This is a genomic window from Microbacterium sp. NPDC055599 (assembly GCF_053618975.1).
On record NZ_JBSHIM010000012.1, the window covers coordinates 1 to 55,634 of the forward strand.

The 55,634-nt window shown below is 70.3% G+C and carries 54 protein-coding genes (1 of these 54 running past the window's edge); 34 read left to right on the plus strand and 20 right to left on the minus strand.

Features of this window, described 5'->3' with window-relative positions; translation table 11 throughout:
- The first annotated feature begins 256 nt into the window (after positions 1-256).
- The gene (locus tag ACWGQ1_RS12620; RefSeq protein ID WP_452313068.1) at positions 257-397 is read left to right on the plus strand and encodes a hypothetical protein; all 141 of its coding nucleotides are present in this window, start codon (positions 257-259) and stop codon (positions 395-397) included.
- Positions 398-1,686: 1,289 nt separating this feature from the next.
- Here ACWGQ1_RS12620 and ACWGQ1_RS12625 read toward each other — a convergent pair.
- Positions 1,687-2,148 carry a hypothetical protein gene (locus tag ACWGQ1_RS12625; RefSeq protein WP_452313069.1) on the minus strand — a complete coding sequence of 154 codons (462 nt, stop codon included), beginning with the start codon at positions 2,146-2,148 and terminating at the stop codon, positions 1,687-1,689.
- A gap of 64 nt (positions 2,149-2,212) precedes the next feature.
- Positions 2,213-2,596 (minus strand): hypothetical protein, encoded by a 384-nt coding sequence (locus tag ACWGQ1_RS12630; RefSeq protein WP_452313070.1) that lies wholly within the window; start codon positions 2,594-2,596, stop codon positions 2,213-2,215.
- Between the two features lie 337 nt (positions 2,597-2,933).
- On the opposite strand from ACWGQ1_RS12630, the gene ACWGQ1_RS12635 reads away from it, so the two are divergent.
- Complete coding sequence (locus ACWGQ1_RS12635) at positions 2,934-3,545, plus strand: GNAT family N-acetyltransferase (RefSeq protein WP_452313071.1); 612 nt, start codon at positions 2,934-2,936, stop codon at positions 3,543-3,545.
- 4 nt (positions 3,546-3,549) lie between these two features.
- On the opposite strand, the gene ACWGQ1_RS12640 is transcribed toward ACWGQ1_RS12635, so the two are convergent.
- Together ACWGQ1_RS12640 and ACWGQ1_RS12645 are read right to left on the minus strand one after the other, a co-directional pair.
- Positions 3,550-4,203, minus strand: a complete 654-nt coding sequence (locus ACWGQ1_RS12640; protein ID WP_247981882.1) for a response regulator transcription factor — start codon at positions 4,201-4,203, stop codon at positions 3,550-3,552.
- Positions 4,200-5,393, minus strand: coding sequence for a sensor histidine kinase (locus ACWGQ1_RS12645; RefSeq protein WP_452313072.1), 1,194 nt, complete (start codon positions 5,391-5,393; stop codon positions 4,200-4,202). Before ACWGQ1_RS12645 ends, ACWGQ1_RS12640 begins: the two co-directional genes overlap by 4 nt.
- A 300-nt stretch (positions 5,394-5,693) precedes the next feature.
- Here ACWGQ1_RS12645 and ACWGQ1_RS12650 point away from each other — a divergent pair, with 300 nt between their 5' ends.
- The 4 genes from ACWGQ1_RS12650 (at position 5,694) to ACWGQ1_RS12665 (ending at position 9,942) form a co-directional block, all read left to right on the plus strand.
- Complete coding sequence (locus tag ACWGQ1_RS12650; RefSeq protein ID WP_452313116.1) at positions 5,694-7,139, plus strand: multicopper oxidase domain-containing protein; 1,446 nt, start codon at positions 5,694-5,696, stop codon at positions 7,137-7,139.
- Between the two features lie 98 nt (positions 7,140-7,237).
- A complete protein-coding gene (locus ACWGQ1_RS12655) occupies positions 7,238-8,530 on the plus strand; it encodes a Dyp-type peroxidase (RefSeq protein ID WP_452313073.1) in 1,293 nt (430 codons plus the stop codon).
- A gap of 40 nt (positions 8,531-8,570) precedes the next feature.
- Positions 8,571-9,452, plus strand: a complete 882-nt coding sequence (locus ACWGQ1_RS12660) for a phosphotransferase (protein ID WP_452313074.1) — start codon at positions 8,571-8,573, stop codon at positions 9,450-9,452.
- A gap of 64 nt (positions 9,453-9,516) precedes the next feature.
- Positions 9,517-9,942, plus strand: coding sequence for a DUF2000 domain-containing protein (locus ACWGQ1_RS12665; RefSeq protein ID WP_136031244.1), 426 nt, complete (start codon positions 9,517-9,519; stop codon positions 9,940-9,942).
- Between the two features lie 61 nt (positions 9,943-10,003).
- Here the strand turns inward: ACWGQ1_RS12665 and ACWGQ1_RS12670 are convergent, their stop codons facing one another.
- From ACWGQ1_RS12670 to ACWGQ1_RS12680, 3 genes are all read right to left on the minus strand, one after another.
- Positions 10,004-10,570, minus strand: a complete 567-nt coding sequence (locus tag ACWGQ1_RS12670) for a flavin reductase family protein (RefSeq protein WP_136031245.1) — start codon at positions 10,568-10,570, stop codon at positions 10,004-10,006.
- A 189-nt stretch (positions 10,571-10,759) separates the two neighbouring features.
- The gene (locus tag ACWGQ1_RS12675) at positions 10,760-11,266 is read right to left on the minus strand and encodes an NAD(P)H-dependent oxidoreductase (RefSeq protein ID WP_452313075.1); all 507 of its coding nucleotides are present in this window, start codon (positions 11,264-11,266) and stop codon (positions 10,760-10,762) included.
- Between the two features lie 93 nt (positions 11,267-11,359).
- Positions 11,360-11,830: a VOC family protein gene (locus ACWGQ1_RS12680; RefSeq protein WP_136031248.1), complete on the minus strand. Its 471-nt coding sequence runs from the start codon at positions 11,828-11,830 to the stop codon at positions 11,360-11,362.
- Positions 11,831-11,971: 141 nt separating this feature from the next.
- Between ACWGQ1_RS12680 and ACWGQ1_RS12685 the strand changes: the two genes are divergently transcribed.
- Positions 11,972-12,289, plus strand: coding sequence for a sugar ABC transporter ATPase (locus tag ACWGQ1_RS12685; protein WP_136031249.1), 318 nt, complete (start codon positions 11,972-11,974; stop codon positions 12,287-12,289).
- Entirely contained in the window at positions 12,289-12,495 is a 207-nt protein-coding gene (locus ACWGQ1_RS12690) for a DUF2188 domain-containing protein (protein WP_136031250.1), read from the plus strand. The genes ACWGQ1_RS12685 and ACWGQ1_RS12690 overlap by 1 nt, the downstream gene beginning before the upstream one ends.
- A 4-nt stretch (positions 12,496-12,499) precedes the next feature.
- Here ACWGQ1_RS12690 and ACWGQ1_RS12695 read toward each other — a convergent pair whose 3' ends face one another.
- Together ACWGQ1_RS12695 and helR are read right to left on the minus strand one after the other, a co-directional pair.
- Positions 12,500-12,658, minus strand: a complete 159-nt coding sequence (locus tag ACWGQ1_RS12695) for a hypothetical protein (protein WP_452313076.1) — start codon at positions 12,656-12,658, stop codon at positions 12,500-12,502.
- A gap of 52 nt (positions 12,659-12,710) precedes the next feature.
- A complete protein-coding gene (gene helR / locus ACWGQ1_RS12700) occupies positions 12,711-14,843 on the minus strand; it encodes an RNA polymerase recycling motor ATPase HelR (RefSeq protein ID WP_452313077.1) in 2,133 nt (710 codons plus the stop codon).
- Between the two features lie 128 nt (positions 14,844-14,971).
- Between helR and ACWGQ1_RS12705 the strand changes: the two genes are divergently transcribed.
- The gene (locus tag ACWGQ1_RS12705; RefSeq protein WP_136031252.1) at positions 14,972-15,553 is read left to right on the plus strand and encodes an NADPH-dependent FMN reductase; all 582 of its coding nucleotides are present in this window, start codon (positions 14,972-14,974) and stop codon (positions 15,551-15,553) included.
- A gap of 10 nt (positions 15,554-15,563) precedes the next feature.
- Here the strand turns inward: ACWGQ1_RS12705 and ACWGQ1_RS12710 are convergent, their stop codons facing one another.
- A complete protein-coding gene (locus tag ACWGQ1_RS12710; RefSeq protein ID WP_452313078.1) occupies positions 15,564-16,427 on the minus strand; it encodes a DUF72 domain-containing protein in 864 nt (287 codons plus the stop codon).
- A gap of 99 nt (positions 16,428-16,526) precedes the next feature.
- On the opposite strand from ACWGQ1_RS12710, the gene ACWGQ1_RS12715 reads away from it, so the two are divergent.
- Positions 16,527-16,754: a hypothetical protein gene (locus ACWGQ1_RS12715; protein ID WP_136031254.1), complete on the plus strand. Its 228-nt coding sequence runs from the start codon at positions 16,527-16,529 to the stop codon at positions 16,752-16,754.
- A gap of 532 nt (positions 16,755-17,286) precedes the next feature.
- The gene (locus tag ACWGQ1_RS12720; protein ID WP_136031255.1) at positions 17,287-17,670 is read left to right on the plus strand and encodes a hypothetical protein; all 384 of its coding nucleotides are present in this window, start codon (positions 17,287-17,289) and stop codon (positions 17,668-17,670) included.
- A 91-nt stretch (positions 17,671-17,761) separates the two neighbouring features.
- Here ACWGQ1_RS12720 and ACWGQ1_RS12725 read toward each other — a convergent pair whose 3' ends face one another.
- The 3 genes from ACWGQ1_RS12725 to ACWGQ1_RS12735 are packed head-to-tail and all read right to left on the minus strand — an operon-like array spanning position 17,762 to position 23,534.
- On the minus strand, positions 17,762-21,214 hold the full coding sequence (locus tag ACWGQ1_RS12725; RefSeq protein WP_206253270.1) for an error-prone DNA polymerase: 3,453 nt from the start codon (positions 21,212-21,214) through the stop codon (positions 17,762-17,764).
- Positions 21,214-22,752 (minus strand): Y-family DNA polymerase, encoded by a 1,539-nt coding sequence (locus tag ACWGQ1_RS12730; protein WP_452313079.1) that lies wholly within the window; start codon positions 22,750-22,752, stop codon positions 21,214-21,216. Before ACWGQ1_RS12730 ends, ACWGQ1_RS12725 begins: the two co-directional genes overlap by 1 nt.
- Complete coding sequence (locus ACWGQ1_RS12735; protein ID WP_136035397.1) at positions 22,749-23,534, minus strand: hypothetical protein; 786 nt, start codon at positions 23,532-23,534, stop codon at positions 22,749-22,751. Before ACWGQ1_RS12735 ends, ACWGQ1_RS12730 begins: the two co-directional genes overlap by 4 nt.
- A 130-nt stretch (positions 23,535-23,664) precedes the next feature.
- On the opposite strand from ACWGQ1_RS12735, the gene ACWGQ1_RS12740 reads away from it, so the two are divergent.
- The 6 genes from ACWGQ1_RS12740 to ACWGQ1_RS12765 all read left to right on the plus strand — a co-directional run bounded on the left by ACWGQ1_RS12740 (position 23,665) and on the right by ACWGQ1_RS12765 (position 28,056).
- Complete coding sequence (locus ACWGQ1_RS12740) at positions 23,665-24,135, plus strand: prepilin peptidase (protein ID WP_136031262.1); 471 nt, start codon at positions 23,665-23,667, stop codon at positions 24,133-24,135.
- A gap of 48 nt (positions 24,136-24,183) precedes the next feature.
- Positions 24,184-24,396 carry a hypothetical protein gene (locus tag ACWGQ1_RS12745; RefSeq protein ID WP_046749348.1) on the plus strand — a complete coding sequence of 71 codons (213 nt, stop codon included), beginning with the start codon at positions 24,184-24,186 and terminating at the stop codon, positions 24,394-24,396.
- A complete protein-coding gene (locus ACWGQ1_RS12750) occupies positions 24,389-25,006 on the plus strand; it encodes a CYTH domain-containing protein (RefSeq protein ID WP_136031264.1) in 618 nt (205 codons plus the stop codon). The genes ACWGQ1_RS12745 and ACWGQ1_RS12750 overlap by 8 nt, the downstream gene beginning before the upstream one ends.
- 62 nt (positions 25,007-25,068) lie before the next feature.
- Positions 25,069-26,229, plus strand: coding sequence for a type III polyketide synthase (locus ACWGQ1_RS12755; RefSeq protein ID WP_136045486.1), 1,161 nt, complete (start codon positions 25,069-25,071; stop codon positions 26,227-26,229).
- Complete coding sequence (locus ACWGQ1_RS12760; protein ID WP_452313080.1) at positions 26,226-26,948, plus strand: methyltransferase domain-containing protein; 723 nt, start codon at positions 26,226-26,228, stop codon at positions 26,946-26,948. Before ACWGQ1_RS12755 ends, ACWGQ1_RS12760 begins: the two co-directional genes overlap by 4 nt.
- On the plus strand, positions 26,935-28,056 hold the full coding sequence (locus ACWGQ1_RS12765; RefSeq protein ID WP_452313081.1) for an FAD-dependent monooxygenase: 1,122 nt from the start codon (positions 26,935-26,937) through the stop codon (positions 28,054-28,056). The genes ACWGQ1_RS12760 and ACWGQ1_RS12765 overlap by 14 nt, the downstream gene beginning before the upstream one ends.
- Positions 28,057-28,107: 51 nt before the next feature.
- Here ACWGQ1_RS12765 and lpdA read toward each other — a convergent pair whose 3' ends face one another.
- Both lpdA and ACWGQ1_RS12775 read right to left on the minus strand, forming a co-directional pair.
- A complete protein-coding gene (gene lpdA / locus ACWGQ1_RS12770) occupies positions 28,108-29,505 on the minus strand; it encodes a dihydrolipoyl dehydrogenase (protein ID WP_136031272.1) in 1,398 nt (465 codons plus the stop codon).
- A gap of 9 nt (positions 29,506-29,514) precedes the next feature.
- Complete coding sequence (locus tag ACWGQ1_RS12775; RefSeq protein ID WP_247981865.1) at positions 29,515-30,165, minus strand: copper resistance CopC family protein; 651 nt, start codon at positions 30,163-30,165, stop codon at positions 29,515-29,517.
- 100 nt (positions 30,166-30,265) lie between these two features.
- Here ACWGQ1_RS12775 and ACWGQ1_RS12780 point away from each other — a divergent pair, with 100 nt between their 5' ends.
- From ACWGQ1_RS12780 to ACWGQ1_RS12790, 3 genes are all read left to right on the plus strand, one after another.
- Positions 30,266-30,751, plus strand: coding sequence for an FHA domain-containing protein (locus ACWGQ1_RS12780; RefSeq protein ID WP_136031276.1), 486 nt, complete (start codon positions 30,266-30,268; stop codon positions 30,749-30,751).
- Positions 30,751-31,437 (plus strand): transcriptional regulator FtsR, encoded by a 687-nt coding sequence (gene ftsR, locus ACWGQ1_RS12785; RefSeq protein ID WP_136031278.1) that lies wholly within the window; start codon positions 30,751-30,753, stop codon positions 31,435-31,437. The genes ACWGQ1_RS12780 and ftsR overlap by 1 nt, the downstream gene beginning before the upstream one ends.
- 99 nt (positions 31,438-31,536) lie before the next feature.
- Positions 31,537-32,082, plus strand: a complete 546-nt coding sequence (locus ACWGQ1_RS12790) for a MerR family transcriptional regulator (protein WP_136045639.1) — start codon at positions 31,537-31,539, stop codon at positions 32,080-32,082.
- A gap of 71 nt (positions 32,083-32,153) precedes the next feature.
- On the opposite strand, the gene ACWGQ1_RS12795 is transcribed toward ACWGQ1_RS12790, so the two are convergent.
- Positions 32,154-32,966, minus strand: coding sequence for a ParA family protein (locus tag ACWGQ1_RS12795; protein ID WP_136031283.1), 813 nt, complete (start codon positions 32,964-32,966; stop codon positions 32,154-32,156).
- A 93-nt stretch (positions 32,967-33,059) separates the two neighbouring features.
- Here ACWGQ1_RS12795 and ACWGQ1_RS12800 point away from each other — a divergent pair, with 93 nt between their 5' ends.
- The 3 genes from ACWGQ1_RS12800 to def all read left to right on the plus strand — a co-directional run bounded on the left by ACWGQ1_RS12800 (position 33,060) and on the right by def (position 38,674).
- Complete coding sequence (locus ACWGQ1_RS12800) at positions 33,060-36,467, plus strand: pyruvate carboxylase (RefSeq protein ID WP_136031285.1); 3,408 nt, start codon at positions 33,060-33,062, stop codon at positions 36,465-36,467.
- 66 nt (positions 36,468-36,533) lie between these two features.
- Complete coding sequence (locus ACWGQ1_RS12805; protein WP_452313082.1) at positions 36,534-38,183, plus strand: nucleotide-binding protein; 1,650 nt, start codon at positions 36,534-36,536, stop codon at positions 38,181-38,183.
- On the plus strand, positions 38,183-38,674 hold the full coding sequence (def, locus tag ACWGQ1_RS12810) for a peptide deformylase (protein WP_136045638.1): 492 nt from the start codon (positions 38,183-38,185) through the stop codon (positions 38,672-38,674). The genes ACWGQ1_RS12805 and def overlap by 1 nt, the downstream gene beginning before the upstream one ends.
- Positions 38,675-38,728: 54 nt before the next feature.
- Here the strand turns inward: def and ACWGQ1_RS12815 are convergent, their stop codons facing one another.
- Positions 38,729-40,561 (minus strand): AMP-dependent synthetase/ligase, encoded by a 1,833-nt coding sequence (locus ACWGQ1_RS12815; RefSeq protein WP_136045637.1) that lies wholly within the window; start codon positions 40,559-40,561, stop codon positions 38,729-38,731.
- 147 nt (positions 40,562-40,708) lie between these two features.
- Between ACWGQ1_RS12815 and ACWGQ1_RS12820 the strand changes: the two genes are divergently transcribed.
- Positions 40,709-41,398, plus strand: a complete 690-nt coding sequence (locus tag ACWGQ1_RS12820) for a lysophospholipid acyltransferase family protein (protein ID WP_136037280.1) — start codon at positions 40,709-40,711, stop codon at positions 41,396-41,398.
- Between the two features lie 47 nt (positions 41,399-41,445).
- Complete coding sequence (locus ACWGQ1_RS12825; protein WP_136031294.1) at positions 41,446-42,786, plus strand: class II 3-deoxy-7-phosphoheptulonate synthase; 1,341 nt, start codon at positions 41,446-41,448, stop codon at positions 42,784-42,786.
- Between the two features lie 64 nt (positions 42,787-42,850).
- Here ACWGQ1_RS12825 and pknB read toward each other — a convergent pair whose 3' ends face one another.
- A complete protein-coding gene (pknB, locus tag ACWGQ1_RS12830) occupies positions 42,851-44,806 on the minus strand; it encodes a Stk1 family PASTA domain-containing Ser/Thr kinase (RefSeq protein ID WP_136045636.1) in 1,956 nt (651 codons plus the stop codon).
- Positions 44,807-44,880: 74 nt separating this feature from the next.
- Positions 44,881-46,083, minus strand: a complete 1,203-nt coding sequence (locus ACWGQ1_RS12835; RefSeq protein WP_452313083.1) for a LysM peptidoglycan-binding domain-containing protein — start codon at positions 46,081-46,083, stop codon at positions 44,881-44,883.
- Between the two features lie 121 nt (positions 46,084-46,204).
- Between ACWGQ1_RS12835 and ACWGQ1_RS12840 the strand changes: the two genes are divergently transcribed.
- Complete coding sequence (locus ACWGQ1_RS12840; protein WP_452313084.1) at positions 46,205-46,573, plus strand: Rv2175c family DNA-binding protein; 369 nt, start codon at positions 46,205-46,207, stop codon at positions 46,571-46,573.
- Positions 46,574-46,580: 7 nt separating this feature from the next.
- Here the strand turns inward: ACWGQ1_RS12840 and ACWGQ1_RS12845 are convergent, their stop codons facing one another.
- Positions 46,581-47,669, minus strand: a complete 1,089-nt coding sequence (locus ACWGQ1_RS12845; RefSeq protein ID WP_240753216.1) for a polyprenyl synthetase family protein — start codon at positions 47,667-47,669, stop codon at positions 46,581-46,583.
- Positions 47,670-47,765: 96 nt separating this feature from the next.
- Between ACWGQ1_RS12845 and ACWGQ1_RS12850 the strand changes: the two genes are divergently transcribed.
- The 8 genes from ACWGQ1_RS12850 to murD form a co-directional block, all read left to right on the plus strand.
- Positions 47,766-48,140: a DUF3040 domain-containing protein gene (locus tag ACWGQ1_RS12850; protein WP_136031304.1), complete on the plus strand. Its 375-nt coding sequence runs from the start codon at positions 47,766-47,768 to the stop codon at positions 48,138-48,140.
- A gap of 254 nt (positions 48,141-48,394) precedes the next feature.
- Entirely contained in the window at positions 48,395-48,826 is a 432-nt protein-coding gene (gene mraZ / locus ACWGQ1_RS12855) for a division/cell wall cluster transcriptional repressor MraZ (RefSeq protein ID WP_136031306.1), read from the plus strand.
- Between the two features lie 103 nt (positions 48,827-48,929).
- Entirely contained in the window at positions 48,930-49,868 is a 939-nt protein-coding gene (gene rsmH, locus ACWGQ1_RS12860; protein ID WP_136031308.1) for a 16S rRNA (cytosine(1402)-N(4))-methyltransferase RsmH, read from the plus strand.
- Positions 49,865-50,437 (plus strand): hypothetical protein, encoded by a 573-nt coding sequence (locus ACWGQ1_RS12865; RefSeq protein WP_136031310.1) that lies wholly within the window; start codon positions 49,865-49,867, stop codon positions 50,435-50,437. The genes rsmH and ACWGQ1_RS12865 overlap by 4 nt, the downstream gene beginning before the upstream one ends.
- A 24-nt stretch (positions 50,438-50,461) precedes the next feature.
- Entirely contained in the window at positions 50,462-52,231 is a 1,770-nt protein-coding gene (locus tag ACWGQ1_RS12870) for a peptidoglycan D,D-transpeptidase FtsI family protein (RefSeq protein ID WP_136031312.1), read from the plus strand.
- A 27-nt stretch (positions 52,232-52,258) separates the two neighbouring features.
- Positions 52,259-53,671, plus strand: coding sequence for a UDP-N-acetylmuramoyl-tripeptide--D-alanyl-D-alanine ligase (locus tag ACWGQ1_RS12875; protein WP_136037288.1), 1,413 nt, complete (start codon positions 52,259-52,261; stop codon positions 53,669-53,671).
- On the plus strand, positions 53,668-54,774 hold the full coding sequence (gene mraY / locus ACWGQ1_RS12880) for a phospho-N-acetylmuramoyl-pentapeptide-transferase (protein ID WP_136031316.1): 1,107 nt from the start codon (positions 53,668-53,670) through the stop codon (positions 54,772-54,774). The genes ACWGQ1_RS12875 and mraY overlap by 4 nt, the downstream gene beginning before the upstream one ends.
- Positions 54,764-55,634: the 5' portion of a UDP-N-acetylmuramoyl-L-alanine--D-glutamate ligase gene (gene murD / locus ACWGQ1_RS12885; RefSeq protein WP_452313085.1), read on the plus strand. Its footprint extends 665 nt past the window's final position; the window shows 871 of its 1,536 coding nt (coding positions 1-871); the start codon lies at positions 54,764-54,766; its stop codon lies off the right edge, out of view. Before mraY ends, murD begins: the two co-directional genes overlap by 11 nt.

The following is a 55,634-nucleotide window of genomic DNA, read 5'->3' on the forward strand; positions in this document are numbered from 1 at the left end:
GATCCGAGCGGGATTCCCCAGTTTCCGTTTCGGTTGCCGGCGGCCACCGTTCCCCCGTGGTGGCCGCCGGTCCCCAGGGGGGTCCGCCTTCGTGAATCGCATGGTTGTCGCTTGGCCTGTGAAGAGGTACGCCTGGTTGTAACTCTGCGCGTCCGCGATGTCCGGCGCCGTACGGCAGGTGAGCTGGCACTCCGCCCCGAGCACCGGGACGCGGTAGGTTCCCAGCATGAGTGAGCGGAGTCGATGGCGGGATTGGATGGCGGCGACCGACGACGAGCTGCACAGGCTGACTGGACTGCGGTCAGACCGGCTGGTGCGCTGGGACTATGTCGGAGCGTTCGAGAAGGGGCTGAGCCCGGCGGAAGCCGCGCGCCAAGCGGCTGTCGAAGCGGAATGAGGCAGGGCGGCATATCACCCGGATGAGACCCATCCTCCGAGCTTCGGGCAACGGCAAGCCCTGGTGCAGACTGGTGCTCAGAGTGGCCGGGGATCCCCTGGCGGGGTGGTCGCTCGAGTCGCGAGCCCCCTCCTCGTCCCCCGAGGAGGGGGCTCCTGCGAGCCTGATCTGGGGTGGCGAATCGTGCACTGCATGCCAGCGATGTGACACGCGCCGCGAGGCCTGCGCTACCGTCGCGGAGGAGGCGTGTACGGCTCGCGTGACACATCGAGGCTGATGGGCACGCGGTCGGAGAAGTCACCGACTCCATGCGCCCAATCGCGCACCTCCTCCGCGATGTAGACCACGGTTCGCGGCGTCGGCTTGAGGAAGCGTGGACCAGCGCCGCGGAACCGGAGATCGCGTACTCGCCAAAGCGGTAGCTCGGGCACGAGGACGCTGAGCGACGACTCGCTCACGTAGGTTCGCCGTCGCAGGGTGGCGAGATTGGCGTCGGCATAGACGTATCGGCGATCTAGGCTCGGGGGAGTGCGGTACCCGGCGGCGGGGCCGAGCACCCAGTCCGTGGCGACGGTAGCCTCCAGCCAGCGTCGAAAGAGGAGCTCGTCGAAGAGTGCCTGCCCGTCAGTCAATTTCCATACCGGAGGGCCAAGACGGGCGGCGGAGCGCAGAAGCGCCAAGAGACGAGCGGGCGTTAGCCCCGGCGCTACCGTCCCGGCTTCCTCAAGAGTCAGCCACGTCGTTTGATGCGAAGGGCGCGTTGTCATGCCGGCGAGTCTAGGGTGACCCTCGCAGCGGTCGCCTCGGGTATGAATCTGAGCGTTGATTTGGAGCCCTCTGTTCAAGCGATTGCGGACCGGGTCGCGTCGATGATGAAGGGTTTCGATGCCGCCAGGCCTAATGAAGGCGTCGCGCCAGTCTTGCTTCGATCATCCGAAGCGGCGCGAATGACGTTCGAGAGTGGGCCGCGAGAGAGTTCAGCTGAGTGATGACGTCTCACATTCGTCTCACATGGCGAAGTTCGCGGGTGTCCCTCTCTGTCCGTTGATGTCGGCTACTGAATCAAGAAACACCCTGATCAAGAGGGCAAAAGCGGGTCAGTGTCCGCGAGGGTCGAGCCATGTCGTATCGTGTCTTTTCGACAAGGGGTCGCAGGTTCAAATCCTGTCAGCCCGACCAGAAAGCCCCGGTGAGAGCATCCTTCTCACCGGGGCTTCGTCGTCTTCGCACGCGATCGCTGCGAGCTCTTCGTGCGCGGTGGCTCGGGCGTTGTGCTCGTGTTCGCGCTGTCAGCTCTTGCGACGGTTGCTCATCGTCTGGATGCCCCAGGCGATGAGCCCGCCGACGGCGCCGATCACCGTCCCGACGATCAGCCCGCTGGGGATGGCCGCGATGCGTGGGATCAGGCGCGCCCCGGCACCGTCACCGAGGGACGGCGGAGCGCCGCGATAAGCGAAGTCCCAGAGGAGTTGGTGCGTGATGACGAGCATCACCCCGAAGATCACCCCGATGACCAGCACCGTCAGGAACGGCCTGGGGACGCGCGCTACGACAGCGACGACGATCCACAGCACGACCGGGCCTATCGCGAGCACCCACGTGATCGGGCTGCCCTCGTCGATCACGTGCAGGTCGTGGAGGATGACCCTGATGAGGGCGACGGCCGCGAGTCCGACGAGTGCCAGAGCCGACAGCCCGAGAGGGTTTCGTCGTGCGGTGGGAGAAGGAGGAGGTGGGTTCTCGGAGATCATGCGCCAACGGTAGGGGCGGGTGCCGCGGCGGAGGGTCCGTACGGGGGCGACAATCCTGGTCGCATCAGGGCGACGTCCGGCGCGACGGACGGTTCCTCCGTCGCCGGCGGCGGGCCCTCTGGATCGATTCGGCGACCAGGCCGCTGAGCGCGCCGAACCCAGCGGATCGCCCGATCTCGATGGTGGCGGCGACGAGATTCAGGCCGATGCCGTGGTCGGGCCAGTCGCCGATGGCCACGGTGGTCGCCCCGAGGAGGAGGGCGAAGAGAACCCCGGACAGAGTGAGCGTCAGAACCGGTCGCGGAACATGGCCGAAGCCGGCACCCAGGACCCAGATGACGAAGGTGGCGAGGAAGGCGACCATCACGGTCGTCACCCCGCCGACGACCGCTTCGAGACCGATCAGTCGCAGGAGCGGCCACAGAAGCCCCAGGACGCCGAAGCCCATGACGGCAGGCCAGCTCAATCGGGGACGTGGGCCGGGGATCTCTGGTGGCTGCGACGGCGTCGGTGACTCGCTCATCCTGTCAAAGTAGGCAACGGGCCCCCGGGGTCGCGTGCGCTCTGGATCAGTTGTGTTGTCGCTCTCGGACGACCGGGTCCTGCTCCTCCTGTCGCGCATCGCGACGGCTACCACCTCGAGCGGCGCGGGGGATGCGGGGCGCCGTGGGAGGACAGCGGGGTCGTCACGGGGCGATCCGAGAAGTCGATCGAGGCGAGCATTCGGCGACATCACCGTCGCGCCACCGTGGGGTGATGACCGCTCGACGACGAGGACTGCACCGATGAGACATCGCGAACCGTACCTTCACCTTCGTTCTCTCGACCGCGCCGATGTGGCGGAGATCGCGGCGCTGCTCGGGCGTGGAATGGCCGACAACCCGCTCCACGTCGCGGTGTATGGCGGCGATGAAGCGAGGCGGACTCGTCGCCATGAGTCGCTGATGAGTGTGCTCCTCTCCGGTTCGCCCTCGATGCGGGTCGACGGCGTCGAGCAGGGTGGGTCGCTGATCGGTGTCGCCGCGGCGGTACCCCCGGCGCGCTGCCGGCCCCCGGCGAAGACCCGGCTGCGGCTCCTCTCCCGTGCGCTGACCTTCGGCCCAGGCGCCGCTGCGCGCCTGCTGGCCTGGAACCGGGCATGGACAGCGCGGGACATCTCAGAACCGCACGTGCATCTCGGGCCGGTGTCGGTCGATCGGCACCTGCGCGGGCGGGGGATCGGCACTCTCCTGATGCTCAGACACACGAGCCATCTCGACTCCATAGGCGTGCCCGGCTACGCCGAAACGGATCGCCCGGAGGCAGTCGGCTTCTACCGGAGGCACGGATACGCGGTCATCGGAGAGACAGACGTTCTCGGCGTTCCGAACTGGTTCCTGCGGCGCCCGCCTCGGTGAGAGCTCACGACGTGACGAGCCCGGATCGGTGAGCGATCACCACGAGCTCTGGACGGTCACGCGCACCCACCTTCGCGAGGATCCGACTGACGTAGGTGCGCGCGGTCGCCGGGCTGAGGTGCAGGATGGCAGCGATCTCGTCGTTCGTGTCGCCGTGTCCGATCCGCGCAAGGACCTCGATCTCCCGGGCGCTGAGGACGGCGAGTCGAGGATCCGGGGTCGCGGCGGCCCGACCGGACGCGACCATGCCCATCAGTCGTTCGACGATCGCCGGTGAAAGCAGTCTTTCTCCCTGGCCGGCCCGCGTCACGGCGTCACGCAGGTCATCCCGCGGCGTGTTCTTCAAGAGGTAGCCGACCGCCCCTGCGCGGATGGCCTGAACGACGTCCGTGTCGTCGTCGAACGTCGTCAGGACGACGACACTGGTGTCGTGCAGCCGGTGGTCCGCGCGGATCACGCTCGTCGCCTCGATGCCGTCCATCACAGGCATCCGGAGGTCCATGAGGACGACATCTGGTCGGTACTTTCGGACCGCCTCCACGCCGCTCCTGCCGTCGGTGGCCTCGGCGACCACCCGGATGCTGCCATCCCGCGAGAGCAGCGTCCGCAGGCCGGCGCGGACGAGGTCCTGGTCATCGACGAGGACGACGGAGGTCATGCCCTCACCGCCAGGGGAAACGAGGCGTACACCGCGAAGCCGGCGTCGCGTGGACCTGCGGAGAACGTGCCGCCGAGCAGGTGAACGCGCTCTCGCATCCCCTCCAGCCCTCGCCCGGGCCGGACCGAGTCGTCGGACGGCTCCGTGGTGCGCGGCCTGCCGTCGTTGACGATGCTGACGGCGACAGCATCGTCCGCCTGCCTTATGTCGACGTCGACGCGCGCCGCGTCGGCATGTCGCACGACGTTGGTGATGGACTCCTGCACGATCCGGAACACGGCGGCTTCGACGGTCGATGGCAGTGCGGCGGAGATGGAGACACTCGCGCGCACCGTCAAGCCGGCCTGCGTCGCCGGGAGGATCGCTGACTCGAGGTCGTCGATTCCGAGCGGGGGGCGCGTCGCGCCCTCCTCCCTCCGCAGGTTCGCGACAGTACGGCGCAGATCCTCGAACGTCGCCGAAGTGGTGCTCGCGATGATCGCCAGCGCCTCACGCGCCGCCGCGCTGTCCTCGTCAGAGGCAGTACCGGGGTCCAGCGCTTCCTCCGCGATCTGCGCATGCAGAGTCACCACCGTCAGCGCGTGCCCCATCGAGTCGTGGAGTTCACGTGCGATCGAGAGCCGTTCGGACATCGCGCGTTTCTCTGCCTCCCGGGCGTACCGTTCGACGGTCAGGGCCGCGATCTGAGAGGACTTCTGGCGGAGCTCCCGCCGGGATCTCACGTTGTCTCCCAGGGCGATCGCCGCTGCGAGTAGGAGAGCGTGTCCAGGCAGTTCGTAACCCACGACCACGGCGGGGTCCTGTCCGATGGCGAGCCTGTACGCCACCGAGATGACCAGGACGGTCACGGACGTGGCGATCGATGCCCCTGTGCGACCGTATTCGGCGGCCGAGAACACCGCGGCCGCGAGAGGCACCGCGATCCCGATCGCCGGGTAACCGGACGCGTAGTAGGCGACGACCCCTGCCGCGGAGAGTACGACGACGACGACAGGGTGGCGTCGCCGGGCCAGCATCAGTGCACCGAGGCCGACCGCCCACAGATAGGCCCACCCGTCCGGTTCTGCCCCGTCGATATCCGCGGCGATGAAGAGCGACACGACGAGAGTCACGCCGATGCCGAGGAGGCCGTCGAGCACCCAGGGAGCAGGACGCGAACCTGCCTCCGCCGCGGGCGCGTTGTCGGTCATGCTGTCATGGTAGGTCGGTCCGTGCTGGTGTGTGAGTCGTTGGAAAGCGACATCTCGGCGACCGCGGGAGTGCGAGTCCGGTGCGGAGAACCTCGGTGTCGCCCGGAAGCGACTCGACTTGTCGACGGGGGAGGGACGGCTTCCTCTGCACGGATTCCTAGCTTTACTGGCATGACCAGGATCGCCCGTGGGGCCGAGCATGTCGCACGACGCTCTGCATCGAGCCGGGGACGGCTCCTCGGTCCGGCGATCCTCTTCGGCGCTCTGCTCCTGACCGCTGCCGTGACGTTCACCGCCTGCGTGTTCGACTCGGGGTTCGGCCAGGACACGTCCGTCTTCACGCCGACGAAGCCACCCGCGTTCGAGACTCCGCTACCGATCCCCCCGCTGGCGGAGTCGGAGGTCGTCGACGGTGTTCGAGTGTTCTCGCTCACCGCCCAGGAGGGTCAGATGCAGTTCCTGGAGGGGATGACCACCCCGACCTGGGGTTTCGACGGCGACTACCTAGGCCCCACACTCCGGGCGCAGCGTGGGGAGAAGGTGGCCGTCGAGGTCACCAACGCGCTCCCGGAGACCACGACGGTCCACTGGCATGGCATGCATCTGCCGGCTGCCATGGATGGCGGGCCGCACCAGCCGATCGAATCCGGCGGGCGCTGGCGGCCCGAGTGGCGGGTCGACCAGCCCGCCGCCACGCTGTGGTACCACCCGCACCCGCACGGCGAAACCGAAGAGCACGTCCTCCGCGGGCTTTCGGGCATGTTCATCCTCGACGATGAGCACAGCCAGAGCTTCGGACTGCCCACGGAATACGGAGTCGATGACGTTCCGCTCATCGTGCAGGACAAGAAGTTCCGTTCCGACGGCGAGTTCCAGTTCGACTCTCAGGGCAATGAGGTCGGCCTTCTGGGGAACGTCCTGCTGACCAACGCAGCATGGGGCGCGGTCCTCGACGTCTCCACCGAGCTCGTCCGGTTGCGGATCCTCAACGGGTCGAGCGCGCGCACCTACGACTTCGCGTTCGACGACCAGCGCGGCTTCTCGCTGATCGCCACGGACGGCGGGCTGCTCGAGGCGCCGCACATCACCGATCATGTGCGTCTGTCGCCCGGCGAGCGTGCTGAGATCGTGGTGGCGATCGCCCCGGGGACGGAGACGATGCTGCGCTCGCTGCCGCCTGATCTCGGTGATGTCGCCGTGCCCGGTGCGTACGGAGGGTTGGACGAGTTCGACGTCCTCCTCCTGCGTGCTGCTGATCAGCTCCGGACGTCCCCGCCACTGGCGGAGCGGTTCGGCGACATCTCCCGCTTCACCGCGGTCGACGCCGACAACGCGCGCATCTTCGACGTGCAGAACCGCGAGATCAACGGCCGCCGCATGGACATGAATCGTATCGACGAGGTCATGCAGGTCGACTCGACCGAGCTGTGGGAGGTCACCAATCGAGACCTGTTCCCGCACAACTGGCATGTTCACGACGTGCAGTTCCAGGTCCTCGACATCGACGGGGAGACGCCGGGGCCAGAGCTCTCGGGATGGAAGGACACCATCTATCTGGAACCTCGTCGCGTCTACCGGATCATGATGCGATTCGAGGACTACGTCGATGACGAGAACCCGTACATGATCCACTGTCACCTTCTCCTTCACGAGGACGAGGGGCTGATGTCGCAGTTCGTGGTCAGCCGAGATGAAGCCAGCCGCAATGCGGGACCCGTCGATCCGAACGGAGGACACGGACATTGAGCACCCAGGAAGCCAGCGATGACCCGTCGGAGAGGGAGGCGGTGGTCTCACCGGGATGGCGGGACGGACGCACGGAGGGCGGGCCGAGGCGTGTGGCGATGTCTCGCCGCGCCCTCCTGGGCTCAGCGCTGGCAACCGCAGGTGGGGCGGCCGCGATGGGGTTCGCGACCGGGCGTCTCACGCTGCCGAACGCGGAGACTGCACGCCTCTCCGCAGATCCCGGGGCCGGGACGACGATCTCGCCGTTCGGTGCGCACCAGGCGGGAGTCGCCACCGCGCAGCAGCAGTATGTCACTCTTGTCGCGGCCGATCTGGCCGTGACGGACGCGGTGTCGCTTCGCCGCTTCTTGGCTGACGTCTCGCGCACGATCGTCGCCATCGTGCGTGGTGAGGACACTCCGCCCTCGTCGATGTATCCCGACGGCGCGGTGACCCCCACCGACTTCGCGACCGGGCTGTCTCCTGCGGGTCTGACGGTCACGGTGGGCGTCGGCCCTGGCGTCTTCGCCCTGCCCGGGGTCGCCGGCGAAGCTCCCCGACGGCTGCGGCCACTTCCCGAGTTCACCGGCGATCACCTCGACCCGCGCTGGGGAGGGGGTGACCTGCTGTTTCAGATCTGCGCCGACGATCCACAGGTCGTCAGTGCCGCGACGCGAGCTGTGCGCGCCCGAATGCCCGGATCTGCGGTCATCCGCTGGACGCAGTCCGGATTCCTCAGTTCCCCGCACGACGGCGGCACTCCGCGGAACATGTTCGGTCACAAGGACGGAACGTCCAATCCCCGCATCGGAACCCGAGAGTTCTCGGACGTCGTCTGGGCGCTTCCCGACGAGCCATCGTGGTTCCGCGGGGGTACCTACCTCGTGTTCCGGAAGATCCGGATGCTGACGGCGAGCTGGGACCTCACAGCGCGCGACGAGCAGGATGCGGTGATCGGGCGCCGCCGCGGGGATGGCGCTCCGCTGACGGGGAAGGGCGAGTTCGACGCCCCCGACCTGGACGCCGTGGGGGCAGACGGCACCCCGGTGATCGCAGCGGACGGGCACATCCGCCGCGCTCATGGCTTTCCGATGCTGCGCCGCAGCTACACCTATGACTACGGATTCCTCACGGCGATGGCCGGCGGCGGCCCGGATCCGCTCGAGCATCCCGAGGACCATCCTCATGCTCCGGGAACGAAGGACCACCATCATGGCGGGCACGGAAAGCTCGACGTCGGGCTGCTGTTCTGCGCCTACGGCAACGACCCCGATCGTCAGTTCATCGCCGCGCAGACGCGTCTCGCCGAGAACGATCGGCTCAACCGGTTCATCCAGCACACAGGCAGCGCGATCTTCGCCGTCCTGCCCGGGTTCGGCGAAGACGGATACGTTGGCGACACGCTGGTGTGACGTCGTCACCCCCTTCCCGACCAAGGATCTGAGGAACGAGATGAAAGAGGAGATCGTCACGACATCCGCGGTGACCCCGTCGGATCGCGCCCACCTCGCCGAGTTGGGGCGGCGATCTCGACTGTGGTCGCCCGGCGACGAGCCGACGCTCGTGACTCGGGGAGCCGAGAATACGACGTTCGCTGTCGGGGACTACATCGTCCGACGATCCGCGGACCTCGAAGCCGTCGATCGCGAGGTCGAACTGCTCACGACGCTCGCCCGTGCGACGTCGGTGCCGACGCCGACACCGGAGTTGCATGAAGCAGAGCGCGGGACGTTCGCCTACCGACGGCTTCGAGGTACTCCGTTGATCCATCGGCGCGAACGGGACTCGAAGAACGTGCAACGGGCCCTCATAGACGTGTTGTCCGCGTTCCGGGAGGCTCTTCCGGTCACGCGGCTGCCCGTCGATCGGTACCCGAATGACGAGTGGCATCGGGACGCTGTGCAGACCTACCGGTCCGTGCGGAGTCACCTGAGCGCCGAGCAGGTTCGTCTCGTGCGCGCCTTCCTGGATGAGTCGCCGCCGCCCACCCGATCGCTCACCATCGCTCAGCACAATGATCTGGGAGCTGAGCACATCCTCGTCGACGACCGGGGTCACGTGACCGGTGTCATCGACTGGACTGATGCGGCGCTGACGGACCCGGCACGCGACATCGGGTCGATCTACCGAGACCTGGGGCCCGACGCGGCGGTCCGGGTCGGAGAGGGACTGGACGGCACTCCGACTGACGACGAGCTCCGTCGCATCCGCTTCCATGCCCGCTGCCGATGGCTCGAGGATGTCGCCTTCGGCATCGGAGACCCGCTGAGGCGCCGGCCCTATCTCGACAACGCCTGGATCACCTTCGACCACACGTTCGCGGGCGGATCATGAGGGGCTCGGATCGACCGGCCGGCCCGTTCCGGCCGCGGCCGCGGCCGCGACCGAAGGAGCACACATGGAACCGCAGACTGTCCGCTTCGACACACGGATCGCGGTACTGATCCACGACGGCCTGATGCCCTGGCAGGAGCTCAACGTCACGGCGTTCCTGATCAGCGGCATCGCCACCAGCGCCCCGGGTCTGATCGGCGATATCTACGCGGACGCGGACGGAAACGAGTACCTCCCCATGCTCCGTCAACCCGTGCTCGTGTTCACGGCGGACTCGGAGCAGCTCGCACGAGCTCGCGAGCGAGCCATCGAACGAGGCTTCGCGACGAGCATCTACACCCGTGACCTCTTCGCTACCGGAGACGATGCGTCCAACCGAAGAGCCGTGGCCGGGGTGTCCGCCGCAGATCTCGATCTGGTCGGTGTCGCGCTGCGCGGCCCCAAGAACCCGATCGACCGCATTACCAAAGGTCTGGGCAGACACATCTAGCCGCCTGATCGAGGAAGCGAGAGATCCGAAGGGTGGTCGACGGAGCCGAGCGTGCGTCCCGTCAGGGGAGGAGCGAGTGCGCGCCCAGGGCGTGCCACGTGCGGTCGTGGTAGACGAGGGCGCGCTCGGCGTCCCGCGCGATGTGCGCCTGCAGGCCGTGCGCGGCGATGACCGTCGAGCCGCCCGCCTCCATCCGGCTCACGACGGCGCAGCGCACCCAGGCGCGGGCTCCCGCGAACACGGGCTCCCCGGTGGCGAGCGGGGCCCAGGCGTTCGTATCGGCGAAGCGGTCGATGCCGCTGGTCGCCCCTAGGCGCGCGAGCTCGATGTCGTCCGCATCCAGGAGGTGCACCACGACCGTCGCGGCCGAGGTCAGGGTCTCCGCCGCCGACGACAGCGCCGACACCGAGAACACCAGCAGCGGCGGATCCACGCTCACCGAAGACACCGACGACGCCGTGAGCGCCACGGGGCCGTCCGCCCCCTGCGCGGTGATCACGGCCACGCCTCCCGGGTGCCCGCGGAACACGGCCTTGAACGTGTCGGCGCCGACCGACAGCCGGTCCAGCACGTCGGAGGCGGCACGCTCGCGGGCGGGGGACGAGGACGAAGCGGCGGGGGCGGTCATGCCACGACGGTACGCACGGCCCCCGCGACCGCGCACCCGGACTGCAACACGGCGACATGCGCCGCCACATACCGTCGCTCCGGCTCTCACACGGAAGACCGCTCCTTACATGGGCGTCTGCGTCGATCGTCCTCTCGGACCGGCCCTCGACCGCGGCACTCGCGTTCCGCTCGCGTCACCCGCCCCTGGTCAGTGCGCGAGCAGCGATTCCAGCGCCCGGCGGTGCGGGGCGAGCCACGCGGACACGAGGCGCGTGCGGTCGTCGACCTCGGCGGCCGGGAACGCGAGGCCGCGCACGGGCACCGTCGCACCGAGCTCGACCAGCAGGGGGCGCAGCGTGTGCTCGACGGCGAGGGTGTGCGCGGGGGAGCCGATCGTGAGGACGGGCACGGCGATCACTCCGTCCAGCCCGCCCGTGTCGACGCGGTCGAGGAACGCCTTCAGCAGCCCGGTGTAGGCGGCCTTGTACGTGGGGCTCGCCACGACCACGACATCCGCCGTCGACACCTCTTCGACCAGGGCGTCGATCTCGGGGTCGGGCACGACGAAGACCCGGTCCGCATACGCCGCGAGCTCGATGGTGGGCAGCACCTCGGCGCCCGTGAGGTCGGCGAGCTGCGCCGCGACCTCCTCCGCGACGCTCGTGGTGCGGGAGGACGGGTGGGGGTTCCCCACGAGGACCGCGATCGACGTCATGAGTCGATTTCAGCCCGGCGGGCCTGGCCCGGGCAAGCGCGGCGACGCGTAGCGTCACGAAACCCGAGGACGCGCCCAGGTCCCGGGCGCGGGTCAGCGGTCGCGGGCGTCGTCCGTCGTGAAGCCCTCGCGCGCCGCGCGCTCCTCCAGCGTCTCCAGCTCCTGGAACAGGGTGATCTGCCACCCCGCTGGGCCCTGGATGCGCGCGTTGAGGCTCCGGAACGGCGTCTGCACGGGTGGCGCGATCACGGCGGCACCACCCTCCTCGGCGGCCGCGACGGCCTGGGCCGTGTCGTCGACCTCCAGGGCGATGCGCAGCGCTCCGGGCGTGTGTGGTGCGCCCTCCACCTCGTCGATGTTCGCGGCGTGCGTCGGCGTCGCGAGCTCGATGGTGGCGATGCCTGCGTGCAGGATCGCCACGCGGTCGTCGCCGTCGGTCGCGTAGGCGAGCTGCTCGGGCATGCCCAGCACGTCGCGGTAGAACCGGAGGGCGGTGTCGAAATCGTCGGTCTCGATGATCAGCCGCAGCTGCGTCGGGGTGGGGGCGGGAGTGGTCGCTGTCATGCCCTCATCCTGCCCCCGTCCGCGCGCGCCGTCACGGGTTCCGACGCCGCCGGAACCTACCCGCTGTGGTCGGCCCGCTCAACCCCCTCGGCACCGGGAACCCCGGGCGGCACACTGGGCGGACCGATCGAAGGAGGAGACATGGCATCGACACCCGACGACGTCGGCGGTCAGCCGCTGCGCGACGGCGACGCGACCACCGAAGCAGACCCGCGGGACGATCCGGCGCAGGCGGAATGGGAGCGCACGGAGGCCCTCGACGATGGCGCCTCCGCCGACGAGCTCGACACGGCGACCGCGACCGGGCGCGACCCGGACGAGATCCCCGATCCCGACGACGAGGTCCCCGCGGACGACCTGCCCGGCTCCGGCCCGCAGCCCGAGAGCCAGGGCGAGGACCCGGTGCTCGCCGACCTCGGCGACGAGGGACAGGGCGACCTGGGCCCCGGTGACGTGTGATGGCCGTCACCGCCGTGGTCACGCGGTCGAAGAACGGCCAGTGGGTGAACGAGGCCGAGGGTGCTCCGGAGCTCTCGCGCAGCTACGCCAGCCGGGATGAGGCGATCGAGGAGGGCGAGGCGCTGGCGTCGGAGCACGGCGTGCGCCACACGGTCGAGATCAGCGAACCGACCGGCACCATCGTCGACCAGGACGACAGCGTCTGAGCCCTCAGGGCAGGCGGCCGAGGTCCTCGCGGTCCCGCGGCTCCTCGCCGTCCTGCGGCTGCTGGAGGTGCCCGCACTCCGGGCACCTCCAGCCGCCGGGCACCGCGAGCATCACCACGTCGTCCTCGGGACAGTGCGGTGCCGTGCGCGCGGCGTTCGTCATCGTCTCAGGGTAGAACCGCCGGCCCGCGGCGGATAGCGACCTTCGTCCGGGATCACCCGAGCAGGATGAGCTCCCGCGTGCTCCGGGTCATCGCGACGTAGCGGTCCACCGCGCCGGTCAAGTCGTCGCCGAACCGCTCGGGGTGCACCAGCACCACGAGGTCGAACTCCAGTCCCTTGGCCGAGGTCGGCGTGAGCGAGCGCACGCGGGCGGTCGGGGCGAACGAGGAGTCCCCGATCACGCAGGCCACACCGTCGGGGTTCGCCGCGAGCCAGTCGTCGAGCACGGCGGGCAGCTCGGCCACGGCACCGGTCCGCACCGGGATGCCGCTCTCGCGCACCGAGGTCGGGACGTTCGCGTCGGGCAGCGCCGCGAGGATTCCGGGGGCCGCGACCGCCATCACCTCCGCGGGGGTGCGGTAGTTCACCCCGAGGTGGGCCACGCTCACCTCCCGTACGCCGACCCGGGCGAGCCGCTGCTGCCAGGTCTCGGTGAAGCCGTGTCTCGCCTGGGCGCGATCCCCGACGATCGTGATGCTGCGCGAGGGGCACCGGGCGAGCAGCATCCGCCACTGCGCATCCGTGAGCTCCTGCGCCTCGTCGACCACGATGTGCCCGAACGGCCCGGCGAGCTCGTCCGGCGGCAGCACGGGCGGTGCGTCCACGCCCACGAGCACGTTGCGGGCGTCCTGGCCACGCAGGATCGACATCACCTTCATCTCGCTGTCGTCGTCCTCGATCAGGTGGTCGACCACGTGCGACATCTGCTCCTGCGCCGAGGCGATCACGGCGTCGCGGCGGTGGGCGGCTCGCACGGCCTCCGGGTCGCCGATGCGCCGGTGTGCCGCGTCGAGCAGCGGGAGGTCGGCGTCGGTCCAGGCATCCGGACGGTCGCGCTGCAGCAGCGTCACCTCGTCGGGGGTCAGCGTAGGGGCACACGCCCGCAGGAACTCGGGGGAGCTCCACAGTCGAGCCACCACCTCGCCCGGTGTCAGCAGGGGCCACGCGCGCACGAACGTGCCGGTCAGCTCGTCGTCCTGTCGCAGCCACCGTCGCACCGCGTGGGGCGGCACCTCGTCGTCGTCGACCTGTTCCACCAGCAGTTCCAGCAGCTCTTCCCACACCTCGTCGCGCGCCTCGTTGTGGGTCGCGGCGGGGTCGGCGCCCGCGAACACCTCCGCCCACTCCTCGCGGCTGAGCCACAGGTCGGCCCACGGGGAGTCGAGGCGCGTCGCGTGGCCGGGCGGCCGCTCGAACGCGGCGGCCGCGGCGGCAAGCACGGCCCCGGGGTCGAGCGCGGCCTTGAGTGCGGCGATCCTCTGGTCGGCTTCGGGCGGGGCCGTCGCGCCTTCCGGGGTGAGGTCGCGGAGGGTGCACAGCCGCACGGTGTCCTCGCCGAGGCTCGGCAGCACGTCTTCCACGTAGGCGAGGTAGTGCGGGTTCGGGCCCACCAGCAGCATCCCGCCCGCGCTCGCGGTGAGGTGCGGTTCGGCGTAGAGCAGGTGGGCCGCGCGGTGCAGTGCCACCACGGTCTTGCCGGTGCCCGGACCGCCGTCCACCACGAGGGCGCCGCGGGACGGGCTGCGGATGATCGCGTCCTGGTCGGCCTGGATGGTCGCCAGCACGTCGCGCATGCGGGCGGTGCGGTGCGTGCCGAGGCTCGCGATGAACGCGGACTGGTCGTCGAGGGAGGCCGCGCCGTCGAAGCCGTCGGCGGTCAGGGCCTCGTCCCAGTAGTCGCTGATGCGGCCGTCCGTCCACCGGTATCGGCGGCGGGAGATCAGACCGCGGTGGTCCTCCAGTGTCGCGGCGAAGTAGGGCTCGGCGGCGGGCGCACGCCAGTCGATCAGCAGCCGGGTGCCGTCGGACGCGGCGAGCCCGGTGCGGCCGATGTAGACGGGCTCGCCGTCAGCGGGGGTCATGCGGCCGAGGCACACGTCGATGTCGAAGCGTTCGAGCACGCGCAGGCGCGACGACAGCCGCCGGATCTCGAGGTCGCGGTCCACGGCGGCGCCCCCGGAGCCGGCGCGCACGCGACGGACGTCGTCGAGCCGTCGGGCGACGTCGGCGCGCTGACCGTCGAGTTCGGCCGCGATGCGCTGGAGGTGTCGGCGATCGGCGTCGATGAGGGCGGGGGCGGTCTTGGCCTGTTTCTCGGGGGAGAGGTGGAAGGGGTCGATGGGCATGAATCTCCTTCGCGTTCCACGCGCCGGAGCGCGCGCAGACCGTCGATTCTGCCCGCGGGGTGGGGCCTTGCGGCAAGCCCCCACCGCGGAGATATCCTGGAAATGCAGGGAGAGACGGGGGACTCACCATGGCCCATCGGATCGGCTACCTCATCGGCAGCCTGGCGTCGGACTCGATCAATCGCACCCTCGCGAGGGCGCTGGTGCGCCTCGCGCCGCCCAGCCTGGAGCTGGAGGAGATCCCCATCCGCGGCCTTCCCCTCTACAACCGCGACGACGAGCTCGAGCCGGTCGAGGCGGTCACGGAGTTCAAGCGCGCGGTGGAGAGTGCCGAGGGCCTGCTGTTCGTGTCGCCCGAGTACAACCGGTCGATCCCCGGCGCGCTGAAGAACGCGATCGACTGGGGCTCGCGCCCGTGGGGTCACAACTCGTTCGCCCGCAAGCCGAGCGGCATCATCGGTGCGTCGACCGGCGCGATCGGCACGGCCGTCATGCAGTCGTCCATGCGCAGCGTGCTGAGCTTCCTCAACGCCCCGCAGCTGAACGCGCCGGAGGCGTACATCACGTTCCGGCCCGAGGTGTTCGGTGCGGACGGCGAGGTGCACGACGAGGGCACGAGAGACTTCCTCGCGCACTACATGGAGGAGTACGGGGCGTTCGTCGAGCGGGTGCTGTCGCTCACCGCGCCAGGACACGTCGGCGACCGCTGACGCCTCGCCATCACGCCGGTGGGGCGTCCACGAGGGCGCGCAACGCCAGGGCGTCGTGCGGGGCGTGCCCGCGGGCGTCGTTGTCGAAGTACACGAACACGTCGCGCGGGCGGCCGTCCGCGGCGCCCGACCCGTCGGCCCAGGCCCGGATGAGCGTCGCCCACTCGCGCAACTCGGCGCCGGTGTACCCGCTGTGGTACAGCATGCGCGCGCCGTGGAGCCGGATGTACACGTGGTCCGCGGTCAGCGCGTCGAACCTCGGCCATCGCCCCGCGGTGTCCGCGACCACCAGCGCGGTGCCGTGCGCCTGCAGCAGCGTCAGGCTCGCGGGGTCGGCGAAGGTGGCGGAGCGCGGTTCGAGCGCGTAGCGCAGCGGCCGGTCGGCGTCGATGTCGAGCCACGCGCGGTCACGGAGGCGTTCGTCGTGGCCGCGGGCGAGTTCGAGCGCCTCCCCGGTGGTGCGGGGGAGGCTGTCGAGGAACGACTCCAGGAGCGCCGGCACGAACTTCTGGCGCTCCGGCAGCTGCCACAGGATCGGCCCGAGCCGTTCGCCGAGCGCCAGCACGCCCGAGGCGAAGAAGTTCGCGAGGGCCTGGTCGACCGCGCGCAGGCGCAGCATGTGCGTGACGTAGCGCGACCCCTTCACGGCGAACACGAAGTCGTCCGGCACGCTCGACGCCCACGTGCGGTAGCTCTCCGGCCGTTGCAGCGAGTAGAACGAGCCGTTGAGCTCGACCGAGGGGAACTGCTCCCCGATGTACTCGAGCTCGCGGCGCTGTGGCAGGCCGCGGGGGTAGAAGTCGCCCCGCCAGCGGGCGTAGCGCCAGCCCGAGACGCCGATGCGGACGCGCCCGGTGACGGGTCCCGCGGTCACGGTGCCGCCTCCGCGAGGGCGTGCGTGGCCGTCAAGCCCCTTGCCGCTGGCCGACGGGCGTTACAGGGTGGGAGCATCCGCCGAACGAGAGGAGACGCGATGTCCCTGAGCGACCAGCCGATCGACGAGGTCAAGCCGGAAGCCGACCTGCAGGAGCAGGAGCGGCCCGATCTGGAGGTGCCGGACGACCCGGAGGTGACGACGACCGGTGAGCCGGACGTGCACTCGGTCGAGGCCGACCCGGCCGATGCGGCCGAGCAGCGGCACGAGGTGCCACTGGACGACGACGATCTCGACGACGCCGACGCCGACGACGACGTGCTGTAGGGCGATGCGGCACGCGCGGCGTCCCCCGGGTGCGCGCGGTGAGCGGGCGCCGAGTCTGTGGAACGCGCCGGTGGGACGAGAGGCACCGCGGGAGCGATGAAGGCCCCGCGGGTGCCTCCCGTCCGACGCGGGGTGCGAGTCGTTCGGAACACGGTCGTCATGGGGGGCGACGCTAGCCCCGCGGCGGCGTGTGCGGGCCGGGGTTGACCGCGGCCCTGTCGACGGCTAGTTGGGGACGGCTGACGGGCGAGGATGTGGGGTGCCGTGGCGCGGGGTATGCCCTCTCGACCGGACCGCCCCAGCACGGTGCTGTCGAGAGGGCTCACCGTCCTTCCCGGACGGTTGGGGAGGCGGCGAAACTTCCGCTGCTCTCGACGGCTGATTCCCCAGTTCCTCAGCCTGTAGCCCCCGCTACGAAGAGCAGAATATCGCTTAATCGCCGTGTCCGCCATTTGGGGGACAAAGAAAGTTGCGAAGAGGTTTTCGCCCGGGGTGTCTGTCGGGTCCGGTGGCGGTTTCGTAGGGTGGGGGAATGGACAGGATGCTCGTGTTCGCCGGTCAGGTCGCGCTCCCGCTCGGGCATCGGATCGAGGTGACCGAGCACGATGAGGGAGAGGGCCGAGAGCCGATCGTGCTGGCGGTGGTCGACCTCGACACGGGGATCCGGTACCGGCGCGGCGAGGCGGCGCGCGGCGCGCTCTCGCGCTGGATCGGACGGGTTCTGGAGTGCACGGTCACGGTCAGCGGCGGCGTGACGCGCACGGCGCTGCTCGTGGACCCCGTCGGGCCTGCGGCGAGCGAGGCCGGGGTCGCGCTGCGGGGAGCGGATGCGGCGGTGGAGGCGGCGAAGGCGGAGGCCGACCGCTGGGGTGGCACCGACCGCCCGCCGGCCGAGGAGCCCGAGCGCTTCTGGTGACGCACGCGGGCCGCGCGGGGCCGGGGCGGGTGCCTGGTGCGGTCGGCGGACGTCCTTCGCTTCTGAGGGGCCTGCGCTGTCGGTGCCCGGGTCATCGGAAGTCCCGCGATCGGTGGGCCACGCCGGTCTGCAGATCCTCGAAGGCGTCGGCGAGCACGTTGACCACACCCTCGGGTGAGCGTTCGAGGATGCCGCGGATGATGAGTGCCGGCGACTCGCGGGCGATCCGGCCGAAGCGGCCCCAGACACCGGTGGAGCAGATCACGTTCACCAGACCGCTCTCGTCTTCGAGGTTCACGAAGGTGACCCCGGCTGCTGTCGCCGGTCGCTGTCGGTGGGTGACCAGCCCGGCGACCTCGATGCGTCGTCCCGTCTCGTGCTTCTGCAGATCGGCCGCGGTCAGCACCCCGCGGGTCTGGAGGGCTGCGCGGAAGTGTGCCATGGGGTGGTCGTCCGTCGAAATGCCCGTGGCCCAGAGGTCGGCCGAGAGCCGCTCGTAACTCGTCTGGTCGGCGAACAGGGGCGGCTGCACAGCCACGGTCGTCCCCGGCAGGAAGCGGGAGCGGTCGTCGGCCGCGGCCCCGGCGAGCCAGATCGCCTCCCGCCGTTCGAGGCCGAGGCACGCGAAGGCGCCGGCGGTGGCGAGGGCTTCCAGCTGCGCCGCCGTCGCATCGGTCCGCCGCACCAGGTCGTGGAGATCGCGATAGGGGCCGTGGGCCTCACGCTCGGCGACGATCCGTTCCGCCAGCGGCACGCCGATGCCGCGGATGCCGCTGAGCCCGAGTCGCACCGCGAACCGCCCGTCCCTGCGGTGTGCCGCCGACTCGTCCGGCGCGCTCCGGTCGAAGCGCAGGACTTCCGGTTGCGGATCCGCCAGGCAGCTCTCCCTGCCCGTGGGCCCGGTGCCGCCGTCCGCGGCGACGGGTTCGAGCAGCTCGGTGGCCCCGGACAGGTGCAGATCGGGGCGGCGCACCTCCACCCCGTGCCGGCGGGCATCCGCCGTGAGTGTCGCGGGGGAGTAGAACCCCATCGGCTGCGACCGCAGCAGCCCGGCGAGGAAGGCCGCCGGGTAGTGCAGCTTCAGCCAGGAGCTCGCGTAGACGAGGAGCGCGAACGACAGCGAGTGCGACTCGGCGAAACCGAAGTTCGAGAACGCCTGGATCTGCGCGTAGATGCGGTCGGCGTCGTCGTCCACGAGTCCTCGCCTGGCCATCCCCGCGTAGAGCTTGCCCCGCACCTTCTCGATCTTCTCCAGCCCTCGTTTGGACCCCATCGCCCGCCGCAGCAGGTCCGCCTCGTCGGCCGTGCAGTCGCCCACCGCCGTGGCCATCTGGATCAGCTGCTCCTGGAAGATGGGGATCCCCAGGGTGCGCTTCAGGATGTCCTCCAGGTCGCTGTGCGGGTAGGGGATCGGGAAGTCCACCGGCGCCTCGCCCCTGGCCTCCCGCTCCCTGTTCTCCTCGTCCGTCCGGTCCTTCGCCATCTTGCGCCGCACGAACGGATGCACCGCGCCACCCTGGATGGGTCCGGGGCGGATCAGGGCGATCTGGATCGCGAGGTCGTAGAAGCGGCGGGGCTGCAGGCGGGGCAGCAGGCCGATCTGCGCTCGGGACTCGACCTGGAAGACGCCGATCGAGTCGGCGCGGCACAGCATGTCGTACACCCCGGCCTCCTCCTTCGGCAGGGTCTCCAGCGTCCATTCCTCGCCGGTGGCCTCGCGCACGAGGTCGAAGCAGTGCTGCAGGGCCGCGAGCATGCCGAGGCCGAGCAGGTCGAACTTCACCAGCCCCATGAAGGCGGCGTCGTCCTTGTCCCACTGGATGACCGTCCTGTCCTCCATGCGGGCGTGCTCCACCGGGACCACCTCGCCGACCGGGCGCGCGGTGAGCACCATGCCGCCGGAATGGATCCCCAGGTGACGGGGGGCCTTGAGCAGCTCGGCGGCGTAGTCGAGCACGGTGTCCGGGATGTCGTGGCCCTCGACGGGTTCGAGCCCCGACCCCCACCCGTCGACCTGCCGTGACCACGAGTCCTGCTGGCCCGGCGAGTACCCCAGGGCCCTGGCCATGTCGCGGACCGCGTTCTTCGGCCGGTACTGGATGACGTTCGCCACCTGGGCCGCCCGCTCTCTTCCGTACTCGCGGTACACCCACTGGATGATCTCCTCCCGGCGCCGCGAGTCGAAGTCCACGTCGATGTCGGGCTCCTCCGTGCGCGTGGTGGCGAGGAACCGCTCGAACGGCAGCCGGTAGAGGATCGGGTCGACCGCGGTGATGCCCAGCAGGTAGCACACCGCGCTCGCCGCAGCGGAGCCTCGCCCCTGGCAGAGGATCCCGCGGCGACGGGCCTCGGCGACGATGCCGTGCACGATCAGGAAGTAGCCGGGGAAGTCCTTCTCCTCGATCACGTCGAGCTCGCGCTCGATGCGGCGGTGGCCGTCGGCGTCCAGCCGGGGGTACTTCGTCGGCACCGCCGCCCACACCAGGTGTCGCAGCCAGCTCATGGGCGTGTGGCCCGGCGGCACGTCCTGCCGAGGGAGGGCCGGGCGTGCCATGCGCAGCGGGAAGGCGGAGGCGGCGGCGATCTCCAGCCCGTGTGAGATCGCTCCGGGGTAGCGCGCGAAACGTGCCGTCATCTCGGCCCCGCTGCGCAGGTGGGCTCCGCCGTGCGCGGGCAGCCAGCCGTCGAGCTCGTCCATGCTGCGCACCGCCCTGACCGCGGCCACGGCCTCCGCGAGGGGAGCCTGCATCGGCCTGGCGTAGTGCACGTTGTTGGTCGCCACGACCGGCAGGCGCATCCGCCGCGCGAGGTCGGCGAGAGCGTCGTTGCGCCGTGTGTCCAGGGGCTCTCCGTGGTCGAAGAGCTCGACGGCCACGCTGTCGCTGCCGAACAGGTCGACGAGTCGTCGGAGCGGGGTGGCGGCGTCGCCGGCGTCGAGCCCTCGCCGGACCGCGCCCTTGCGGCAGCCGGTCAGGATCGTCCAGTGTCCGTCCGCGCGGGCGGCCAGGTCGTCGAGGTCGTACACGGGGCGTCCCTTCTCCCCGCCCCGCAGCTGGGCGGCGGTGATCGCCCCGGACAGCCGGTGGTAGCCCTCCATGCCGCGGGCGAGCACGAGCAGATGCTCGCCGGGCGGGTCGGCGGCGCCCTGCGGGGCGAGCGGCAGGTCGAGCGACAGTTCGGCTCCGAACACGGTCTGCAGCTGCACCTCCATGTGCTCCGCGAGCTCGGCGAAGCGCGCGGCGCCGTAGAACCCGTCGTGGTCCGTGAGGGCGAGTGCGCTCAGGCCCAGGCGTTCGGCTTCGGCCAGAAGGTCTTCGGGGGAGGAGGCGCCGTCGAGGAAGGAGTAGGAGGAGTGCGCGTGCAGCTCGGCGTAGGGCACGGCGTCGTCCGGCCGCTTCGGCAGGGCGGGAGGGAGGCGCTTGCGGCGTCGGCTCACGGGTCCGGGGTCCGCTCGTCGCCCGGGGGTCGCGGACGGCGGGGCCGGATCGCCGCTGAGGGTGCGCTCGAGCTGATCCCAGCTCAGCGGCGGGTTGTGCCATCCCATCAGCGATACCTCCCTTCAGCCCACCAGCGCTCGCCGGCATGGAAGACGAGCCAGGCGCGGTCGCGGTCGTCGACGATCTGGAGCCGATGCCCCCGCTTGCCGCCCCCCGGAGTCCACCGGCGTTCCTGCACCGGCCACGGCCCCGCCCAGGCCTGCACTCCGGCACCGTCGATGCGGGCGGGGTCGTTCGACAGCGCCCCGCGGTCGTCCACCGTGAGGACGCTCCCATCGACCCCGACGACGCCGACCGGGCGGGGAGGGCGGAAGACCTCGGACGGCAGCGGATCGGGGAGGCTGCCCGGCCAGGGCGACCCGGGGTCCCGCGGGGGCACCACTCGTTCGCCCCACGGGGTGAGCACCTGACGGTCGGCCAGCCAGCGCCCACCCGACACGGCCGCCGTGACCACGCCCTGGTGTCCGAGCATGGTCTGCACCCGGGAGACCGCGTGGTGCAGGCGCTCGTCGGTGCCCGATCCGAAGAGGCCGGGCTGATGGTGTGCCGCGTCGTCCACGGCGACGGGGAGGATGCGGACCGCCGCGATGCCGCCGAACGCCCTCGCCTCGTCCACGGGTTCCTTCGCGGTCAGCGCCGCCAGGGACTCCAGCTGCCAGCGCACCCGGTCGACGAGGTCGGAGGCGTCGAAGCACGTCGGGTGCAGCCAGGTGCGGGAGAAGACCTCGCCGCCATCGTCCGTCAGATCGATCCGCACCTCGGTGCAGACGACGGAGGCATCGGCGAGGGCGAGCAGTACGGCGTCGGCCGTCTGCCGCACGGCGAAGGCCACCTGGTCGGCGCCGCCCAGGGGGGTGTCGAACTCGATGCTCCGCGCCAGCTCGGGGTCGGGCGGGCGCGGGGTCAGCGGGCGGGAGTCGGCGCCGGAGGCGAGTGCGTGCATCCGGGCTCCCTGTTCGCCGAAACGGTCGCGCACGTCGAGCGGGTCGAGGGCGGTGAACGCGCCGAGGGTGCGCACCCCGAGTCGCAGGAGGAGCCCGCTGAGCTGCTCGTCGCGGAGCACCTGGACGGGGTACGGTGCCAGGAAATCCCGGGAGGCGCCGGGCGGGACGACCGTGCAGGGGGCCGTTCCCCGTGCGGCGATCTCGGCCGTGAAGGGACCGTCGGCGACCCCGATGCGCACCTCGGGGTAGCCGGCGTCGGCCAGGATCGCGGAGAGCGCCGCCGCCGCCTCCGCCTCGCCCCCGTGGTAGCGCGAGATTCCCCTGGCTCGCAGGATCGCGAGGCCCGGGCGCAGGAGCGTGACCCCGGGGGCGTGTCTCTCGATGACCTGCAGCACCGGGGCGAAGGCCCGTTCGTCCTTCCCCGGGTCGTGCGGGAGGACCCGGAGCGAGGAGAGGAGTCCCTGGGCGACGCGGCGACGTTGGCCGATGCGGACGCCGTGCGCTCGGGCCGAGGCGGTGCACGCGACGACCGTGTTCGCCTGCACCAGGGCCGTGGGCGGATGCGGCTGCCCGCCACCCAGGGCCGCCCGCAGGGGCCAGTCCGGGAACCACAGCACGAGGACGCGGAGGGGAGCGTTCATCCTGCCTCCGCCCAGAAGAGGAGCTCCGACGGGGCGGAGGTGCCCGACGCCTCCGGTTCGACGGAGAGCGGGGGCAGGGCGGTCAGCTCGGCCACCGCCGTCTCGACGGCACCGTGTCCGCCGGGGAGCCGCACCCGCACACTCGAGGCGCGCGGGCTGTGCCTGGTCCGGGCGGTGACCGTCACCGTGCAATCGGAGAGCAGGCCCCACCCCTCTCCGAGCCCGTGCCAGTCGGGGTCGTGCAGGCGGATGGTGCCCTCGCTCTGCGCCCACCGCCCCGCGCCCGGTTCCTCGGCGACCAGCAGGGTGGAGCCGCGGTCGCGCAGTCGAGCACTCAGCCGTGCGACATCCGCATCCCGGGCCCTCGACTCCGGCTGGACGACGATCAGCGGCACCACTTCGGCGAGGGCGGAGGTCACTGCGAGCCAGCGGTCTCCGGGAGACGGGACGAGGATGAGCCTGGTCAGGTCGATGCCGTAGGCGGCGGCGGCCTCCACCCCGAGGGTCGGCATGCCGATCACCGCGCACCAGTGCCCTTTGCCCGAGGCGGCACTGAGCAGCGCCAGCACGAGGGCCGGGGAGGGGGAGACCGTGTAGGAGGTGCCGGTCTGGAGTCCCTCCTCGGGTAGCAGCGCAGCGAAGGCGGGGTCGAGGGGGAGCAGGGTGTGCTCGCTGCGCCGCCGCTGCATCCGGCTGATCTCGCGGCGCAGCCGCAGCACCTCTCCGGCGCGGTTGTCGCTGGTCGGAGAGAGCGCGGTCATCGCATCGAGCCCGATCCCCATGCATCCATCCTCGAAGATATGTACGAATAAAGCAAGTGACGTGAACGACGCTAATTCGTACATCGGACATCCGCGAAACCCTGTCCACAGGGGGTCATCGGCGCGCATGCTGCTCGCCTAGCCTGCCCGGATGGATCTCCGACTCGCCCTCATCGGCCTGGTGCACGGCGCCCTCCTCGGCGTCGGCGGATGGCTGGTCGTGATCGACGCCCGCACGCACCGTCTCCCCAACCGCATCGTGCTGCCCACGCTCGCCGCCCTGCTCCTGCTCGTCACCGTGGATGCCGTCGCGACGGGTCGGCCCGAGCCGATGATCCGTGCCCTGCTCGGCGGCGTCCTGCTCGGTGGCTTCTACCTGGTGCTGCGCGCGATCAGTCGCGCCGGCATGGGCGGGGGAGACGTCAAGCTCGCGGCGGTCATCGGGCTGCTGCTCGCGTGGCACGGCTGGACGGCGCTCGCGCTCGGCGCGGCGTCCGCGTTCGTCCTCGGAGCCCTGTACGCGCTCGTGCTGATGGCGCTGCGGCGCGCCGACCGGGCGACCAGGATCGCGTTCGGACCGTGGATGATCGCGGGAGCCGTCCTCGGCGTCCTGCTCGGCTGAGCGGCCGGGCGCCGCGCGGATGGGGGAGGTCGGGTCTACTCTGGGCACATGGCACTCGCACGACTCCACGGCGGCCCGCTGGACGGGCAGATCATCCCCCTCGGCGATGCGGACGACAAGCTGATCGTCCCCTACAGCGAGACGCAGGTGGTGTACAACCGCCGCGGCGAGCCGCAGAACACGGGCGAGGGCGACGGCCCGACCGAGGTCGACTACTGGTTCGAGGAGTCGCTCGAAGACCTCACGCTCGAGGATGACTGAGCCCTCCCGCACGGTCGAGGTCGAGCGCACGTACGACGTCGACGACGACACTCCGCTCCCGCGGTGGGAGGCGATCCCGGGGGTCGATGCCGTGTCGTCCGGTGAGCACCGTGCCCTGGACGCGCACTATCTCGACACCGACGACGGCGCCCTCGCGCGCTCGGGCGTCGCGCTGCGTCGCCGCACGGGCGGCCCGGACGAGGGCTGGCACGTGAAGGGGCCGCGGCAGGGCGACGGACGCCTGGAGCTGGGGTGGCCGCTCGGCGACACCGGAGAGACCGTTCCCGCCGTGGTCGTCGAGGCGATCTCCGGCTGGACGACGGCGCCGCTGACCCCCCTCGCGCGCATCGAGAACGACCGCACGGCCTACCTGCTCACGGGGCCGCGCGGCGTCGTGGCGGAGTTCGTGGACGATCGCGTCCGTGCGACCGACGTCCGCCGTGGCACGCGCCGCGCGTGGCGTGAGTGGGAGGTGGAGCTCGGTCCCGCCGCTCCCGCCGATGAGGCAGGACGCGCAGCCCTGTTCGCCGCGGTCGAGGGCGTGGTGCGTGCGGCCGGCGCCCGTGAGGCGTCCTCCGAGTCGAAGCTCGCCAGAGCGCTCGGGTTCTAGGCGCGCGACGGCCACGACGCAACCCCTTTTCCCCGGAGCTCGCCGGGTGGTTGAGTGGGCCCATGAGCCGACCGCCTGTGCTTCGATCGCTGCAGACGATCGTCCCCGAGACCGTTCTCGTGCAGGAGCAGGTGCGTGAGGTCTTCGCCGCCCAGCCCGGTCTCGGTCGGCTGGCTCAGCGCATCGTGTCGACCTCGTTCCGCGTGTCGGGGATCGACACACGGCACACCGTGATCGATGAACTCGCCGAGGGGGCGGAGCCGGACGAGCCGCTGTTCTACGACCGCCGCTCCGGTCGACTGCTCGCACCGGGCACGAAAGCACGCAACGACTACTACACGCGGGAGGCCTCGCGGCTCTTCGTCGAGGCCGCCCGTCGCGCGCTCGACGCGGATCCCGACGTGACCGCCGCCGATGTCACGCACGTGATCACGGTGTCGTGCACGGGCTTCCACGCACCGGGACCGGAGTACGAGATCGTGCGGGGGCTCGGCCTGTCTGATGCGGTCCAGCGCTATCACCTGGGCTTCATGGGCTGTTACGCCTCCATGCCGGCGCTGCGGGCCGCTGCTCAGTTCTGCGCGGCCGATGAGAACGCGGTCGTGCTGGTCGTGAGCGTGGAGCTCTGCACCCTGCACCTGCGCTCCTCGGAGGATCCGGACACGATCGTGGCCTCCTCGCTCTTCGCCGACGGCGCTGCAGCGGGCGTCGTCACCGCGCGCGACCTCCCCTCGTCCGTTCCCGCGCTCCGCCTCGACGGCTTCCACACCGCGATCGTCCCGGAGGGCGTGGACGACATGGCCTGGACGATCGGCGACTCGGGGTTCGAGATGATCCTGTCGACCGCGGTGCCGCAGATCATCGGCGCGTCCATCATCGGGGCGCTGGGCCCGCTCTACTCCCGGGAGGACGGCCTCGCGGAGGCGTTCGCCGCCGGACGGGTGGGTGAACAGGTGCGGCACTGGGCGATCCATCCCGGCGGGCGGAGCATCCTCGACAGGGTGCAGGAGCGGATGGCGCTGAGCGACGCACAGCTGCGACCAGCGCGCGAGACGCTGCGCGAGTACGGCAACATGTCGAGTGCGACCGTGTTGTTCGTGCTGAAGCGGATCCTGGAGCGCGAGGGGGCCGAGCCGGGCGACCGCGTGGCGGCGATGGCGTTCGGCCCCGGTCTCACGGCGGAGAGCGCGCTGCTGACCGTGGTCGCCCCGGCGGCTTCATGAGCGTGGATCTCCGGGTCCGCGCGACCGACGTGCGGGAGCTGATGGACGACCCGCAGGCCGATGAGGAGATGCTCGGTCGCACGTACCAGCGGTTCGGTGCCGTGAACGCGGTGGTCTCCCGGCCCGGACGCCTCTACCGTCAGGACATCCGCCCGCGCGCGGCCGCCCGCCGGATCCGCATCCTGGACATCGGTTCGGGCGGCGGGGATCTGTGCCGCCTTCTCGTGCGGCGGCTGCGGCGGGACGGGCTCGAGGCTGACGTCACGGCGCTGGATGCGGATGAGCGCGCGATCCGGTGGGCGTCAGCGCACGACGCGGGGCTGGGCGTCCGCTACCGGTGTGCGCTGTCGTCCGAGCTGGTCGAGAAGGGCGATCGGTACGACGTGGTGCTGTCGAATCACGTGCTGCATCACCTGGATGCCGGGGAGTTCGACGCGGTGCTGCGCGACTCGCAGGCCCTCGCCGCTCCGGGCGGGCTGGTCTCGCATCACGACATCGCGCGCGGCCGCCTGGCCTACACGGCTTTTGCGGGTGCCACGTGGCCGCTCTCCCGCACACTGCTCGCCGGTTCCTTCATCCGCGTGGACGGTCTGCGCAGTATCCGGCGCTCGTACACCGCGCGGGAGCTCGCCGCACTGGCGCCGTCGGGATGGAGCGTGCGCAGTCGTCTTCCCGCGCGACTGGAGCTGCGGTGGGAGGCGCCGCGTGCCGGAACATGACGTGCTCGTGGTCGGCGGCGGCCCCGTCGGGCTGCTCGTGGCGTGCCTGCTGGCACAGGACGGTCGGCGGGTGCGCGTGCACGAGCAGCGCGCGGAGCCCGGACGGCGGACGCGCGCGATCGGCATCCACCGTCCGGGGCTCGACGCCCTCGACGCGGCAGGGGTGGGCACAGCAGTGCGAGCGGAGGCGCTGCGACTGACGGGCGGCGAGGTGCGCAGCAGGGGGCGGCGCCTCGCGTCACTGGACTTCACCGCGGACCGACCCGTCTACACACTGCCGCAGCCGCGGACGGAGGGGCTGCTGCGGGAGAGGTTGCAGCGTCTGCAGGGGGATGCGCTGGGCCTGGGCTCGACCGTCCGCTCGGTGCGCGATGACGGCACGGTCGTGCGGGTGGGCGTCGACGGCACCGACGGGCGGCGCGAGGAGACGGCGTCGATGGTCGTGGTCGCCGACGGTGTGCGCAGTCGTCTGCGTCGCGCGTTCGGGGTGGGCTGGGCGCGCCGACCGGGGCGGGCGCGCTACGCGATGCTCGACGTGGAGGCGCCGACGACCGACGACCGCGCGGTGCTGTTCTTCGAGCCGGACGGCCTCGTGGAGTCGTTCCCCCTCCCCGGCGGCCGTCGGCGGTGGGTGGTGCGCGAGGGTCAGGGTGGTCCGGCGGCGTCCGCGGCCGAGCTCGCGGCGGTCATCGCGGCGCGCACCGGGCAGCGGCCGGTCGTGGACGACCGCGCCACGGTGTCGTCCTTCGTCGCCGCGCAGCATGTGGCGGAGCGGGTGCACCGGGGGCGCGTGGTGCTCCTGGGCGATGCGGCGCACGAGGTGAGCCCGATCGGGGGTCAGGGCATGAACCTCGGCTGGACGGCTGCGCTCCGGCTTGCCGCCGTCCTGCGCGACACCGAGCCGGGCGACAGGCCCGACCTCGACGCCTTCGCCCGTCGCACGCGGACGGCCGCCGCGCGGGCCCAGCGGCGCTCGGCGTTCTTCATGGCGATGGGCGCCCCCGCGCCGGTGCCGGTCGTCGCAGGCCGGGAGTCCCTGGTCCGCACGCTCGGCTCACCGGCGCTGCGCGCATGGACGACCGGCCTCCTCACGATGCACGGTCTCTGACGCACGAAGGCCCGGTCCGTGAGAGCGGACCGGGCCTTCGTGTGCGTGCGATCAGAAGTTGATCATGTGGCCGGCGAGGCCGTGGAAGCCCTCCTGCAGGGCCTCCGACAGCGTCGGGTGCGTGTGCACGTTGCGTGCCAGCTCGAGCGCCGTGAGGTCCCACTTCTGGGCGAGCGTGAGCTCGGGCAGCAGCTCCGACACGTCGGGGCCGATCATGTGCGCACCGATGAGCTCGAGGTGCTCGGCGTCGGCGATGAGCTTGACGAAGCCGACCGGCTCGCCGAGGCCGTGCGCCTTGCCGTTGGCCATGAACGGGAACGTCGCGACCTTGATCTCGCGCCCCTCGTCCTTCGCCTGCTGCTCGGTGAGCCCGAACGACGCGACCTGCGGCGAGCAGAACGTCGCGCGCGGCATCATTCGGTAGTCGCCCAGGGTCATCGTCTCCGCGCCGCCGATGGTCTCGGCCGCGACCACGCCCTGCGCCTCGGCCACGTGGGCGAGCTGCAGCTTGGCCGTCACGTCGCCGATGGCGTAGATGCCCTCGACGTTGGTGCGCATGTGGTCGTCGATGTCGATCGCGCCGCGCTCGGTGAGCTTCACGCCCGTGTTCTCGAGCCCGAAGCCCTCGACGTTCGGGGCGAACCCGACCGACATGAGCACCTTGTCGGCCTCGATCGAGCTCTGCTGGCCATCCTTGCCCGTGTACGACACGGTGACGGACGAGCCGTTGTCGACGACCGACTCGACCTTGGTGGAGGTGAGGATGTCGACGCCGTAGTTCTTGTACTGCTTCGTGATCTCCTTCGACACATCGGCGTCCTCGTTGGGGAGCGCACGGTCGAGGAACTCGATGATCGTGACCTTCACGCCGTAGTTCGTCATCACGTAGGCGAACTCCATGCCGATCGCGCCGGCGCCGACGATCACGATGGACTTCGGCAGCTCACGGGAGAGGATCTGCTCCTCGTACGTCACCACGTTGTCGCTCAGCTGCACGCCCGGAAGCAGACGCACCTTGGAGCCCGTCGCGATGATCGCGTTGTCGAACGTGACCTCTTCGGTCGTGCCGTCGGCCTTGGCCACCGAGATGGCCTTCGGGCCGGTGAACGTGCCGCGCCCGTCGTACTCGGTCACCTTGTTCTTCTTCATGAGGAAGTGGATGCCCTTGACGCGCCCGTCGGCCACGACGCGGCTGCGGTCGAACGCCTTGCCGTAGTCGATGGTGAAGTCGCCGGAGATGCCGAAGAAGTCGGCCTTGTGCTTCAGAGTGTGCGCGAGCTCCGCGTTCTTCAGGAGCGCCTTGGAGGGGATGCAGCCGACGTTGAGGCACACACCACCCCAGTACTTCTCCTCGATGATCGCGGTGGACAGGCCGAGCTGTGCGCTGCGAACCGCAGCGACGTATCCGCCAGGACCTGCACCAAGGATGACGACGTCGTAGTGTGGCATGCCTTAAGCCTATCGCTCGGTGGGGGCGTCGGAATCGGACGGAGCGGTGCCGCCGCGACGGCGCATCGTCAGCCACACGGCGACGCCGATCACGATCAGGACGGCGAGGACCACGAGCACCCAGATCCACGCCGATGCGCCCGCGTCGTCGGGTGCCGTCGGGGCGGGGGATGCGGGCGTCGGGGTCTGGTCGGTCGGGGCCGCGGTGGCGGGAGCGGTGGTCGCGGGGGCGGTGGTCGGCGCGTCGGTCGCTGCCTCGTCGCCGGCGGTGACCGTGAAGGAGAACTCGCCGGAGGTGGGATGACCGTCGCTGGACACGACCTTCCACACCACGTGATAGGCGCCGGCGGGGCCGCTGCCGCTGAGCGGCTGCGTGACGATCGCGCCGTCCACGGTCGCCGGCCCTTCGGTGACCGTCGCGCCGGAGGGGTCGGTCACGACCACCTCGGTCGCGCCCTCGCCGTCGATCAGCTTCGCGCTGAAGGTGAGGGTGAGCTCGGAGGGAACCGTCTCGACCGAGGAGTCCGCTGCGGGCGACGACGACACCAGGGCGTCGTGTGCCGAGGCGGAGAGGGGGGAGAAGAGCACGAGGAAGGCGGCGAGGAGGGCCGCGGCGAGGGCGATCGGGGTGGCCGGGTGGCGCAGGGCTTTGGTCTTCACCCCTCCACCCTATGAATCACCGGTATGCGACGGCTGAGTGCGAAAGCGACCTCCCCGGGGGCCTGCGGCATCCGTTAGTCTGGACAGTCAGGAGGGCACAGTGACAGACAGCGACAGCCGACCGGCCGGTGAAGCCGCCATCCATCGCTCCGGCGACCAGAAGCACGATGTGACGCAGACGTTCGGACACGATTCCGACCTGTCGTTCGTGCCGTTCGGCGTGGAGTTGACAGATGTCGAGCAGTCGGCCATCTCGGCGCTGCCCTCCGGCTCGGCTTTGCTGCTGGTCCGTTCGGGCGCCCTGGCCGGGGCACGCTACCTGCTCGACACCGACGTGACCACCGTCGGCCGCCACCCCGAGGCCGACATCTTCTTCGATGACGTGACCGTGTCTCGTCGGCACGCGGAGATCACGCGCAACGGCGCCGCGTTCGAGATCATCGACCAGCGGTCGCTCAACGGCACCTACGTGAACGGGGAGCGCGTCGACCGCAGCACGCTCACCGACGGTGCCGAGCTCCGTGTCGGCAAGTTCCGGCTGAACTTCTTCGCCTCGCCCCTCGATCGTCCGGCGGCGAACGCCTGATGGCGGCGACTTCCGCCCGCGAACGCTCGTCGTCCGCGGGCCTGCTGAGTATCGGTCAGGTGCTCGCTCGCCTCACGCCGGAGTTCCCCGACCTGACCTCCAGCAAGCTGCGGTTCCTCGAGGTGCAGGGCATCGTGCGCCCGTCGCGCACCGAGTCGGGGTACCGCAAGTTCTCCACCGCCGACATCGAGCGGCTGCGCCTCGGGCTCACGCTCCAGCGCGACCACTACCTTCCACTGAGCGTGATCCGCGAGCAGCTCGATCAGGCCGAGGCGACCGGCGATGCCGCTGCCCTCGTGCCGCCGCCGTCGATCTCACCCGCGCCGCGTCGCTACCGCCGCGATGAGCTCCTCGCTGCCGCCGGCGCCGGCCCGCAGCTGCTCAACGACGCCATCAGCACCGGCGTCATCACCGCGCAGGAGACCTATCCGGAGAACACGGTGGCGCTCCTGCGGGGACTCGTGGCGCTCGACCGGCACGGCATCGAGCCGCGTCACCTGCGTTCGCTGCGCCAAGGGGCGGAGCGGGAGGTGTCGCTGATCGAGTCGGCACTGTCGACACTGCTCCGACGCACCGACGCGCCGTCGCGCGCGCGAGCGAGCGAACTGGCTCCGGAGCTCGCGTCACGGATCGACGACGTGCGGGCACTGTTCGTGAAGGACGCGCTGTCGCGCATCCTTTCGTAACGAACTGATTGCGACACACCTTCGGCCCCGCGCGGATGTCGTTGCCGGTGCCGGGGCACTGCTCTACCGTGGAGATAACCGTTCCAGGGAGGATTTCAGATGAATGCGGATGAGCTCGCAGGCGACCCGCGGTTCGTGACCGAACTCCTCTTCACCGACGGTCTCCCGGCCATGGACGACGAGGTCGGCTACCGCGGCGCCGTGGCCGCTCGCGCCGCCGGCATCACGTATCGCCAGCTCGACTACTGGGCCCGCACCGAGCTCGTCGTGCCCACCGTCCGTGGCGCCAGTGGCTCCGGATCGCAGCGTCTGTACGGCTTCCGTGACATCCTCGTCCTCAAGCTCGTCAAGAGCCTGCTCGACACCGGCATCTCCCTGCAGCAGATCCGCACCGCGGTGGAGGAGCTGCGCCGGGCCGGTATCCGCGACCTCGCGGGAACCACCCTCATGAGCGACGGCGCCTCGGTCTACCTCTGCACGTCCAACGACGAGGTCATCGACCTGGTCAGTCGCGGGCAGGGCGTGTTCGGCATCGCCGTCGGCAAGGTGCTCCGCGAGGTGGAGTCGACACTCGTCGCATTCGACCCGACCGTACCGGACCCCGTCGACGAACTGTCGGCCCGCCGGGCGAAGCGCACCGCCTGAGCGGCGCCCCGCACGCCAACGAAGAACGGCCACCCTCGAAGAGGATGGCCGTTTCGTCGTTCGTGCGTGCGTCAGCTCTGCGGACCGCTCTCCGGGACGGGGATCCGTCCGGTGCGGATGATGCGGTCGAGCAGCTGATCGAAGTCGGCCGCAAGCTCCTGTGCGGAGTCGCCCGGCCAGATGTGCAGCGGCTTCGCCGCGCCCTGCGCCTGCTGCAGCGACGTGCGCTCGGGCAGCTGGGGGGAGAGCACGAGGGGACCGAACATGTCGCGCAGCTCCTTGATGCGGAACTGGTGCTCGATGGACTGCGGGCGCACGCGGTTCACCACGATGCCGAGCGGCTGGAGGCGAGGCGACAGGCCGCGACGGATCTCTTCGATGGCGCGCAGCGCGCGGTCGGCCGCCGCCACGGAGAAGAGCCCGGGCTCGGTCACCACCATCACGCGGTCGCTCGCCGCCCATGCGGTGCGGGTCAGCGCGTTCAGCGACGGGGCGCAGTCGATGAGCACGAGGTCGTAGTCGGCCTCCACGGCCGCCAGCGCCTCCTCGAGCTTCCAGACGTCGCGGACGCTCGGGTGCGGTCCGTCGAAGTTGATGGCGGACGGGCTGCCGATCAGCACGTCGATGGTCCCGGGGTGGACCTTGGCCCAGCCGCTGGAGGTGATCGCCTGACGGACGGTCTTCTCCTTAGGGTTGGCCAGGACGTCGGCGACGTTGAGTCGCCCGGCGACCTGGATGTCCATCCCGGTGGAGACGTCGGACTGCGGATCGAGGTCGACGACGAGCGTCCGGACGCCCCGAGCGAAAGCCGCGGAGGCCAGCCCGAGTGTCACGGTCGTCTTGCCGACGCCCCCCTTGAGAGAGCTGACGCTGAGTACGTGCACGGACACCACGTTACCTTCCCCTAGGCTGGGGGAACACTCAGCCCCGCCCATGCGTGTGCGTCGACGCCGCGCATCGAGCTCTCAGAGGTGTGCATGTTCCAGAAGATCCTTGTGGCGAATCGCGGCGAGATCGCGATCCGGGCATTCCGAGCGGCAGTGGAGGTCGGGGCCCGCACCGTCGCGGTCTTCCCCCATGAAGATCGCGGTTCGGTGCACCGGCTGAAGGCCGACGAGGCGTACGAGATCGGTGAACGCGGCCACCCCGTCCGCGCCTACCTGGACGTCGACGAGATCATCCGCGTCGCCCGCGAGTCGGGCGCCGACGCGATCTACCCCGGCTACGGCTTCCTGTCCGAGAACCCGGAGCTGGCGGAGAAGGCTGCCGCGAACGGCATCGTCTTCATCGGGCCGCCCGCGAAGGTCCTGGAGATGGCGGGCAACAAGGTCGAGGCCAAGCGCCACGCGATCGAGGCCGGGGTGCCGGTGCTCCGATCGACCGAGGCCTCCGACGATGTCGACGCCCTGGTGGCGCAAGCGGAGGACATCGGGTTCCCGCTGTTCGCCAAGGCGGTCGCGGGTGGCGGCGGTCGTGGCATGCGGCGCGTCGAGACCCTGGGCGACCTCGCTCCGGCGCTGGCCGAGGCGATGCGTGAGGCCGGCAGCGCCTTCGGCGACCCCCGCATGTTCCTGGAGCAGGCCGTCGTGCGGCCACGCCACATCGAGGTGCAGATCCTGGCGGACAAGACGGGCGAGACCGTGCATCTGTTCGAGCGCGACTGCTCGGTGCAGCGACGCCATCAGAAGGTCGTCGAGATCGCCCCCGCGCCGAACCTCGACGACGACGTCCGGCACGCTCTGCACGGGTACGCCGTGGCCTTCGCACGCTCGATCGGCTATGAGAACGCCGGCACGGTGGAGTTCCTTCTGGAGACCGCGGGGGAGCGGGCCGGGGAGGTCGTGTTCATCGAGATGAACCCGCGCATCCAGGTCGAGCACACCGTGACGGAGGAGGTCACCGACGTCGACCTCGTGCAGAGCCAGCTGCGCATCGCCGCCGGCCAGACCCTGGCCGAGCTCGGTCTGCAACAGGAGAACCTGCACCTGCGCGGTGCGGCGCTCCAGTGCCGCATCACGACGGAGGACCCGACGCAGGGCTTCCGTCCCGACACCGGGAAGATCACCACCTACCGTTCGCCCGGTGGTGCGGGGATCCGGCTCGACGGGGGAACCGTGCACCAGGGCGCGCAGATCAGCCCGCACTTCGACTCGATGCTGGCGAAGCTCACCTGCCGCGGCCGCGACTTCCCCGCGGCGGTGGCCCGTGCCCGTCGCGCGCTCGCGGAGTTCCGCATCCGCGGGGTGTCGACCAACATCCCGTTCCTGCAGGCGCTGCTCGACGACGCCGCGTTCGTTCGTGGCGACGTCAGTACCTCCTTCATCGACGAGCGCCCCGAGCTCCTGCGCGGACGCGTGTCGAAGGACCGTGGCACCAAGATCCTCAACTGGCTCGTCGACGTCACGGTCAACAAGCCGCACGGCGCGCATCCCGGGGTCGTCGACCCGGTGACGAAGCTCCCCGTGATCGACCTCGCCGCGACGCCGCCGTCCGGGTCGAGACAGCGTCTGCTCGACCTCGGCCCCGAGGGGTTCGCCCGCAGCCTCCGTGCACAGACGGCGCTCGCGATCACCGACACCACCTTCCGTGACGCGCACCAGTCGCTGCTGGCCACCCGGGTGCGCACGAAGGACCTCGTCGCCGCGGCGCCCTACCTCGCCCGGCTCACGCCCGAGCTGCTGTCGGTCGAGGCCTGGGGCGGTGCGACCTACGACGTCGCGCTGCGGTTCCTCGGCGAAGACCCGTGGGAGCGCCTCGACAAGCTGCGTGCCGCCCTGCCCAACGTGGCGATCCAGATGCTGTTGCGAGGACGCAACACGGTCGGCTACACCCCGTACCCGACCGCGGTGACACAGGCGTTCGTGGCGGAGGCGGCGGCGAGCGGCGTCGACATCTTCCGCATCTTCGACGCCCTGAACGACGTCGAGCAGATGCGTCCGGCGATCGAGGCGGTGCGCAGCACGGGCACGGCCGTCGCGGAGGTCGCGCTGTGCTACACCGGCGACCTGCTCGACCCGGCGGAGGAGCTCTACACCCTCGACTACTACCTCGGCCTGGCGGATCAGATCGTCGCCGCGGGTGCCCACATCCTCGCGATCAAGGACATGGCGGGCCTGCTGCGACCGGCGGCCGCGGCGAAGCTCGTGACGGCGCTGCGCGATCGTTTCGACCTCCCCGTGCACCTGCACACCCACGACACCCCGGGCGGGCAGCTGGCGACGCTCCTCGCGGCCAGCGCGGCGGGCGTCGATGCGGTCGATGCGGCTTCCGCACCGCTGTCGGGAACCACGAGCCAGCCGTCGCTGTCGTCGCTGGTGGCCGCGCTCGCGCACACCGAGCGCGACAGCGGGCTGTCGCTCGCGGCGGTCTCCGATCTCGAGCCGTACTGGGAGGCCGTGCGGCGGCAGTATGCGCCGTTCGAGTCCGGGCTGCCGGGACCCACGGGGCGGGTCTACCACCACGAGATCCCGGGCGGTCAGCTGTCGAACCTGCGACAGCAGGCGAAGGCTCTGGGACTGGCGGACGACTTCGAGCTCATCGAGGACATGTACGCCGCCGCCGACCGGATCCTCGGACGCGTGCCGAAGGTGACCCCCTCCTCGAAGGTCGTCGGAGATCTCGCTCTGCATCTCGCCGCGGTGAAGGCCGATCCCGCCGACTTCGAAGCGAACCCGGAGAAGTACGACGTGCCGGACTCCGTCGTCGGCTTCATGGCAGGCGAGCTCGGTGACCTGCCGGGCGGGTGGCCCGAGCCGTTCCGTTCCAAGGTGCTCGCCGGGCGATCGGTGCGTGCGGGGCTGACGGCCCTCACCGCCGAGGACGAGGCGGATCTCGCCGGATCGAGCGAGCAGCGCCGTTCACGACTGAACACGCTGCTGTTCCCGGCGCCGACCGCCGAATTCCGTGAGCGCCGCGAGCTGTTCGGCGATCTGTCCGTGCTCGACACGAGCGACTACCTGTACGGGCTCGTTCCCGGGCAGGAGCACCTGATCGAGATCGACCGCGGTGTGCAGCTGTACGTCGGGCTCGAGGCGATCGGCGATGCCGACGACAGAGGCATGCGCACCGTGATGACGACGCTGAACGGTCAGCTCCGTCCGGTGTTCGTCCGCGACCGCTCCGTGGCGGTCGACGCGCACGAGGTGGAGAAGGCCGACACGTCCGTCCCCGGTCAGGTCGCGGCGCCGTTCTCCGGAGTGGTCACGCTCAAGGTCGAGGTCGGTGCGGCCGTCAGGGCCGGGGAACCGGTGGCATCGATCGAGGCGATGAAGATGGAGGCGGCCATCACCGCCCCCGTCGACGGCGTGATCGAGCGGCTTGCCATCGCCGAGACCCAGCAGGTCGACGCGGGTGATCTTTTGGTCGTCATCCGTCCGTCGCACTAATCTTGTGCGGGCGAGGCCGCGCACTGCGTTGCGCACCCGAGGCCCCGCACAGGCTTGGAGTGACACGTGACCACGAAGAAGACAGGCGACCCTGACGAGATTCCGCTGGGGGTGCTGGACGACACCGGGTCGATCGACACGGCGGGCATCGGCATCCTCGGCGGGACCGCCCAGGTGCGGGTGACGCTGCCGATCGAGGAGGACGACGACCTCGTCGATGACGGTGTCGTGGACGGCGAGGTGGTGGGCGACCTCATCATCGACGACGTCGCGGTCGAGGGCGCCCCTGTTCCGATCGCCGCTGCGGCGATCACGATCAGCTCGACGCCCGTGACTCCGCCGGTGGAAGAGGCGACGGCGGCGTCGCCGGTGTCGTCCGATACGCCGCCGCCCGCCCCGGCGCCGGAGAAGCCGATCGTGAAAGCCGCGATCGACGAGGGGGCTCAGCGACCCGCCGGGTCCGAGACCGATGCGGTGCGGGAGGTGATCGTGCTCGACGACTCGTCCGCGGGTGACGAGCCCGGCTCGGACGACGTCTCGTCCCCGCACGCCGAGGAGGAGGCGGCCGCCGCCCGCTTCCTCGCGAAGGCTGGTGCGGATGCGGGGGCTGCTGCCTCCCCGTCCTCCGTCTCGCCAGGTCCATCGCCCCGGAAGGAGCCACGGATGTCCACGTCCGACAGCCGATCCGTCACCCCGTCGCCGGTGCAGCCCGCACCCGCCGCCGAGGTCACCCTCGCCTCGAAGCGCCTCGGGGAGCTCAGCGAGTCCGCGCGTGAGTCCGCCGATCTGCTGACGGCCGACCGTCTGCTCGACCCGCACCACGTCACCAAGCCCGAGCCGGAGGGCGGCTGGAGCCACTTCCTCTATACGGTGTCCGGTCGGCGGATCAACATCGGTGACAGCCGACGGGCCCGCGAACGCAAGGCGCTCACGGCGCGCATCGGCGCGCCGCTGACGGGCGGTGCGCGCTTCATCCCCGTGCTGTCCCGCAAGGGCGGCGTGGGCAAGACCACCATCACCGCGCTTCTCGGCATGGCTCTCGCCGATGCCCGCGAGGACCGCGTGATCGCGGTGGACGCGAACCCGGATCGCGGCACCCTCGCCGACCGGGTCGTCCGTCCGCAGCACGGCAAGTCCGTGCGCGATCTCGTGCGTATCCGTGACGAGGTGCGCGGCTACCACGACATCTCCGCGATCGTGGCTCGTGACGCGACCAGGCTCGACGTGCTCGCGTCCGACGCCGACCCGCACGTGGCCGAGGCCTTCAGCGACACCGACTACCGCGATGTCGCCGCGGTCGCCGCGCACTACTACTCGCTCGTCCTCACCGACACCGGTACCGGCATCGTGCACTCGGTGATGTCGGCCACGCTCGATCTCGCCGATCAGCTCGTGATCGTGTCGGGTCTCAGCGTCGACGAGGCACGCCTCGCGTCCGAGACGCTCACGTGGCTGGAGACCAACGGCTACACCGAGCAGGCGCGCAACGCGATCGTGGTGCTCAACCAGTCCACGCCGGGCAGCCCGCTCGTGCGCCTCAACGAGCTGCAGGCCCACTTCGCCACCCGGGTGCGCAGCGTGGTGCGGGTCCCGTACGACCCGCAGATCGCGGGCGGAGGGAGCATCGTGTTCGCGAACCTGCAGCCGGAGACCCGCACGGCCGCGCGGGAGCTCGCCGCCCTGCTCGTCGAGGGCCTGCGGGCGAAGGCCGCCTGATGGCCGTCCGCGAGATCCGCATCTTCGGCGACCCGGTCCTGCGAACGGTGTGCGCTCCGATCGATGAGATCGACGACGGCGTCCGCGCCCTGGTGGCCGACCTCGTCGACACGGTCGCGCTCCCCGGACGGGCCGGTGTGGCCGCGAACCAGATCGGCGTCGCCGTCCGGGCGTTCAGCTACAACATCGACGGCGACATCGGCTACGTCCTCAATCCTGTGCTGACCGAGGTCCGCGGGGAACCCCAGCCCACGGGGGAGGGGTGCCTGTCCGTGCCGGGCTTATGGCACGACGCGCAGCGCCATCCGTGGGCCAGGGTCGAGGGCATCGATCTCGACGGGCAGCCTGTGGTGCTCGAGGGCGAAGGGCTGTTGGCCCAGGCGCTCCAGCACGAGACGGACCACCTCGACGGCAAGCTCTTCCTCACCCGGCTCGACCCGGAGACGCGCAAGGTCGCGATGCGGCAGGTGCGCGAGAGCTCCTGGTTCTAGCCGCATGAAGAAGGGCCCCGCCGCGGCGGGGCCCTTCTGCGACTGAGGTGCCGCTCAGCCGCCGATGGCGACGTTGGTGGTGGCGACCGGCTCGTCGTAGATCGCGGAGATCTCGTCGGCGAAGTCGTTCATGATGACGTTGCGCTTGATGGAGAGCTTCGGGGTGAGGTGGCCGGAGGCCTCCGTCCACTCCGAGTCGAGGATCGTGAACTTGCGGATCGACTCGGCCCGCGAGACCCGCTGGTTGGCCGCGTCCACCGCGCGCTGCACCTCGGCGCGCACCGCCGGGTTGGTGGAGGCGTCGGCGAGCGACATCTTCTCGTCCAGTCCGTTGTTGGCGAGCCAGGTGGGCAGCATCTCGGGGTCGAGGGTCACGAGCGCGGAGATGAACGGGCGCTGATCGCCGACGACGACCACCTGGCCGACGATCGGGTTCGCGCGGATGGGATCCTCGAGTGCGGCGGGTGCGACGTTCTTGCCGCCGGCGGTGACGATGATCTCCTTCTTCCGGCCGGTGATGGTGAGGAAGCCCTCGGAGTCGAAGCTGCCGATGTCGCCGGTGTGGAACCAGCCGCCCTCGCTGAAGGCTTCGGCGGTGGCCTCCGGGTTGTTCCAGTACTCCTTGAAGACGTTGATGCCGCGGACCTCGATCTCGCCGTCGTCCGCAAGCCGGATGCCGACGCCGGGAAGGGCGGGGCCGACGGTGCCGATCTTGGACTTGTCCGCGAGGTTCACGGTGGCCGGTGCCGTGGTCTCGGTGAGGCCGTAGCCCTCGAGGATGACGACGCCGAGGCTGTGGAAGAAGTGGCCGAGGCGGGCGCCGAGGGGAGCCGAGCCCGACACCGCGTAGACCACGTTGCCGCCCATGGCCTCGCGCAGCTTGCTGTAGACCAGCTTGTTGAAGAGCGCGAACTTGAGCTTCATGCCGAACGGGATCTTCTTGCCCTCTTCGAGGAGGCGCGAGTGCTCGATCGCGACGTCGGCGGCTGCGCGGAAGATCTTGCCCTTGCCGCCCGCTTCGGCCTTCTGCTCCGCCGAGTTGTAGACCTTCTCGAACACGCGCGGGACGGCGAGGAGGAACGTGGGCTTGAACGAGCCGAGTGCCGGCAGCAGCTGGCGCGTGTCCGGCTGATGACCCGTGCGCACGCCGGCGTGGATGTTGAGGATCGAGATGAAGCGTGCGAACACGTGCGCGGTGGTGATGAACAGCAGCGTGGAGGAGCCGGGCGTCTGCACGACCTCGTCGAGCGCCTTCGCGGCGTTGCGGGACAGCTCGACGAAGTTGCTGTGGGTGAGCACACACCCCTTGGGGCGCCCGGTCGAGCCGGAGGTGTAGATGAGGGTGGCGATGTCCGAGGCGACGGCGAGGGTGCGGCGGCGGTCGATCTCCTCGTCGGAGACGGACGCTCCCTGCGCGGTGAGGGTGTCGATCGCGCCGAGGTGCAGCTGCCAGACCTCGCGCAGCAGGGGCAGGTCGCTGCGCACCTCGTCGACGCGTGCGAAGTGCTCGGGAGACTCGACGATGAGCGCGATCGCACCGGAGTCCTCCAGGATCCACTGGATCTGGGAGGGGGAGCTGGTCTCGTAGATGGGGACCATCACCGCGCCGGCGTAGAACAGGGCGAAGTCGACCAGCGTCCACTCGTAGGTCGTCCTGGCGAGGAAGCCGACCTTCTCGCCGGGCTGGATGCCGGCGGCCGCGAAGCCCTTCGCCAGGGCGATGACCGCGGTCTGGAAGTCGGCGGCGGAGATGTCGCGCCACCCGTCGCCCTGGGGGACGGAGAAGAGGGGGCGGTCGGGCGTGGCGCGCACGCGCTCCGCGAGAAGGTCGGCGACGTTCGCGTCGGGATCGGCGGGGACGATCGCGGGGACTTCAAACTGGACCACGGCAGCTCCTTCGGTACCGGTCGGGCACGGGCGTTGGTCCGAGTCTAGGGCATGGCACCCGGTCGCGCTCAGGGTGAAACTGAGTCGCGCACGGCCTGTGCGAGCGGGGCTGGGGCGGACACCGGAGCGGCGCTAGACTTCACCTCGATGTTCTACTGGCTGATGAAGTACGTCGTGATCGGCCCCGTGGTCAAGGCGGTGTTCCGCCCCTGGATCGTGGGCCGGAAGAACGTGCCCGCGAGCGGTGCGGCGATCCTCGCCAGCAATCACCTCTCGTTCGCCGACTCCATCTTCCTTCCCCTCGTGATCGATCGGCCGATGTCGTTCCTCGCCAAGAGCGACTACTTCACCGGTCGCGGCCTCAAGGGCTGGTCGACGAAGTTCTTCATGAAGGCGACAGGACAGCTGCCCATCGACCGCTCGGGCGGCAAGGCCTCGGAGGCTTCGCTCAACACGGGACTGCAGGTGCTCGGCGGCGGCGAGCTGCTCGGCATCTATCCGGAGGGGACGCGCAGCCCCGACGGCAAGCTCTACCGCGGACGCACCGGCATCGCGCGGATGGCGCTCGAGGCGAAGGTCCCCGTGGTCCCCGTGATCATGGTCGACACCGACACCGCGATGCCGATCGGTCGACGCATTCCCCGCATCATGCGGGTCGGGATCGTGATCGGCGAGCCCCTCGACTTCTCTCGCTACGCGGGCATGGAGAACGACCGCTACATCCTGCGCTCCGTCACCGACGAGATCATGGTGGCGCTGCAGCGACTGGGTCAGCAGGAGTACGAAGACGTCTACGCCTCGACCGTGAAGGACCGCCTGCCCACCCGCGTCACATAGCCTCCGCAGCGCATCTCGGCACCGTCGCCGACCAGTAGGCTTGACGCATGCTCCCGCACCACATCGATGCCCTTGATGCCTGGCGCTCGCTTCCCATCAAGCAGCAGCCGCAGTGGCCGGACGCCGACCGCGTCGCCGACGTCTCCCGGCAGATCGCCGCTCTCCCGCCGCTGGTCTTCGCGGGGGAGGTCGACAATCTTCGCGACCGCCTCGCGCGTGCCGCCTCCGGCCAGGCTTTCCTGCTCCAGGGCGGCGACTGCGCCGAGACCTTCGCGGGCGCGACCGCGGAGCAGATCCGCAACCGCATCAAGACGGTGCTGCAGATGGCGGTGGTGCTCACCTACGGGGCGTCGATGCCGATCGTGAAGATGGGGCGCATGGCCGGGCAGTTCGCCAAGCCGCGCTCGAGCGACACCGAGACCCGTGGCGAGGTCACCCTGCCGGCGTACCGTGGCGACATCGTCAACGGCTACGACTTCACGGAGGGCTCGCGCCAGGCCGACCCCGGTCGTCTGCTGCAGGGCTACCACACGGCCGCGTCGACGCTGAACCTGATCCGCGCGTTCACGCAGGGTGGTTTCGCCGATCTGCGCGAGGTGCACTCGTGGAACAAGGGGTTCGCGCAGAACCCGGCCAACCAGCGCTACGAGCGCATGGCCGCCGAGATCGACCGGGCCATCAAGTTCATGGAGGCTGCGGGCGCCGACTTCGACGAGCTGAAGCGCGTCGAGTTCTTCACCGGCCACGAGGGCCTCCTGATGGATTACGAGCGGCCGATGACGCGCATCGACTCGCGCACGGACACCCCGTACAACACGTCCGCCCACTTCCTGTGGATCGGTGAGCGCACGCGCGAGCTCGACGGCGCGCACGTCGACTACTTCTCGAAGATCCGCAACCCGATCGGCGTCAAGCTCGGCCCGACGACGACGCCGGAGACGGCTCTCGCGCTGATCGACAAGCTCGACCCCGAGCGCGAGCCCGGACGACTGACCTTCATCACGCGCATGGGTGCCGGCAAGATCCGCGATGCGCTGCCTCCGCTGCTCGAGGCGGTCCGCGAGTCGGGCGCGCAGCCGCTGTGGGTCACCGACCCCATGCACGGCAACGGCATCACGACGCCCACGGGATACAAGACGCGGCGCTTCGATGACGTGGTCGACGAGGTGCGCGGCTTCTTCGAGGCGCACCGCTCCGTGGGCACGTTCCCGGGCGGCATCCACGTCGAGCTCACGGGCGACGACGTGACCGAGTGCCTCGGCGGCTCGGAGCAGATCGACGAGGCCGCCCTCGCGACGCGCTACGAGAGCCTGTGCGACCCGCGCCTGAACCACATGCAGTCCCTGGAGCTGGCGTTCCTGGTGGCCGAGGAGCTCGAGAAGCGCTGACGCCGCGGACACTGCATGACGAAGGGGCCGGAACATCGTTCCGGCCCCTTCGTCATGCGCCGACTCAGCCGGCGAAGCCCATCGTGAGCGTGATCGTCGCGCCCTTCCGCTGCGGGTCCGTCGGACTGTACGACTCGACGCGCGTGTTCTGATTGGCCAGCAGATCCCACACCGAGTCCGGGAGACCGGTGCCGCTCGTGTACGCCCACTTGAAGCCGGCGTCACGCAGTGCCTTGGTCGCCTCGTCGCGGGACAGCCCTGACACGTCGGGGACGTCGAACAGCGGCGGACCCTGGGAGACGATGAGCTGCACGGTCTCGCCCGGACGCCAGGACCCCTCCTCGCCACGCTCGGCGATACCGATGACGCGGTCCTTCCCGATCGTGTCGCTGGGCTGGTACTGGCTCTCGGCGTTGACCTTGAGGCCCTTGCTGGTGAGGGCGTCGGTCGCCTGGCTCACGGTCATATCGCTCACATCCGGCACGGGGCCGCGCGAGATCTGGATGGTGGCGGTGTCCTTCTCGAAGACCGTGCAGCCCTCGTCGCAGCCGTAGGCGTCGCCACCCGCGCGGGGGGTGATGCGCACGTTGATGACCGAGCCGTCGGCGACGTCGGTGAAGTACTCCTCGTCGTCGGTGATCTCCAGGTTCGCCCCCTCCAGGGCCGTGCGCACCTCGTCGGCAGGCACCCCGGCCACGGCGGCGATGTCGTGCGACGCGGGTCCGGCGGAGACGACGACCGCGACCGTCGCCCCCTTGTCGAGGCGTGAGCCCTCGCCCGGATCGGTCTCGATCACGGTGCCCTTGTCGACATCGACCGAGAACTCGTCGCGCTGCGTCGGCACGAATCCGGCATCGGTGAGCTCGGCGGCGGCCTGGTCGTACGTCTGACCCGCGACGGCGGGTACGGCGATGAGCGAGCCGGGGCCGGAGCCGAACCACCAGCCGACGCCGCCGGCGAGCACGGCCAGCAGCAGCACGAGGGACAGGAGGAAGGCTCCGCGGGCGCGGCGCTTGGATGCACGGCGCCGCAGGATCGTGGCGTTGTCGACCGTGCCGGCGGTGGGCGCGACAGCGTCGGGGATCACCATCGTGCCCGGCATCACCTTGGTCAGGTCGCCCGAGTCGGCGGCGCTCTGGGGGGGAACGGTCGCCCTGGTCACCGCGGGGGAGATGCCGAGCTCGCGCTCGATGTCGCGAAGGCGCTCGAGCATCTGCTGTGCATCGTCCGGCCGCTCGTCCGGCGACTTCTCGGTCGCCCACAGCACGAGCTCGTCCAGCTGCTCGGGAACGGCGGGATTGCGCACGCTGGGGCGCGGCACCGACTCCGTGGCGTGCTGGAACGCGATCTGCATCGGCTGCTCGCCCTTGTAGGGCTGCTCGCCCACGAGCATCTCGTACAGCATGATGCCGAGCGCATAGATGTCGCTGCGTGCGTCGGCCGTTCCGCGGGTGACGAGCTCCGGCGCGAGGTAGGCGATGGTGCCGAGGAGCTGCTGCCCGGTCGCGGTGTTCGCGGTGGTCGCGCGGGCCAGTCCGAAGTCGCCGATCTTGATGCGGCCGTCCTCGGCGAGCAGCACGTTCTCGGGCTTCACGTCGCGGTGCACGATCCCGGCCCGGTGCGCGGCGGAGAGCCCGGCGAGCACGGCGTCCATGATCGTGATGGTCTGTGCGACCGTGAGGCGCTTCTGTTCCCGGAGGAGTTCACGCAGGGTGATGCCGGGCAGGTACTCCATCACCAGGTAGGCGAGCTCGCCGTCCTGACCCTGGTCGAAGACGTTGACGACGTGCGGGTCGGCCAGTCGTGCCGCGGCGCGCGCCTCCTGGATGAAGCGGCTCTGGAACGCGGAGTCGTCGCTGAGGTGCGCGTGCATGACCTTCAGGGCGATGCGACGTTCGAGGCGGAGGTCCGTGGCGACGTACACCGTGGCCATCCCGCCGCGGGCGATCCGGGCCCGCACGCGGTACCGACCGTCGACGAGCCGCCCGATGAGGGGGTCGGCCTGCTGATTGGTCGTCACGTCAGAATTCTAGGGAGGATTGCCTGAAAGCCCCGGGAGCGCCTCACCCCTGGACCCCGTATTCCCCGGACATCTCAGCCGTACAGCGCGAGCCAGGCGTAGGCCTGAGCCTCCCACTGCCCGTACTTGTCGGGGTAGGCGGAGATCTGCACGGCCTGCGCTGCCGCGGTGAACGACAGGCTCTCCCACCCGGGGATGTCGAGCAGGCCTCGGGTGACCGTGCCGTTCGGATCGCTCGGGCCGCCATAGAACACGCGGGTGCTGCGGTCGGCGTCCATGATCTGCTCCGGCGTGCCCCATCCGGTGCTCGGGCGCTGCTGGAAGATGCCGAGCGAATCCCGATCGCCCCAGTCCAGGTTGCGCAGCCCGGACTCGACCATGCCGGTCGCGAGCGCCGTCGCGATGGCGCGATCGGACACGCCGAGCTCGCGACCGATACGGATGATGAGGGCGGCGGTGCCGGCCTGCTCCGCGGTGAGAGCGGCGCTGAGTTGACCTCCCGGTGCGGGAGCGGCCGCCGGGGCTGTGGCCGGCGCAGGAGCCGCGGCCGCCTGCACGGCGATCTTCTGCCCGGGGTAGATGATCGACGACGGCCCGAGACCGTTCAGTGCGAAGAGAGCCTGCGTCGTGGTGCCGTAGGACTGGGCGATCCCGTACAGCGTGTCACCGGCAGCGACCGTGTGCGTCGTCGCCGCGGGAGCGGGCGCCGGAGCCGGAGCCGGAGCGGGAGCGGGTGCCGCGGCGGGCGCAGCCGCGGGCGCGCCGATGGCGAGGCTCTGCCCCGGGTAGATGATCGAGGCGCGGGTGAGCCCGTTCGCGGACAGGACCGCATCGACGCTCGTGCCGTAGCGCTGCGCGATGGCGTAGACCGTGTCTCCCGCGACGACGGCGTGCACGGTGGTGGCGGCGGGCGCCGGTGCCGGAGTAGGCGCCGGAGCGGGAGTGGCGGCAGGCTGGAGGACGAGCGTCTGCCCCGGGTAGATCACCGAGCGCCAGGACAGGCCGTTCCAGGTCAGGACATCGACCGTGCGGAGCCCGAACCGACCGGCGATGGCCGCCACGGTGTCGCCCGGCTGGACGACATAGGTCGCCGGCGCCACCTGGGCGGGCACTCCACGCGGGGGAGCGGTGCGCTGCCGTTCGAGCGGCGCGACCGAGCCGTCGGCCGCAGCGACGGCGGGTGTGGCTGTCAGCGTTGCGGCGAGAGCGCCGGCGATCGCGGCGGGCAGCCCCAGCTGCAGGGTTCGAGCGCGGCGAGCAGCGGTCTGAAGGTTCACGACGGGCCCCCTTTTCGAGCACTTCACGCTGACACGGATGTATAGAGATGTCAACAGAAGTGACGCAAGTGAAAAGTGTGACAGAAGTGCCGAAATGCGTCAGGGACGTCGAGGTGAGATAGTGGGCATCGTGACTGAGAACGTTGCCGCCTCACCCGAAACCGCCCCCGTCGAGTGGTTGACGCTGCCCGACCTCGTCGAGGTTCTCGGTGAGCCGCTGGGACGCGTGCGTCGACTGATCGACGACCATCACCTGGTCGGATCGCGTCGTACCGGTGTCTTCGCCGTGCCGTCCGTGTTCATCGTCGATGGGCACCCGCTGAGCTCCCTGCGTGGCACGGTCATCGTGCTGCAGGATGCGGGCTTCAGCGATGACGAGCTCATCGACTGGCTTCTGGCGGAGGAGGAGAGCCTCGGCCGTTCGCCCATCGCGTCGCTGCTCGCCGGCCACAAGAGCGAGGTCCGCCGACTCGCGCGCACACTGGCCTGAGCGGGCTTCAGGCAGAGCGCACTGTCGCGGCTCGCCCGAGGTCGCGGAGCTCGCCCACGGCGGCGTTGTCGAGCGGAGCTCCGGTCAGCGCCCTGTCCGCCTCGCGGGCGTAGGCGGAGATCATGTCTTCCACCCGTGCGAGCGCGCCGGAGTCCGCGATGGTCGACTGCAGAGCGGCCACCTGCTGCGCACTCAGGGCCGGGTCGCCGAGCAGCTCATCGAGGATGGTGCGTGCGGGCGCGTCGAGCGCCTCGCGGGTCAGCGCGACCAGAACCGTCCGCTTGCCCTCTCGCAGATCGTCGCCGGCCGGCTTGCCCGTCACGCTGCTGTCGCCGAAGACGCCCAGCACGTCGTCTCGGAGTTGGAACGCCATCCCGACCGGGTGACCGAAGCGCCGCAGCGCTGCGAGCTGCTCGTGGTCTGCGCCGGCGAAGGCGGCACCGAGGACGAGCGGCTGCTCGATGCTGTACCTGGCCGACTTGAGCGAGGCGATGCGCAACGCGCGTTCCGCGTGCTCCTCCGCCGGATTGACGCTCCAGGCGGACTCCTCTGCGATGTCCAGGAACTGGCCCGTGGTCACATCGCGTCGCATGCGGGCGTACTCCCCGCGCACGGCGCTCGCGTGCGGATGGCCGTCGAGGGCGGCTTCGAGCAGGTCGTCGCTCCACGCCACCAGGAGGTCGCCGAGCAGAACGGCCCCCGCGCGACCGAAAGCCTCCGCGTCTCCGCTCCAGCGGGCGCCGCGGTGCGACGCCTCGAGGGCGCGATGGGCCGCGGGGCGACCGCGCCTGGTGTCGGAATTGTCGATCAGGTCGTCGTGCACGAGGGCGGCGGATTGGAAGATCTCGAGGGCCGCGCACAGATCCCACAGGCGGTCGTCCTCGGTGGCCGTGCGCTCGTGGAAACGGGCGACGGCACGCCACCCGGCATGACAGAAGCGCGCGCGCAGTCGCTTGCCACCCGCTAGCGTGCTCGCCGCCATGTCGAGGAACGCGCCCGCATCCGGCCCGTAGGCCGATGACTCCTCCCGCATGCGTGCGAGGAAGCCGTCCAGTCGGGCGGCGACGGCGTCGGGGACGGGAGAGGCTGACGGCACGACTCCCAGCATACGTAAAGGAAGGGAGGGGCCTGACGCTGGCCCCGGACGCCCGTCGAGCGTAGACTGGAGTGCACCATACCCGAGGGGGACGAGATGCCACTCTCCGAACAGGAGCAACGTCTGCTCGACGAGATGGAACGCCATCTCCTTCACAATGACGCCGATGTGGTGAGCGCGCCGTCCGGTGACCGCGCACTCAGCTATCGCAACCTCGTCTACGGGGCGCTCCTGCTGCTCGCGGGCGTCGGCGGTCTCGTCGTCGGTGTCATCCTCGGCGATGTCTGGGGTGTGGTGGTCGGGGTCATCGGGTTCGCGGCCATGCTTGCCGGCGTCATGCTCGCGGTCACCCCCGTGCGTCGCTCGGCGCCGGCCGAGCCGCGTCAGCGCTCGACCGCGAAGCGACAGGACTCCTCCTCCTTCATGGATCGCATGAACGATCGCTGGGATCGCCGCCAAGACGGACGGTGACCCGCCTCACCTTCTCTGAGAAGCCCGGATGCTCTGCATCCGGGCTTTTTCCGTGTGTGGACTCTTTCCTCCACTGGGCCTCCACGACCCTCCACTGACGCTCCACCCCGCTCCACCGCGTAATCACGCGGTTCTCTGGCGCGCCCGGAGTCCTTCGAGCAGAATCTACGGGCATTCGTCATAGGAAAGTGGAGCAAAGTGGAGTAAAGTGGGGAGCACCTCGAGTTGGCCGGACGGAGAGGGGGTGAAGGCCGATGCTGCTGGGCACGCACTCACCGAAGCTGGACGACAAGGGACGGGTCATCCTTCCCGCGAAGTTCCGCGAGGACCTGGGCGGCGGCATCGTCGTCACCCGCGGTCAGGAGCGCTGCCTCTACGTCTTCAGCACGGCCGAGTTCGAGGCGATGCACGAGCGGATCCGTCAGGCGCCGCTCGCGAACAAGCAGGCACGTGACTTCATGCGCCTGTTCCTCTCCGGAGCAAGCGCGGAGATGCCCGACAGCCAGAACCGCATCACCATCCCCGCCCACCTGCGTCAGTACGCCGGTCTTCAGAAGGAGCTCATCGTGACCGGAGTCGGTGCTCACGCCGAGATCTGGGACGCCGAGAGCTGGAACGCCTACCTCGCCGCTGGTGAGGAGTCCTACGCCGAACTGGAGCAGGAGGTGATTCCCGGACTGTTCTGACCACGGCTGTGATGCCCCGCCGCTCCCGCCCCGACACACTTCCCCGGTGCCGGGTCGCGAAGCGGAGGGGGATCAGAGCCGAAGGTCGGACCCGAGAGAGATCATGAGCCTCCGCGACATCCACACCCCCGTCCTGCTCGACCGCTGCGTCGAGCTGCTCGCGCCCGCCCTGCAGGAGGACGGCGCCGTGCTGGTCGACGCAACCCTCGGCATGGGGGGACACTCCGAGGCGCTGCTCGAGCGGTTCCCCGGCATCCGCCTGATCGGGCTCGACCGTGACACCGACGCGCTGCGGATCGCGGGGGAGCGGCTCGCCCGGTTCCGCGATCGCCTCACCCTGGTGCACGCCGTCTACGACGAGATCGGCCTGCACGCTCAGGGCGCCGCGGGCATCCTGTTCGACCTCGGGGTCTCCTCGCTGCAACTCGACGAGGCCGAGCGCGGTTTCGCGTACGCCAAGGATGCTCCTCTGGACATGCGGATGGACCAGACGAAGGGCGTCACCGCCGCCGACGTCATCGCCACCTACAGCGAGGGCAACCTGCGGCGCATCTTCGAGCGCTACGGCGAGGAGAAGCTCGCGGGCCGCTACGCCCGATTCATCATCGAGGCACGGCAGAAGCAGCCGATCCTGCGGTCGGGCGAACTCGTCGACATCCTCGTCGCTGCCACGCCCGCGGCCGCCCAGCGCGCTGGACACCCCGCCAAGCGGGTGTTCCAGGCGCTGCGCATCGAGGTCAATGCGGAGCTGAACGTGCTCGCCGACGCGATCCCGGCCGCGATGGACGCCCTCGCCGTCGGCGGGCGCATCGTCGTGATGTCGTACCAGTCGCTGGAAGACCGCCTGGTCAAGCAGGCGTTCGCGGCCGCGTCCGCGTCCACGGCCCCGGCGGGGCTGCCGGTCGAGCTCCCGGAGCACGCCCCCCGCTTCCGCATCCTGACCAAGGGCGCGGAGCTCGCCGACGACGAAGAGCGCGCCCGCAACCCGCGGGCGATCCCGGTGCGCCTGCGCGCCGCTGAGAAGGTGCGGGAGAGCGCATGAGCATGAACGCAGTACGCACGGCGGCCCGTCCGCTGCCCTCCGAGGCGCCGCAGCGCGCACCGAAGCGGCGACTGCAGCCGGTCACCACCCCCGCGGTCCGCCGCAAGCCGAAGCTGGCCTATGCGCTCGTGGCCCTGGCCGGCGCCCTCGCCATCGGCGCGGCGCAGGTCGGATTGTCCCTCGCGATCACGCAGGACTCGTTCACCCTCGCGGGCCTGTCGTCCCAGCAGCGGGAGCTGGATCTGCACACGCACGCCCTGCAGGAGGAGCTCACCGGCCTGAGCTCGCCGCAGGTGCTCGCCAGCAGCGCGGCCGCGCTCGGGATGGTCGTCGCCGGTTCCCCCTCGTACCTCCGGCTCAGCGACGGCGCGGTCTTCGGCACGGGGTCGGGAGCCGACTGGACCTCGACCGTCGACCCGAACGGGGCGGCGGCCGTCGGGAACGTGCTGATCACCGAGAACGCGCCGCCCGCGGAGCAGACCGCGCAGGGCGAGGACGGCGTCGCGCCGCCCGCGCAGGATCTTCCGCCGGCCATCACCGACGGCCTCCCCAGCCCCACCACCCACTGATCGCAACGACCACGGAGAGATCCCATGACGACACGAGCCACGCGCGGACCGCGGCGACGCACTGTCGTCGCTCTGGCGGTCATCCTCTCGGTCCTGGTGGCGTTCGTCGTCCGCCTCGTCGACATCCAGGTCGTGAGCGCCGATGAGCACGTCTCGCAGTCGCTCGAGCACATCGGGGCGGGTTCCGCCATCCCCGGCCAGCGCGGCTCGATCGTCGACTCCGGGGGCACCGTGCTCGCATCGAGCGTCATGGTCTACGACGCCCAGCTGAGCCCGCAGGTGATCATGCTCGTCGAGGAGAAGAACCCGAAGCTGCCGTGGGCCGAGGCCTCGGACAAGATCGCCGCGATCACCGGTCAGACCGGCGAGGAGGTGCGGGCGCTGGTCTCCAACGCCCTCGCCGAGAACCCGAACAGCCAGTACGCGCCGCTCAAGAAGGGCCTGAACACTGAGCAGTACATCGCTCTGCGCGACCTCGGCATCGGCTCCTACCTGTCGCTCAAGCCGCGGGAGACGCGGGTCTACCCGAACGGTGCGGTCGCCGGGAACATCCTCGGCTTCCTCGACAACACGGGGGAGGCGAAGGCCGGCGTCGAGCAGCTCGAGGAGACGTGCCTCGCGCCGGTCGACGGTGAGGAGACCTACCGCAAGGGCAAGGACGGCGTCGTCATCCCGGGCAGCGAGAAGGTCGTCGACGCCGTGGACGGCGGCACCGTGCAGCTCACGATCAACAGCGACCTGCAGTGGTACCTCCAGCAGATGATCGGCGAGGAGGCGCAGAAGCAGGGCGCCAAGGGCGGCACCGTGACGGTCGTCGAGGTGGCGACGGGCAAGATCCGCGCTGCGGCCGAGTGGCCGGCGATGGACCCCAACGACCTCGACTCCTCCACGCCCGAGACGCGCTACAGCCAGATCTTCCACCGAGACTTCGAGCCGGGATCCACGTTCAAGGCGATCACCGCCGCGGCCGCGATCGAGGGCGCGGGTCTCACGCCCCTGAGCACGGTGACCGCCTCGTCGCGCGAGACGTTCCCGAACGGTGCCGTCATCAACGACGCCTTCTCACACCCGGCCTACAACTACACGCTCGCGGGCGGCCTGATCGACTCGTCGAACGTCGCACTGTCCAAGTTCGGCACCATGGTGTCGCCCGAAGTGCGCTACGACTACCTGCAGCGGTTCGGCGTCGGCCAGAAGACGCTCGACTTCCCGTCCGAGGTGTCCGGTCTGCTGCACCCCGTCTCCGACTGGGACAGCCAGTCGCTGTACACGACCACGTTCGGCCAGTACTTCACGGTCACCGCGCCGCAGCTCGCCGGCGCATACCAGGCGATCGCGAACGGCGGCGAGAAGATCGACCTGTCGCTGGTCGAGTCCTGCACCGGTGCGGACGGCACGGTCTCCGAGGTGAAGAAGCCCGAGCACGAGCAGATCGTCGCACCGCAGACCGCGGCCGACCTCACCCGCATGCTCGAGAACGTCGCGGTCCAGGGCGGCAACGCCGATCGCATCCAGGTTCCCGGCTACCGCGTGACGAGCAAGACGGGTACCGCACAGGTCTCCGACGGCAACGGCGGATACAAGGCCGGCGTGTACTACACGAGCATGGTGGGCTTCGCTCCGGTCGACGATCCGCAGTACGTCGTCGTGGTCACTCTCGACGAGCCGACTAAGGTTGTATCGTCCGCGGCCACCGCATCCGCCTTCCAGAAGGCGATGACGCAGGTGATGAAGACCTATCGCGTGATGCCGTCCTCTGTCCCGATGGACGCGCTCCTCCCCAAGTTCGGATAGTCGGCGAGAGCCGCGCATGGAGATGACATGATCGCCCTGACGCTCGCTGAGATCACCGCCGCTGTCGGCGGTGATCTGCGTGTGGCCGGAGAGCACACCCCCGAGACCGTCGTCGACGGCCTGGTCGACACCGACTCGCGCACCATGCGGCCGGGATCGATCTTCGTGGCGAAGCCCGGCGCGGAGACCGATGGACACCGTTTCGTCGGTGCGGCGGTTGAGGCCGGGGCCGTGCTCGCGATCGTGGAGCATCCGGTCGACGTGCCCGTCAGCCAGATCGTCGTCTCCGACGCCGTGGTCGCCCTCGGCGAGCTGGCGCGCGAGGTCGTGGGCCGCGTGCGCGCGGGTGGGGGGCTGCGTATCGTCGGCATCACCGGGTCCAACGGCAAGACCACGACCAAGAACTTCCTCGCACGCATCCTCGCCGACGAGGGGGAGACCGTCGCCCCGATCAACTCCTTCAACAACGAGGTCGGTGCCCCCGTCACGATGCTCCGCGTGACCCACGACACCCGGTACCTCGTGAGCGAGTTCGGGGCGGCCGGCCCGGGGAGCATCGCCCGCCTCGCCGGACTCGTCGAACCCGACCTCGTCGTCGTGCTCATGGTCGGACTCGCGCACGCGGGCGGCTTCGGCGGCATCGAGGCCACGGCCAAGGCGAAGTCCGAGCTCGTGTCGGCGGCGCGGGTTCCGGGCACCGCCGTGCTCAACGCGGACGACCCCCGGGTGTGGGCGATGCGCGAGCTCGCCGAGCACCGCGGCCTTCGCGTCGTCGGCTTCGGTCAGTCCGACGCGGCCGAGGTTCGCGCCCACGACATCGTCGTGTCCGCCTCCGGGACGACCTGCACGATCGAGGTCGCGGGGGAGCGCCGCCCGCTGCGGCTCCGCGTGCTCGGCGCTCACCACGTGACCAACGCGCTGGCCGCCCTCACCGCGGCCGTGCAGCTCGGCGTGGCTCCGGCCGACGCGATCGCCCGCCTGGAGACCGTCGAGATCGCCGAGCGCTGGCGCATGCAGCCGATGGGCAACGATCGCGTGCGCATCATCAACGACGCCTACAACGCGAGCCCCGACTCGATGGCCGCCGCTCTGCGCACGCTCGCGCAGATCACCGGCCCGGACGAGCGCACGGTCGCCGTCCTGGGGGCCATGAGTGAGCTGGGCGACAGCGCGGGCGAGGAGCACGACCGCATCGGCCTGCTCGCGGTGCGTCTCAACATCCGCCGCATCGTGGTGGTGGGCCCTGAGGCGCGCCGCCTCTACCTGGCCGCGGTCGGCGAAGGCTCCTGGGACAGCGAGGCCGTGCATCTGCCCGACCAGGATGCGGCGTTCGAGTACCTGCGCACGGAGCTGCGCGACGGCGACCGCGTGCTGGTGAAGTCATCCAACTCCGTGGGCCTGCGGCATCTCGGCGATCGTCTGGGAGAATTGTTCTCGTGAGGTCACTCATCATGGCGGCGGCGATCTCGCTCGCCTTCACCCTGTTCCTGACCCCCGTCTTCCTCCGGCTCTTCCGGAAGTGGGGCTGGGGGCAGGTCATCCGCACCCCCGAGTCCGTGCACAACCCCAGCCACGAGGCCAAGCGCGGAACACCGACCATGGGCGGCGTGATCTTCATCCTCGGCTCCATCGTCGGCTACTTCACGGGCGTCCTGGTGAGCGGGGAGACACCAGCGCTGTCCGCGATCCTGGTGATCTGGCTCATGGTGGGCTTCGGCGCGGTGGGCTTTATCGACGACTACATGAAGGTGCGCAGCCAGCGCAGCCTCGGCCTCTCCGGGTGGCGGAAGGTGATCGGCCAGCTCCTGGTCGTCATCCCGTTCGGCATCGTGGCGTTGAACTTCCCGAACCGCTGGGGTCAGACACCCGCGAGCGCTTCGATCTCGCTGTTCCGCGACATCACGTGGCTCAACCTCTTCGCCTTCGGTGTGGTCCTCGGCTGGATCCTGTACCTGGCGTGGATCGCGATCATCGGCGTGGCCACGTCCAACAGCGTCAACCTCACCGACGGCCTCGACGGGCTCGCGGCCGGTGCCGGCGTGCTCGTCGTCGGCGCCTACAGCGTGATCGCCTTCTGGCAGTTCAAGCAGCCCTGCATCGGCGGCGACCCCGGCGCGCTCGGCGGATGCTACGAGGTGCGCGACCCCTTCAACCTGGCGATCATCTCGGCCTCGTTCGCCGCGAGCCTCATCGGCTTCCTGTGGTGGAACGCCCCGAAGGCGAAGGTGTTCATGGGCGACGTGGGCTCGATGGCGATCGGCGGCGTCGTGACCGCGATGGCGATCCTGACGCGCACCGAGCTGCTGCTCCTCGTGATCGCGGGCGTCTTCGTCCTCTCGTCCGGCTCGGTCATCCTGCAGCGGGCGTACTTCAAGGTCACGCGCGGCAAGCGACTGTTCCTCATGAGCCCGTTCCACCACCACCTCGAGATGCGCGGCTGGTCGGAGGTCACGATCGTCGTGCGCATGTGGATCATCGCCGGCCTGCTCGCGGTCTCGGCGATCGGACTGTTCTACGTGGAGTGGCTGACCCGTGTCGGCTGAGCGTCTGGCCGGACTGACCAGCTGGAACGCGGACTGGTCGGGGCTGCGTGTCGCCGTGCTCGGACTGTCGATGACCGGCTTCTCGGTCGCGGACACCCTGGCGGAACTGGGCGCCGAAGTGCTCGTGCTCAGCGAGTCGGCGGACGAGGAGTACGCGCGCCTGCTGCCCGTGATCGGCGCGACCCTCGAGCTGGGGTCGCTCGCCGAGGTGCCGGAGGCCCTGCGCGCGTTCGAGCCGGAGGTGGTGATCGCGTCGCCGGGCTTCTCGCCGTCGCACCCCGTGATCCGCTGGGCGCAGGACGCCGGCATCGCGCTCTGGGGGGACGTCGAGCTCGCGTGGCGGGTGCGGGACAAGGTGCTCCGCGCCGACGGGACCCCGGCCGACTGGGTGCTCATCACCGGCACCAACGGCAAGACCACGACCACGCAGCTCACCGCGACGCTGCTGGTAGAGGGCGGCCTGCGTGCGGCCCCGTGCGGCAACATCGGGGTGCCCGTGCTCGACGCGGTGCGCGACCCGGCCGGCTTCGACGTGCTCGTGGTGGAGCTGTCGAGTCATCAGCTCTGGTACCTCGGGCTGTCGCAGCCGGAGGGGGAGCTGTTCCCGTACTCCGCCGTATGTCTGAACCTCGCCGACGATCACCTCGTGTGGCACGGCAGCGCGGAGGCCTACCGCGACGCGAAGGCCCTGGTGTATCGCAACACGCGCGTGGCCTGCGTCTACAACAAGGCCGACGTGGCCACGCGCCGCATGGTCGAGGAGGCCGAGGTCGTCGATGGCGCCCGCGCTATCGGCTTCGACCTGGGCATCCCCGGCCCGAGCGACCTCGGCGTGGTGGAGGGGCTGCTCGTCGACCGGG

Coding starts and splice junctions, on each gene's coding strand:
- ACWGQ1_RS12620 (WP_452313068.1), top strand. CDS start 257: ATGGCGGCGACCGACGACGAGCTGCACAGGCTGACTGGACTGCGGTCA.
- ACWGQ1_RS12625 (WP_452313069.1), bottom strand. CDS start 2,148: ATGATCTCCGAGAACCCACCTCCTCCTTCTCCCACCGCACGACGAAAC.
- ACWGQ1_RS12630 (WP_452313070.1), bottom strand. CDS start 2,596: ATGGGCTTCGGCGTCCTGGGGCTTCTGTGGCCGCTCCTGCGACTGATC.
- ACWGQ1_RS12635 (WP_452313071.1), top strand. CDS start 2,934: ATGAGACATCGCGAACCGTACCTTCACCTTCGTTCTCTCGACCGCGCC.
- ACWGQ1_RS12640 (WP_247981882.1), bottom strand. CDS start 4,203: ATGACCTCCGTCGTCCTCGTCGATGACCAGGACCTCGTCCGCGCCGGC.
- ACWGQ1_RS12645 (WP_452313072.1), bottom strand. CDS start 5,393: ATGACCGACAACGCGCCCGCGGCGGAGGCAGGTTCGCGTCCTGCTCCC.
- ACWGQ1_RS12655 (WP_452313073.1), top strand. CDS start 7,238: ATGTCTCGCCGCGCCCTCCTGGGCTCAGCGCTGGCAACCGCAGGTGGG.
- ACWGQ1_RS12660 (WP_452313074.1), top strand. CDS start 8,571: ATGAAAGAGGAGATCGTCACGACATCCGCGGTGACCCCGTCGGATCGC.
- ACWGQ1_RS12665 (WP_136031244.1), top strand. CDS start 9,517: ATGGAACCGCAGACTGTCCGCTTCGACACACGGATCGCGGTACTGATC.
- ACWGQ1_RS12670 (WP_136031245.1), bottom strand. CDS start 10,570: ATGACCGCCCCCGCCGCTTCGTCCTCGTCCCCCGCCCGCGAGCGTGCC.
- ACWGQ1_RS12675 (WP_452313075.1), bottom strand. CDS start 11,266: ATGACGTCGATCGCGGTCCTCGTGGGGAACCCCCACCCGTCCTCCCGC.
- ACWGQ1_RS12680 (WP_136031248.1), bottom strand. CDS start 11,830: ATGACAGCGACCACTCCCGCCCCCACCCCGACGCAGCTGCGGCTGATC.
- ACWGQ1_RS12685 (WP_136031249.1), top strand. CDS start 11,972: ATGGCATCGACACCCGACGACGTCGGCGGTCAGCCGCTGCGCGACGGC.
- ACWGQ1_RS12690 (WP_136031250.1), top strand. CDS start 12,289: ATGGCCGTCACCGCCGTGGTCACGCGGTCGAAGAACGGCCAGTGGGTG.
- ACWGQ1_RS12695 (WP_452313076.1), bottom strand. CDS start 12,658: ATGACGAACGCCGCGCGCACGGCACCGCACTGTCCCGAGGACGACGTG.
- helR (WP_452313077.1), bottom strand. CDS start 14,843: ATGCCCATCGACCCCTTCCACCTCTCCCCCGAGAAACAGGCCAAGACC.
- ACWGQ1_RS12705 (WP_136031252.1), top strand. CDS start 14,972: ATGGCCCATCGGATCGGCTACCTCATCGGCAGCCTGGCGTCGGACTCG.
- ACWGQ1_RS12715 (WP_136031254.1), top strand. CDS start 16,527: ATGTCCCTGAGCGACCAGCCGATCGACGAGGTCAAGCCGGAAGCCGAC.
- ACWGQ1_RS12720 (WP_136031255.1), top strand. CDS start 17,287: ATGGACAGGATGCTCGTGTTCGCCGGTCAGGTCGCGCTCCCGCTCGGG.
- ACWGQ1_RS12725 (WP_206253270.1), bottom strand. CDS start 21,214: ATGGGATGGCACAACCCGCCGCTGAGCTGGGATCAGCTCGAGCGCACC.
- ACWGQ1_RS12730 (WP_452313079.1), bottom strand. CDS start 22,752: ATGAACGCTCCCCTCCGCGTCCTCGTGCTGTGGTTCCCGGACTGGCCC.
- ACWGQ1_RS12735 (WP_136035397.1), bottom strand. CDS start 23,534: ATGGGGATCGGGCTCGATGCGATGACCGCGCTCTCTCCGACCAGCGAC.
- ACWGQ1_RS12740 (WP_136031262.1), top strand. CDS start 23,665: ATGGATCTCCGACTCGCCCTCATCGGCCTGGTGCACGGCGCCCTCCTC.
- ACWGQ1_RS12745 (WP_046749348.1), top strand. CDS start 24,184: ATGGCACTCGCACGACTCCACGGCGGCCCGCTGGACGGGCAGATCATC.
- ACWGQ1_RS12750 (WP_136031264.1), top strand. CDS start 24,389: ATGACTGAGCCCTCCCGCACGGTCGAGGTCGAGCGCACGTACGACGTC.
- ACWGQ1_RS12755 (WP_136045486.1), top strand. CDS start 25,069: ATGAGCCGACCGCCTGTGCTTCGATCGCTGCAGACGATCGTCCCCGAG.
- ACWGQ1_RS12760 (WP_452313080.1), top strand. CDS start 26,226: ATGAGCGTGGATCTCCGGGTCCGCGCGACCGACGTGCGGGAGCTGATG.
- lpdA (WP_136031272.1), bottom strand. CDS start 29,505: ATGCCACACTACGACGTCGTCATCCTTGGTGCAGGTCCTGGCGGATAC.
- ftsR (WP_136031278.1), top strand. CDS start 30,751: ATGGCGGCGACTTCCGCCCGCGAACGCTCGTCGTCCGCGGGCCTGCTG.
- ACWGQ1_RS12790 (WP_136045639.1), top strand. CDS start 31,537: ATGAATGCGGATGAGCTCGCAGGCGACCCGCGGTTCGTGACCGAACTC.
- ACWGQ1_RS12800 (WP_136031285.1), top strand. CDS start 33,060: ATGTTCCAGAAGATCCTTGTGGCGAATCGCGGCGAGATCGCGATCCGG.
- def (WP_136045638.1), top strand. CDS start 38,183: ATGGCCGTCCGCGAGATCCGCATCTTCGGCGACCCGGTCCTGCGAACG.
- ACWGQ1_RS12820 (WP_136037280.1), top strand. CDS start 40,709: ATGTTCTACTGGCTGATGAAGTACGTCGTGATCGGCCCCGTGGTCAAG.
- ACWGQ1_RS12825 (WP_136031294.1), top strand. CDS start 41,446: ATGCTCCCGCACCACATCGATGCCCTTGATGCCTGGCGCTCGCTTCCC.
- ACWGQ1_RS12850 (WP_136031304.1), top strand. CDS start 47,766: ATGCCACTCTCCGAACAGGAGCAACGTCTGCTCGACGAGATGGAACGC.
- mraZ (WP_136031306.1), top strand. CDS start 48,395: ATGCTGCTGGGCACGCACTCACCGAAGCTGGACGACAAGGGACGGGTC.
- rsmH (WP_136031308.1), top strand. CDS start 48,930: ATGAGCCTCCGCGACATCCACACCCCCGTCCTGCTCGACCGCTGCGTC.
- ACWGQ1_RS12865 (WP_136031310.1), top strand. CDS start 49,865: ATGAGCATGAACGCAGTACGCACGGCGGCCCGTCCGCTGCCCTCCGAG.
- ACWGQ1_RS12870 (WP_136031312.1), top strand. CDS start 50,462: ATGACGACACGAGCCACGCGCGGACCGCGGCGACGCACTGTCGTCGCT.
- ACWGQ1_RS12875 (WP_136037288.1), top strand. CDS start 52,259: ATGATCGCCCTGACGCTCGCTGAGATCACCGCCGCTGTCGGCGGTGAT.